General features: G+C 47.5%; 53 protein-coding genes and 2 pseudogenes (1 of these 55 running past the window's edge). 21 read left to right on the forward strand and 34 right to left on the reverse strand.

Going from position 1 to position 57,671, the window contains the following annotated elements; translation table 11 throughout:
* Nucleotides 1-50: 50 nt before the first annotated feature.
* A complete protein-coding gene (locus E7747_RS00005; RefSeq protein ID WP_136413269.1) occupies nt 51-272 on the reverse strand; it encodes a hypothetical protein in 222 nt (73 codons plus the stop codon).
* Between the two features lie 109 nt (nt 273-381).
* On the opposite strand from E7747_RS00005, the gene E7747_RS00010 reads away from it, so the two are divergent.
* The 5 genes and pseudogenes from E7747_RS00010 (at nt 382) to E7747_RS00020 (ending at nt 4,673) form a co-directional block, all read left to right on the forward strand.
* On the forward strand, nt 382-630 hold the full coding sequence (locus E7747_RS00010) for a hypothetical protein (protein ID WP_136413271.1): 249 nt from the start codon (nt 382-384) through the stop codon (nt 628-630).
* A 457-nt stretch (nt 631-1,087) separates the two neighbouring features.
* Nucleotides 1,088-1,282 (forward strand): IMP dehydrogenase, encoded by a 195-nt coding sequence (locus tag E7747_RS16805; RefSeq protein ID WP_317130211.1) that lies wholly within the window; start codon nt 1,088-1,090, stop codon nt 1,280-1,282.
* Nucleotides 1,267-1,383: an IMP dehydrogenase gene (locus E7747_RS17330; RefSeq protein ID WP_317130212.1), complete on the forward strand. Its 117-nt coding sequence runs from the start codon at nt 1,267-1,269 to the stop codon at nt 1,381-1,383. Before E7747_RS16805 ends, E7747_RS17330 begins: the two co-directional genes overlap by 16 nt.
* 56 nt (nt 1,384-1,439) lie before the next feature.
* Nucleotides 1,440-2,575 (forward strand): annotated as a pseudogene (guaB, locus tag E7747_RS00015) (IMP dehydrogenase).
* A gap of 163 nt (nt 2,576-2,738) precedes the next feature.
* Complete coding sequence (locus E7747_RS00020; RefSeq protein ID WP_136413273.1) at nt 2,739-4,673, forward strand: peptidylprolyl isomerase; 1,935 nt, start codon at nt 2,739-2,741, stop codon at nt 4,671-4,673.
* A 64-nt stretch (nt 4,674-4,737) separates the two neighbouring features.
* Here E7747_RS00020 and E7747_RS00025 read toward each other — a convergent pair whose 3' ends face one another.
* The 13 genes from E7747_RS00025 to E7747_RS00085 form a co-directional block, all read right to left on the reverse strand.
* Nucleotides 4,738-5,562 carry a LicD family protein gene (locus E7747_RS00025; protein ID WP_136413275.1) on the reverse strand — a complete coding sequence of 275 codons (825 nt, stop codon included), beginning with the start codon at nt 5,560-5,562 and terminating at the stop codon, nt 4,738-4,740.
* Nucleotides 5,459-6,418 (reverse strand): oligosaccharide flippase family protein, encoded by a 960-nt coding sequence (locus E7747_RS17175; RefSeq protein WP_317130236.1) that lies wholly within the window; start codon nt 6,416-6,418, stop codon nt 5,459-5,461. Before E7747_RS17175 ends, E7747_RS00025 begins: the two co-directional genes overlap by 104 nt.
* Nucleotides 6,330-7,010, reverse strand: coding sequence for an oligosaccharide flippase family protein (locus tag E7747_RS00035; protein WP_317130237.1), 681 nt, complete (start codon nt 7,008-7,010; stop codon nt 6,330-6,332). Before E7747_RS00035 ends, E7747_RS17175 begins: the two co-directional genes overlap by 89 nt.
* Nucleotides 7,003-8,124, reverse strand: coding sequence for an NAD/NADP octopine/nopaline dehydrogenase family protein (locus E7747_RS00040; RefSeq protein ID WP_136413282.1), 1,122 nt, complete (start codon nt 8,122-8,124; stop codon nt 7,003-7,005). The genes E7747_RS00035 and E7747_RS00040 overlap by 8 nt, the downstream gene beginning before the upstream one ends.
* Nucleotides 8,121-9,938 (reverse strand): aminotransferase class I/II-fold pyridoxal phosphate-dependent enzyme, encoded by a 1,818-nt coding sequence (locus E7747_RS00045; RefSeq protein WP_136413284.1) that lies wholly within the window; start codon nt 9,936-9,938, stop codon nt 8,121-8,123. Before E7747_RS00045 ends, E7747_RS00040 begins: the two co-directional genes overlap by 4 nt.
* 204 nt (nt 9,939-10,142) lie before the next feature.
* Nucleotides 10,143-11,189: a glycosyltransferase family 2 protein gene (locus E7747_RS00050; RefSeq protein WP_123613283.1), complete on the reverse strand. Its 1,047-nt coding sequence runs from the start codon at nt 11,187-11,189 to the stop codon at nt 10,143-10,145.
* A 15-nt stretch (nt 11,190-11,204) separates the two neighbouring features.
* On the reverse strand, nt 11,205-12,500 hold the full coding sequence (locus tag E7747_RS00055) for a hypothetical protein (RefSeq protein WP_136413286.1): 1,296 nt from the start codon (nt 12,498-12,500) through the stop codon (nt 11,205-11,207).
* A gap of 15 nt (nt 12,501-12,515) precedes the next feature.
* On the reverse strand, nt 12,516-14,810 hold the full coding sequence (locus E7747_RS00060) for a GumC family protein (RefSeq protein WP_136413287.1): 2,295 nt from the start codon (nt 14,808-14,810) through the stop codon (nt 12,516-12,518).
* A 51-nt stretch (nt 14,811-14,861) separates the two neighbouring features.
* Entirely contained in the window at nt 14,862-15,665 is an 804-nt protein-coding gene (locus tag E7747_RS00065; protein WP_123613280.1) for a polysaccharide biosynthesis/export family protein, read from the reverse strand.
* 70 nt (nt 15,666-15,735) lie between these two features.
* Entirely contained in the window at nt 15,736-16,326 is a 591-nt protein-coding gene (coaE, locus tag E7747_RS00070; protein ID WP_136413289.1) for a dephospho-CoA kinase, read from the reverse strand.
* Between the two features lie 81 nt (nt 16,327-16,407).
* The gene (locus tag E7747_RS00075) at nt 16,408-17,379 is read right to left on the reverse strand and encodes a YbbR-like domain-containing protein (RefSeq protein ID WP_123613278.1); all 972 of its coding nucleotides are present in this window, start codon (nt 17,377-17,379) and stop codon (nt 16,408-16,410) included.
* A 12-nt stretch (nt 17,380-17,391) separates the two neighbouring features.
* Nucleotides 17,392-17,715 carry a preprotein translocase subunit YajC gene (gene yajC, locus E7747_RS00080; protein ID WP_370275834.1) on the reverse strand — a complete coding sequence of 108 codons (324 nt, stop codon included), beginning with the start codon at nt 17,713-17,715 and terminating at the stop codon, nt 17,392-17,394.
* 85 nt (nt 17,716-17,800) lie between these two features.
* A complete protein-coding gene (locus E7747_RS00085; RefSeq protein WP_123613276.1) occupies nt 17,801-19,240 on the reverse strand; it encodes a transcription antitermination protein NusB in 1,440 nt (479 codons plus the stop codon).
* A gap of 624 nt (nt 19,241-19,864) precedes the next feature.
* Here E7747_RS00085 and rho point away from each other — a divergent pair.
* A complete protein-coding gene (gene rho, locus E7747_RS00090) occupies nt 19,865-22,009 on the forward strand; it encodes a transcription termination factor Rho (protein ID WP_123613358.1) in 2,145 nt (714 codons plus the stop codon).
* Between the two features lie 91 nt (nt 22,010-22,100).
* On the opposite strand, the gene E7747_RS00095 is transcribed toward rho, so the two are convergent.
* From E7747_RS00095 to E7747_RS00115, 5 genes are all read right to left on the reverse strand, one after another.
* The gene (locus E7747_RS00095) at nt 22,101-22,559 is read right to left on the reverse strand and encodes an RpiB/LacA/LacB family sugar-phosphate isomerase (protein ID WP_136413290.1); all 459 of its coding nucleotides are present in this window, start codon (nt 22,557-22,559) and stop codon (nt 22,101-22,103) included.
* 38 nt (nt 22,560-22,597) lie between these two features.
* Nucleotides 22,598-23,131, reverse strand: coding sequence for a DUF5063 domain-containing protein (locus E7747_RS00100; protein WP_136413292.1), 534 nt, complete (start codon nt 23,129-23,131; stop codon nt 22,598-22,600).
* Nucleotides 23,115-23,696: a nicotinate (nicotinamide) nucleotide adenylyltransferase gene (nadD, locus tag E7747_RS00105; protein ID WP_136413294.1), complete on the reverse strand. Its 582-nt coding sequence runs from the start codon at nt 23,694-23,696 to the stop codon at nt 23,115-23,117. Before nadD ends, E7747_RS00100 begins: the two co-directional genes overlap by 17 nt.
* A gap of 91 nt (nt 23,697-23,787) precedes the next feature.
* On the reverse strand, nt 23,788-24,354 hold the full coding sequence (gene gmk / locus E7747_RS00110) for a guanylate kinase (RefSeq protein ID WP_136413296.1): 567 nt from the start codon (nt 24,352-24,354) through the stop codon (nt 23,788-23,790).
* A 17-nt stretch (nt 24,355-24,371) separates the two neighbouring features.
* Complete coding sequence (locus tag E7747_RS00115; protein ID WP_136413298.1) at nt 24,372-25,247, reverse strand: YicC/YloC family endoribonuclease; 876 nt, start codon at nt 25,245-25,247, stop codon at nt 24,372-24,374.
* Nucleotides 25,248-25,471: 224 nt separating this feature from the next.
* Between E7747_RS00115 and tsaB the strand changes: the two genes are divergently transcribed.
* Both tsaB and E7747_RS00125 read left to right on the forward strand, forming a co-directional pair.
* Nucleotides 25,472-26,170, forward strand: coding sequence for a tRNA (adenosine(37)-N6)-threonylcarbamoyltransferase complex dimerization subunit type 1 TsaB (tsaB, locus tag E7747_RS00120; protein ID WP_123613270.1), 699 nt, complete (start codon nt 25,472-25,474; stop codon nt 26,168-26,170).
* A 47-nt stretch (nt 26,171-26,217) separates the two neighbouring features.
* Nucleotides 26,218-27,318, forward strand: coding sequence for a THUMP-like domain-containing protein (locus E7747_RS00125; protein WP_228449209.1), 1,101 nt, complete (start codon nt 26,218-26,220; stop codon nt 27,316-27,318).
* A 108-nt stretch (nt 27,319-27,426) separates the two neighbouring features.
* Here the strand turns inward: E7747_RS00125 and rlmB are convergent, their stop codons facing one another.
* Genes rlmB through dnaN form a run of 6 tightly spaced genes read right to left on the reverse strand, consistent with a single transcriptional unit; the run spans nt 27,427 to nt 33,994 of the window.
* Nucleotides 27,427-28,182 carry a 23S rRNA (guanosine(2251)-2'-O)-methyltransferase RlmB gene (gene rlmB, locus E7747_RS00130; RefSeq protein ID WP_136413302.1) on the reverse strand — a complete coding sequence of 252 codons (756 nt, stop codon included), beginning with the start codon at nt 28,180-28,182 and terminating at the stop codon, nt 27,427-27,429.
* Nucleotides 28,183-28,227: 45 nt separating this feature from the next.
* Nucleotides 28,228-29,889 carry a DNA repair protein RecN gene (gene recN, locus E7747_RS00135; RefSeq protein WP_168185161.1) on the reverse strand — a complete coding sequence of 554 codons (1,662 nt, stop codon included), beginning with the start codon at nt 29,887-29,889 and terminating at the stop codon, nt 28,228-28,230.
* A 54-nt stretch (nt 29,890-29,943) separates the two neighbouring features.
* On the reverse strand, nt 29,944-30,858 hold the full coding sequence (gene porD / locus E7747_RS00140) for a type IX secretion system protein PorD (RefSeq protein ID WP_136413306.1): 915 nt from the start codon (nt 30,856-30,858) through the stop codon (nt 29,944-29,946).
* Nucleotides 30,855-32,057 carry a bifunctional phosphopantothenoylcysteine decarboxylase/phosphopantothenate--cysteine ligase CoaBC gene (gene coaBC, locus E7747_RS00145; RefSeq protein WP_136413308.1) on the reverse strand — a complete coding sequence of 401 codons (1,203 nt, stop codon included), beginning with the start codon at nt 32,055-32,057 and terminating at the stop codon, nt 30,855-30,857. Before coaBC ends, porD begins: the two co-directional genes overlap by 4 nt.
* Nucleotides 32,054-32,815: a 3'-5' exonuclease gene (locus E7747_RS00150; protein ID WP_123613264.1), complete on the reverse strand. Its 762-nt coding sequence runs from the start codon at nt 32,813-32,815 to the stop codon at nt 32,054-32,056. The genes coaBC and E7747_RS00150 overlap by 4 nt, the downstream gene beginning before the upstream one ends.
* Before the next feature lie 45 nt (nt 32,816-32,860).
* Complete coding sequence (gene dnaN / locus E7747_RS00155; protein WP_136413310.1) at nt 32,861-33,994, reverse strand: DNA polymerase III subunit beta; 1,134 nt, start codon at nt 33,992-33,994, stop codon at nt 32,861-32,863.
* A gap of 224 nt (nt 33,995-34,218) precedes the next feature.
* Between dnaN and E7747_RS00160 the strand changes: the two genes are divergently transcribed.
* Nucleotides 34,219-35,007, forward strand: coding sequence for a Cof-type HAD-IIB family hydrolase (locus E7747_RS00160; RefSeq protein WP_123613262.1), 789 nt, complete (start codon nt 34,219-34,221; stop codon nt 35,005-35,007).
* A 129-nt stretch (nt 35,008-35,136) separates the two neighbouring features.
* Here the strand turns inward: E7747_RS00160 and E7747_RS00165 are convergent, their stop codons facing one another.
* The 3 genes and pseudogenes from E7747_RS00165 to pta all read right to left on the reverse strand — a co-directional run bounded on the left by E7747_RS00165 (nt 35,137) and on the right by pta (nt 38,480).
* Nucleotides 35,137-36,033: a diaminopimelate dehydrogenase gene (locus E7747_RS00165; RefSeq protein ID WP_123613261.1), complete on the reverse strand. Its 897-nt coding sequence runs from the start codon at nt 36,031-36,033 to the stop codon at nt 35,137-35,139.
* Nucleotides 36,034-36,214: 181 nt separating this feature from the next.
* Complete coding sequence (locus E7747_RS00170; protein ID WP_136413312.1) at nt 36,215-37,417, reverse strand: acetate/propionate family kinase; 1,203 nt, start codon at nt 37,415-37,417, stop codon at nt 36,215-36,217.
* A gap of 47 nt (nt 37,418-37,464) precedes the next feature.
* Nucleotides 37,465-38,480 (reverse strand): annotated as a pseudogene (pta, locus tag E7747_RS00175) (phosphate acetyltransferase).
* A gap of 189 nt (nt 38,481-38,669) precedes the next feature.
* Between pta and E7747_RS17335 the strand changes: the two are divergent.
* The 5 genes from E7747_RS17335 to E7747_RS00195 all read left to right on the forward strand — a co-directional run bounded on the left by E7747_RS17335 (nt 38,670) and on the right by E7747_RS00195 (nt 43,947).
* Nucleotides 38,670-39,338, forward strand: coding sequence for a tetratricopeptide repeat protein (locus E7747_RS17335; RefSeq protein ID WP_317130213.1), 669 nt, complete (start codon nt 38,670-38,672; stop codon nt 39,336-39,338).
* Nucleotides 39,305-40,639, forward strand: coding sequence for a PorE family type IX secretion system protein (gene porE, locus E7747_RS00180; RefSeq protein ID WP_317130214.1), 1,335 nt, complete (start codon nt 39,305-39,307; stop codon nt 40,637-40,639). Before E7747_RS17335 ends, porE begins: the two co-directional genes overlap by 34 nt.
* 69 nt (nt 40,640-40,708) lie before the next feature.
* The gene (locus E7747_RS00185) at nt 40,709-41,032 is read left to right on the forward strand and encodes an MmcQ/YjbR family DNA-binding protein (protein WP_228449210.1); all 324 of its coding nucleotides are present in this window, start codon (nt 40,709-40,711) and stop codon (nt 41,030-41,032) included.
* 154 nt (nt 41,033-41,186) lie between these two features.
* Nucleotides 41,187-42,986, forward strand: a complete 1,800-nt coding sequence (gene typA, locus E7747_RS00190; protein WP_123613256.1) for a translational GTPase TypA — start codon at nt 41,187-41,189, stop codon at nt 42,984-42,986.
* Between the two features lie 151 nt (nt 42,987-43,137).
* Nucleotides 43,138-43,947 carry an inositol monophosphatase family protein gene (locus tag E7747_RS00195; RefSeq protein ID WP_136413314.1) on the forward strand — a complete coding sequence of 270 codons (810 nt, stop codon included), beginning with the start codon at nt 43,138-43,140 and terminating at the stop codon, nt 43,945-43,947.
* 55 nt (nt 43,948-44,002) lie between these two features.
* Here the strand turns inward: E7747_RS00195 and E7747_RS00200 are convergent, their stop codons facing one another.
* A complete protein-coding gene (locus E7747_RS00200; RefSeq protein WP_136413316.1) occupies nt 44,003-44,608 on the reverse strand; it encodes a lysine exporter LysO family protein in 606 nt (201 codons plus the stop codon).
* Nucleotides 44,605-44,892 carry a LysO family transporter gene (locus E7747_RS00205; protein ID WP_136413318.1) on the reverse strand — a complete coding sequence of 96 codons (288 nt, stop codon included), beginning with the start codon at nt 44,890-44,892 and terminating at the stop codon, nt 44,605-44,607. The genes E7747_RS00200 and E7747_RS00205 overlap by 4 nt, the downstream gene beginning before the upstream one ends.
* Before the next feature lie 195 nt (nt 44,893-45,087).
* Between E7747_RS00205 and uvrA the strand changes: the two genes are divergently transcribed.
* The 4 genes from uvrA to rbr all read left to right on the forward strand — a co-directional run bounded on the left by uvrA (nt 45,088) and on the right by rbr (nt 50,575).
* Entirely contained in the window at nt 45,088-47,964 is a 2,877-nt protein-coding gene (uvrA, locus tag E7747_RS00210; RefSeq protein ID WP_136413320.1) for an excinuclease ABC subunit UvrA, read from the forward strand.
* A gap of 35 nt (nt 47,965-47,999) precedes the next feature.
* Nucleotides 48,000-49,067 carry a DUF2027 domain-containing protein gene (locus tag E7747_RS00215; protein WP_136413322.1) on the forward strand — a complete coding sequence of 356 codons (1,068 nt, stop codon included), beginning with the start codon at nt 48,000-48,002 and terminating at the stop codon, nt 49,065-49,067.
* A gap of 40 nt (nt 49,068-49,107) precedes the next feature.
* Nucleotides 49,108-49,929, forward strand: a complete 822-nt coding sequence (locus tag E7747_RS00220) for an EFR1 family ferrodoxin (protein WP_168185162.1) — start codon at nt 49,108-49,110, stop codon at nt 49,927-49,929.
* 64 nt (nt 49,930-49,993) lie between these two features.
* Nucleotides 49,994-50,575 carry a rubrerythrin gene (rbr, locus tag E7747_RS00225; RefSeq protein ID WP_123613249.1) on the forward strand — a complete coding sequence of 194 codons (582 nt, stop codon included), beginning with the start codon at nt 49,994-49,996 and terminating at the stop codon, nt 50,573-50,575.
* 165 nt (nt 50,576-50,740) lie between these two features.
* Here rbr and E7747_RS00230 read toward each other — a convergent pair whose 3' ends face one another.
* The 4 genes from E7747_RS00230 to E7747_RS00245 all read right to left on the reverse strand — a co-directional run bounded on the left by E7747_RS00230 (nt 50,741) and on the right by E7747_RS00245 (nt 55,039).
* The gene (locus E7747_RS00230) at nt 50,741-50,944 is read right to left on the reverse strand and encodes a hypothetical protein (protein WP_123613248.1); all 204 of its coding nucleotides are present in this window, start codon (nt 50,942-50,944) and stop codon (nt 50,741-50,743) included.
* Entirely contained in the window at nt 50,922-51,497 is a 576-nt protein-coding gene (locus E7747_RS00235) for a zeta toxin family protein (protein WP_123613247.1), read from the reverse strand. Before E7747_RS00235 ends, E7747_RS00230 begins: the two co-directional genes overlap by 23 nt.
* A gap of 73 nt (nt 51,498-51,570) precedes the next feature.
* Nucleotides 51,571-54,051 carry a bifunctional UDP-N-acetylmuramoyl-tripeptide:D-alanyl-D-alanine ligase/alanine racemase gene (locus E7747_RS00240; RefSeq protein WP_136413326.1) on the reverse strand — a complete coding sequence of 827 codons (2,481 nt, stop codon included), beginning with the start codon at nt 54,049-54,051 and terminating at the stop codon, nt 51,571-51,573.
* Nucleotides 54,041-55,039, reverse strand: a complete 999-nt coding sequence (locus E7747_RS00245; protein ID WP_168185163.1) for a GSCFA domain-containing protein — start codon at nt 55,037-55,039, stop codon at nt 54,041-54,043. The genes E7747_RS00240 and E7747_RS00245 overlap by 11 nt, the downstream gene beginning before the upstream one ends.
* 169 nt (nt 55,040-55,208) lie before the next feature.
* On the opposite strand from E7747_RS00245, the gene E7747_RS00250 reads away from it, so the two are divergent.
* The 3 genes in view from E7747_RS00250 to E7747_RS00260 are tightly spaced (at most 11 nt apart) and all read left to right on the forward strand, a layout consistent with a single transcriptional unit that may run on beyond the window.
* On the forward strand, nt 55,209-55,832 hold the full coding sequence (locus E7747_RS00250) for a radical SAM protein (protein WP_136413330.1): 624 nt from the start codon (nt 55,209-55,211) through the stop codon (nt 55,830-55,832).
* A 4-nt stretch (nt 55,833-55,836) separates the two neighbouring features.
* Nucleotides 55,837-56,502, forward strand: coding sequence for an energy transducer TonB (locus tag E7747_RS16415; protein WP_168185164.1), 666 nt, complete (start codon nt 55,837-55,839; stop codon nt 56,500-56,502).
* 11 nt (nt 56,503-56,513) lie between these two features.
* A protein-coding gene (locus E7747_RS00260) for a hypothetical protein (protein WP_136413332.1) crosses the window boundary here: on the forward strand, nt 56,514-57,671 show its 5' portion. The gene runs 141 nt beyond the window's last position; the window shows 1,158 of its 1,299 coding nt (coding positions 1-1,158); its start codon is at nt 56,514-56,516; its stop codon lies off the right edge, out of view.

Consider the following 57,671-nt stretch of genomic DNA (forward strand, 5'->3'; position numbering starts at 1 on the left):
GAGGTAGGTCATTGTCTGGAAATCAGTAGCGGTATCAAAACCATTAACGGTCAAGACGGGCATTGTATTATAGGCGGATAAAATATTTTGCCAAATCTCCGTTGCCATATATAGTCGAATTCCGCACTGTAAATCCTTAGCGCCACCGCCTTAAAGGATATGAGCGCCTCATTTTCCACGGCTGTTGTAGCGAGCGACAAGGTCGTATTGTCAAGAGTGAGGTCAACCACACAATACTTGACATTATTGTCGTAGAAGATTGAATTCTTCATGTTGTTGACCGTAATATTGCTGACAGCGACACTATCAACACGATAAAATCGTTACAATTTCCACCGAAGGAGTGGCGCTCATTAGAATAAAAGGAGCGTCAGGCAAGCAGTGGCATCAAATAGTCGCGCCGTTTCCGTTGATTATAAGACCGGCAGACGGCTCAATGGAAGCACTAAGCGTGTAAGACGCATCAGGAGCGAGATTGACGGTGATACGGCCTACGCTCTCGTGAGCGGCCTTGGCCTCGGAAATGGCAGCCGCGATATCAGAACCGGCTGCAGGAGCGACAACAATATCGTCGGCAGCCGAGAGCCCTCCGAAAGTAAGGAAAAACGCACTGAAAAGAGTAGTTGCTGATGTTTCATGTAATTGACGGGATTAGTTAAGTTACAATAGTTCGGTAAAATTTACATATTCAATTGAATATCAATAAATACAACAACAATTCAATATCAATGCAAACTATTGTGTATCTGTGCGATACAGCTATGCCTGCTCAAAAATTACCTAACTGTTGAAGTTAAATAATAGTGTTTAATCCATATGAAGCCATGAAAAGCCTCGGTTTCATAACAAAAGACAAAGATATGTAAAAATCATGAATCCAAAAAGCCCTTACCACTCAATTTGTTTCACAAATTTAAATCAGGTGGCAGCTAAGCATTGAACCAAGTTGCCTATCAGCGTCAAGCAGAGTGGAGACATGTGAAAAAGTTCGAAGCCGTCTTAAAAATAGATGAAATATCCACATCCGATTTTCTGTAAATGTGAAAAAAAATGATTAACTTTGCACGCAATAAATTCTAATCGTTATATGTCATTTATTGCTGATCGTAAAAATGGACGGACTCACATTTATGATGACGTCCTCCTTATTCCGGCTTATTCGGAAGTTCTTCCCCGTGAAGTCAACCTTAGCACCAAATTTTCCCGCAACATCACGCTCAACGTCCCCCTTGTCTCAGCCGCTATGGATACAGTGACAGAGGCGCATTGGCTATCGCTATAGCCCGTGAAGGCGGCATCGGCGTAATCCACAAAAACATGCCGATTGCAGAGCAGGCTCGTCAGGTACATGCGTTAAACGTGCTGAAACGGCATGATTTATGACCCGGTAACAATCAAACGCGAAGCACCGTGGCGGATGCCCTCAACATGATGAAGGAATATCACATCGGTGGCATTCAGTTGTCGATGAAGACCGCAAGCTCGTCGGCATTGTGACCAACCGCGACCTTCGTTTCGAACAGAACCCGATGCGCCTCATCGACGATGTGATGACCAAAGAAAATCTCATTGTCACCAATCAGTCGACAAATCTTGACGAAGCGGCACAAATTCTTCAGCAACATAAGATTGAAAAGCTCCCGGTCGTTGACAATGACAACCGTCTCGTCGGACTCGTAACCTATAAAGATATAACCAAGGCAAAGGACAAGCCATACGCATGCAAGGACAAGCTCGGTCGTCTGCGTGTTGCCGCTGGAGTCGGTGTCACAGGCGACTCGATGGATCGCGTTGACGCTCTTGTCGAAGCAGGTGGGACGCAATCGTTATCGACACAGCCCACGGACATTCAAGAGGCGTGATCGGCGTACTGAAAGCCATTAAAGAAAAATATCCCCATATTGATGTCGTTGTAGGAAACATTGCCACCGGCGAAGCTGCCAAGTTCCTTGTCGAGAACGGAGCAGACGGTGTAAAGGTCGGCATCGGTCCGGGTTCAATCTGCACCACACGTGTCATCGCAGGCGTAGGCGTACCTCAGCTCAGCGCAGTCTACGATGTTGCGAAGGCACTCAAAGGCACAGGCGTTCCCCTAATTGCCGACGGAGGTATCCGTTATTCAGGCGACATCGTGAAGGCTCTCGCAGCCGGTGCATACTCAGTGATGCTCGGCGGAATGCTCGCAGGTGTTGAAGAATCTCCGGCGATACCATCATCTATAACGGACGTAAATACAAGTCATATCGCGGCATGGGTTCTCTCGAAGCTATGGAAAAAGGCTCCAAGGACCGCTATTTCCAAGCCAACGAAACCGATGCGAAAAAACTCGGAGGAAGGCATCGCAGCCCGCGTTCCCTACAAAGGACTACTCTACGAGGTTGTCTACCAGATGCTCGGAGGTCTCCGCGCAGGCATGGGCTATTGCGGCGCACCTGATATCGAACACCTCCACGAAGCCAAATTCACCCGCATCACAAATGCCGGTGTGGCTGAAAATCGACGTTGCAATCACGTCCGAAGCTCCCAACTACAGCGCTTCAGCACGATAAGCAGAATCAAAATCAACTTGAGATAATACATGAGATGACAGACGTGGCTACGCCCATGCCTGTCATCTCTGTCTTTTACTGCCCCGACAAAGCCAAGTCGCAAGATGCGGAGGCAATAAAGAGCGACACTCCACGTTAGATATATGTAACTATCCTAAAACCAATCACGGTCATACGTCACATATTCCCATGAAGAAAAAAACGTTTATCATGTCTGCCATGGCAGCCACGGCTATTCTCTCGGCCACAGCAGCCAAGACCTCCGACCCTGTAGTGATGACAGTCAACGGCAAGGACATCAGACAAAGCGAATTTGAATACCTCTATCAGAAGAACAACCTTCAACAATTAGCCCCGCAGACGCTCGACGAATATGTCGACATGTTTGTGGTCTATAAACTCAAAGTAGCAGAAGCAGAAGCGGCCGGTCTTCACCTGACCGATGATTTCCGCAAGGAGTTTGACAGCTACTGCGCAGAATTGTCAAAACCCTATCTGAGCGATTCGCTTGTCAGAAAACGACTTATAGACGAAGCATATGGCCGAATGGCAACCTCTCGAAAAGTAAGCCATATCATGTTGCCCATCGGCGCTACCTATGATGAAAGCGAGGCGAACCGTCAGCGACTCGACAGCATAAGGAATGCTATTGTCAACGAAGGTGCGGATTTCGGAGAAATGGCCGTAAAGTATTCATCGGACCGCTCCGCACTGCGCAACAATGGCTCAATGGGCTATATCAGCCCCAACCGCTACCCTTATCCGTTTGAACTCGCCGCATATACCACACCCGTAGGCCAAATATCTCAGGTGATTGACGATGCACCATTCGGCTACCATATAATAAAAGTGGAGGATGAACGTCCGAACCCCGGAAAAGTCGAGGCACGCCACATACTGAAACTCACACAGGGCCTTTCACCGGAGGACGCAGCAGTGAAAAAAGCACAGATCGACTCCATTCATACCCTCCTTGTCAACGGAGCTGATTTTGAGACGATCGCACGTCAGGAAAGTGAAGATCCGGGATCGGCCGCGCTCGGTGGCCGTCTCGGAGCATTCGGTCCGGGAGAAATGGTCAAGGAATTTGAAGACACCTCGTTCGGTCTTAAAGACGGGGAGATTTCCGAGCCGTTCCGCACTGCATACGGATATCACATCGTGCAGACTCTCGCCCACCGTGGAATAGGTAGTCTTGAAGAGGAACTCCAGTCAATCCAGACGGCAATCAACCGCGACATGCGTTCATCGCTACCCGAAAAAGAACGTCTCAGCCAGTTAAAAAACAGCTATGGAGTAAAAGTCGACTCTACAGCACTGATGGCTATAAAGGTTAAAATGGCAGGAAGCAACGACGCTGCGTCAGGTCTTGACACTGCCAAGGATGCCGGCGACGTAATCGCGACCGTAGGCGGTAAGACTATTACTGTAGCACAAGTCTACGAATCAATTCCAGACAATGTAAAAAGTGGTGCAAAGGACGCATTCACTGTCTTCAACCAAAGTCTTAACCATCTGATTGACGAAACGACAGTGAACATCACGCGCGAACGTCTCGCTCAGGAAAACCCTGAATATCGCAATATAGTCAATGAATACCGCGACGGAATACTCCTATTCGAGATAAGCAACCGCAACGTGTGGGAACGTTCGACAACCGACACCGAAGGACTTGCCAGCTATTTTGCGGCCAACCGCTCAAAATATAACTGGGATGCGCCTCACTACAAAGGATATGTCGTGTTCGCGACATCCGACTCAATAGCAGGTCTTGCAAAAGACTATCTTGCGTCGAACCAGATTGAAAAGGATTCACTTGTCAGCAAGCTTGGGAAAAATTTCGGACGCGAGATAAAACTCGAACGCGTGGTGACAGGCAAAGGCGAGAATGCAATTGTCGACAATGTGGCATTCAATGGTGAACGTCCGGAAGCTCCGGGCAAATGGGTAGCTTGGTTCAGCTATGACGGACGAGTAATCAATGCCCCCGAAGAAGTTGCCGACGTGCGCGGTGCTGTCACGAGCGACTATCAGTCTGAACTTGAAAAGAACTGGGTCAGCGCACTCAGAAAGAAATATAAAGTAAAAATCAATAAAGGCACGCTTAAGAAAATAAGCAAATAATATAAGCAGCATACATGCAATCAGCGGGTGACCTAAAATTAGGACACCCGCTGATTGCATACCGTTACCTGTAGGTTATTTCCGATATGTGTGGGACTATTGAATCAAGCGATGGAAGTTTACGGAAATCACCATAAATCCGCTCCAGATAATGCTCGGCATTTACAGGAACCGGCAGTTCTGCATCCTCAAATTTTATCAGGCGCGTAGAAATGACATCTTTTTTAAAACGAGGACGACTGAAGGCTGTGCCCGGCAGATGCCTGTACTGACCATCACTGCCAATCCTATCTATTAACGAGATTAGACGCAAAAGCCCGTTAGTCACAAACAAACGTGAAAAAGCAATCGTAGCCCTGCGCAGAAGTCGATTTTCAATATATTGAGGACGATACAGGAAAAACGTCTGAAGCTTTCCACCAAGCTTATATAAATTTAACGAAGCGCTCGGCCGAATAGCGAATATATCGATGAAAACACCCTTGTACCTATAATTCCTGTCGGTATCCGGAATTTCATGAATCACAGTGCGTGTATCGCGAATTTTGGCAAATGGCTGTACGTATTCAAAATCCGTATGCGAATCCTGCCATACGAGGTCATCGCCATTATAACAGCGCATCACACGGCGGAGTTTTTTAAAATCTTCCTCCATCATTTCCAAATCCACATCGTCATCCCAAGGAATAAAACCACCGTGACGAAGCGCACCGATACATGTGCCGGAACTTAACCAATACTTTATGTTATTCTCCGCACAGATGCGGTCAATCTTTTTGAGCATGTCAAGCATAAGCAACTGATGACACCTTAACGGAGATCCGTCCGGATTGAAACGACTGCGTAATTCCTGCTGGATAAGCGGGTCTATCATAGAGGTTGATATCATGAGACAGAAATTTTTTGTTTTTTAAGAAACGCATAATAACCATCTTTATTTCACCCACAACCTTTAAATTAAAAGAACATGCAAGCGCAATGTAAATTGTGGCAAAGACAATGACTGTGACAATAAAGTGACATGTCAGCAAATTTCCAAGCATATAAGTCAGTGAAAAGGCGACAGCGGCCAGCGAAAGCAACGGCATGATATCGCCAAGCTGCATGGAGAATTTATATCCCGTATGACGAGAAGCGAGCAATGCGTTGACCATAAATATATTGAAATTACTTAATGTCATACCCCAAAGCAACCCGTAGATTCCAAAATTCATGCCGACAAACAAACAGAGCAACAGAAAGCTCCATTTATATATGCTCCAATAGAACAGAAGCCTGCTCTTGCCTTTGGCCGCAACTGCAAAAAAGTTTGTGTTTTGCAGACATATAAACAGACCTCCCACACACAAGATCTGAAAATACGGGGCACAAGCGCTCCACGCATCGCCCCACAGACATACGATGAGCGGGTGAGCAACGAGTATCAAAACAGCCATCAGGGGAAATATCACCGACGATATAAAACGGGTATTCAGTCCAAGCATATTGACGAGTCTTTCATCGTCGTCCTGAACCGAAGCATAAACAGGATACATTACCTGCACCAGAATATTCGGCAAGGTATACGAAGCTATCCTGTCAAGTTTCGAAGCCTGAGAATAGAGACCCATTGCAGTGGCCGAGAATCGCTTGCCGATAATCACCCCCTGAAGATTCTTACAGATTTCCTGTAGAAGTGTCGCAGCAAGAAGATAGCCTCCGAAACCGAACAGCTCCCGCAGTGATTGGCGGGAAAAAAACAGCAGAAGGCATCCATCCTGTAATCACCCACAGAATAACAGCAAGAAGAGTGCTATATCCAAGCTGAAGCACAACAAGACTCCAGACACCAAAACCGAAATAAGCCGTCGCAACAGCAAGAATTCCGCTTATCGTATAGGCACAGAGATTGGCACATGCGAGCTTATTAAGTTCAAGCTTCTTGCGTAATCTATTTGTCTGAATAAGTGAAAATGCGTTAGTAATCAGAATCAATCCTATGACTCTCAGCAGATTCCTGAGAAGTGGCAGATTAAAGAATTCGGCGACAAAAGGCGCACATAAAAAAATCGCGCCATAAAGAATTACTGCTATAAATATATTCCAGTAAAAAATAGTGGAATAATCAGTCTGAGTCGGATTTTTTTTCTGAATCAAAGCAGCTGCAAAGCCACCATCTATAAGGACCTGAGATACAACAATAAAAATCTCAAGCATACCTATCGCACCGAACTCACGAGGCAACAAGAGACGTGCCAGAACAAGATTAACCCCGAACTGGAGACACATGTTGCCTATCCGGTCGACAGTCGCCCAGACGGTACCTTTCATCGCCTTATGACCAAGCGAATCAGACATCAAATGTAGATATAAGTTTCTTTATAATCCGGCTGTTAAGACATCGGATTGCAGCCGTATCCTCACTCTCAGCAATTTCCGACCCGCTGAGCAAATTTTTTCCGGCCAACCCCTCATACCATCGGAGTATCATGTCAATCATCGGGGTGGGAATATGATTGATCTGCGCCATATATTTTATAAGCATCAGACCCAAGGGGATATCCTCTTGAAAATACCGATTGTCATAGTCCGGAACATACATTCCGCCTGATACAGGTTTAGTCGGGGCATATATGCCTTTGAACGCCACAATCGAACGTATTTTTCTTGTCAGCGAGCACGCATCGGTGGATTCATAGTACTCCAACAACGACGGAATCACAGATTCCTTTATCCCTATCGATTTCACAAGCGACTGAAATTCATTGTCGCACGCTATAAGGATTTCAGAACTTTCATCAGTCCAGTCCTCATAAAAGAGAGGAGGAGCGACAAACGGATGCTCCGGATTAAAATCCTTGAACAACGTGTAAAGCCGCGCAGGATGAAGAATCGGGTTGCTGTTTGTCAGCATGGCCTCAAGCGGATGATTAAGACCGACTATCCGGGTATGCAACATATCCTCAAACAGCATAGTGTAGCGAGAGGCATCGCTTACGTTCCAATATGCTATGTTCAACGATTTTTTATAACCCAGCAGATAGGCGGAATGTCCGTAATCCTTCAGGCGCGAAATGTAAGGAACCCGCTGAAATCCAAACAGCCTTGCGCCTTCACCAAGCACATCAATGCCGGTGATAAAAAAGCCTGTAGACGAAAACACACTGCCAACGACAGCTGAATCAGCGACATAAGGCTTTATTTTTATAAACTCATCATAGAAAGCTGTCCCCGGAAGACAGAAGAATATTATATCGGATTCTGGAATAACATCCCCGGCTTTATCAGAGACCTTATTAAGCTTTCCAACAAATATCTTTCCGGCCGGATCAATCACTGTCATCTCCTCGCCCCATTTTTCAGGCCGACGAGTCAGAATATTGACACGATATCCGCCTGAGGCAGCAATACCGGCTATAACCGAGCCAAGTCCACCTCCGCCACAGATACATATTGTTTTCTCTTCGATCATCTTCCTAAAGTTTTAAGAGCCTCAATCAACAGAGCGTTGTCCTTACGGTCGCGAATCGCAATGCGTACATACTGCCGTCCATCGACAAAACCTTTTTTGTTTGAACAATCCTTAATCAGAATGTTAAAATCGGCGAGCAGACGCAATGTCAACTGAGAGGATGTAAACCTGTCTGTGACTTCACACAAGAAGTAGTTAGCTTGCGAAGGAATCACTCTCATATAGGGTATCTTCGCCAACTCTGCAAAAAATATCTCACGCTCCCGACGGAACATATCACAAGAGGCAGCATAATCATTCTCATACTTACCATAAATCTGCATGTAATATTCTCCAAAAGAATTTATGTTCCAGATGGCTACGTCTTTCTTCATACGGCCAATAAGTGACTCATCGGAAGATGCAAGCACCCCAAGACGGAGACCGGGTACTCCGTAGGACTTCGAAATGCTTTTCATCACACACAGATGCGGATAGCGTCCAAGAATCTCGTTATCAAGAAGAGTGTTGGCAAATCCTTCATCGGAGAAATCAACGAACGACTCATCGACAATCAGCCTAATATTTCTGTTGCCACACCATTCAGCAAGTCTGACAAGTTCCGGCTTTCCAATAAAGTTGCCTGACGGATTATCGGGATTAACAACCAGCAACGCAGATATATCTTTATCACTGAAATATGCCATCAGATTGTCGGCAGAATATGAAAAATCGTCATTCCCGGGATAATACACCACTCTTTCCGACTCACCTATCCTGTTGGGATATTCCTCGAATGTAGGATAAGTGACACCCAGATTACCTTCAAGATTTTCCATCAGGCTCTTGATAAGCTCGGCTGCACCGTTGCCAACACAGATATATTCCTGACGGACACCGAAATACTTACCTGCGAGCATCGAATTGACACCCATGCCGGAAGGATATTGACGGAGCAAAGTCTCGAAATTCGCCTTCATTTCATAGACCATCTTCTGAGTCGGGAAATACGGATTCACAAGATAACAGAAATCAAGCATTCCTGAATAGCGCCAATATCCTCCAAAGCTGTGCTGCATTTTTTGGAGTCGAAGGGAAGCGTCTGCAAAAATGGTCTCGGCTATCCGAAGATCCTGCACATCGTCAATCTCATACCATTTCCTGTCTGCTATATCAACAGCCTTTATATCGCAGTTGTCAATCAGAGTCATCACTCGCAACACCTGCTCGTAGTATTCATTATTACCCATAGCCTTGATATATGCTTCAAGGAAGGGCAGATAGCGCTTTGTTGAAAATTCACGGCTGAACTTATAGATGTTGACGGTCTTATAATAGCTGTCAGTATCGTCATATTCAAACGCAGACTTGGGTATGAAAGTGACGATATTGTCATTTGAATCCTTACATATCATAGTCCCGTCCATCCACGGCTGGTATTTGGCAACCAATGCAATATTTTGATATGGTGAATGTACAGCACAGTCGATTACACTGTCTTCAAAGATGAGATCCGATTCAAGAAGGAGGGTATCATCCTCCATAAGATAGTCTTTAGCAAGCCAAAGTGAGTATATATTGTTTGTCTTGTCATATATCGGATTTTCCACAAACTCAATATCCAAAGCAGGATAGGCAGTCCGCAGATAAGCCATCAGATTTGCGCGTTCGTATCCGACGACAATGACTATCCTTTTCAGGTCAAGCGCAAAAAGACGACGAATCACCCTGTCTATGAGTTTTTCGCCATTAACTTCAAGCATACATTTCGTATTACCTTTCGTCAACTCTCCGAGGCGACGCCCCATACCGGCAGCCAGAATTATAGCTTGCATATAACTATGAATGAAATGGTCAAACGATGTGGTTCTTGCATGGTAGTCTTCGGTAGACTATGTATGTGTTTTCGATTGACGTGTGAATAAATTTTTATTTTATCGTGCGTTCATGTCCAATGAATGCGCTGTGAATGCAAAGTTAGCAAAAACGATTATATTTTGCAACAATCGCCTCTTCTATCCTATACCAAGCGGCCGAATCTATTTTTTCCATATCATCCTAAGTTTTGTCACAAAATAACTTAACCAGAAATGACGATTTGTGTGGAGATAAAATGCAACACGTTGCATGAACGGAAGTCGTTCGAGCGGATAACACCGTTGAATCTCACTGACATATCCATTCTGCAAGGTCCTCATGAACACGGCCTTTTTCTGCCGATAAGGGATTTTAGAAAAAAAAGCTCTCAAGTTGGCACTTCTCATCTCTCCTATCGCATAGCCCATTGCGTAGATTTCTGAGTCCTCATAACCATAATTTTTCATTTTACCGGCAAGAAACGCTGCGAAATGGACTGCCCGGTCAAATCTGTCGAGGCGAGGGATAGAAGAGAGCGAAGAAGGATTATGTCTATAATAATAGAACTCATATGGAGTGTAGACAATTTTCCGGCACACCATACCAAAATCTATACTAAAAATATAGTCCTCACTCATCAGTTCCCGTTCGGAATGAAACCTTATCCCATGCCTTTCAATCAGGTCACGACGATAAAGCGCCGTGCAACTACTTGCAGTTGTCGTAGCAAAAAAATGACGTTTTGAAATCAGTGGAGAAATAATATCGAGAACAGGCTCTATGCCGTCGCGACCTATACCTATTACATAGCCATCATCAACAGACAACGGCTGCATGTTGACAGCATCGCGGTCAGTGATACGGCTAAACATATAACGGACCTGATCAGCAGCTTCTCTTTCTGCTATCCGATAGCAATATTCAAATGTATTGGATGCAAGATAGTCGTCGGAATCGAGAAAACATACATATTTCCCAGATGCAGCATCAAGGCCTGAATTCCTTGCATAGCCCAGTCCCGCATTCTGTTTGTGAACCACTCTAATGCGCGAATCAGCCTGCGCGTATCTATCACATATAGCAGGACACGTGTCAGGAGAGCCATCATCGACAAGAATCATTTCCCAGTCGCTGAAAGTCTGACGTAGAACGCTTTCAATACAGATATGTATGTAACATTCAACCTTATATACCGGGACTATGACTGAGATTGCAGGAATATCATTCATGGTCAAACTATTTTATCATATCTTGGCATGCTTTTCAGTAACATTGACATAGCCAAACAAAATAATATAAAATATTATGGCACAGAAGGGGAAAAATCTTAACGAATCATTGTAAAACATCATCAATGCCAGTATAAGCCATACAAAAATCTTGATATTCCTTCCAAGAGGCATTGGGCTTTGAGGCAACATGACAGTAAACAGATTATAAAACAGCCATGCCGCCCCCAACACACCGAGCTGAATTACAATGAAAAATATGTAAGGGACTGAACCGCCCAACAACCATGCCCAAGTATCTGCATAAGGAGTCAGACTCAGAGTCGTACCTCCCTTGAACTGCCCCAGCCCTGCACCGAACAGACTTCCTCCGGCAGCATCCTTCAAAGCCTCAGGAATAAAAATAAGCTTGGAAAAACGCGGTATGTCCACCTGTCCGATATCTTCGCGTTCATATATCCCATCCTGAATAGCCATGCCAAGCTCCACAAGTTCCTCAGGATCTTCTCCTACCATATAGTCATCCATAGCGGATTGTGAGAACACAGATTCAAAGGTCTGTCCTGTGACCGTAAGATAGGCATATCCCGCTACAATCATTGCAACAATAATAAGCGGTATGGAAATCAACACCTTAAACACCGTTTTCCACTCTACGCGCAACAACAGCAGGAAATAGGCCAACAAAAAGAGGAAACCGATTTTGGTTTCATTCAGAAATGTCGGGAACAGAAGAAAAACGTACACTTTATTTTTCCACAGCTCCATCCAATAATTACCATAGTTCCATTTTTTTGACAAAAGATAGAATGATATGATATAAATCAGTGTGGTGACGATTCCCGAAAAACCGTTACCCATTGATCCGCCGCCATGATCGCCCGGACCATATCTGAAAAACTGCCATGTCACACAGAAGGTCTGCAGGATAAGAAATATCCACAGCTGTTTATCAAATGATTCAATGAATCTATCGCGGAATCTTGACTTTAACAGAAACCTGCATATAGGTATTGCGAACAACATTCCGAAAAAGTCACGAGCGCCGTTTACGATAAAAACCACACCGAGGTTATTAAGGTATGACGAGACGCATCCAAGCACGACAAACGAACCAAATACAATCTGATCACGTCTGTCGCGTAAAGAATACAGACCGAGAATGAGAAATACAGCATCGCAAAGCAGCATCACGACACTTCGCAACGGAATCAACGGAGGCATGAGTTCCTCTGAGATGAAACCGAAGGTCAGAAGAACCCAAAATGCCCCGAAAAACAAGCCGGTGAAAACTTTGTATTTCTCTAACATAGCGACGAAAAGACTTTACTTTTTCGAGGTTTTCGCAGCGTAGCCGTAGCCATATCCCTTCTTCGAGGATGTGCCGTTGACAACAACAGAAAGCTTTTTCAAGCGCTTGTCAGTATAGATTTCCTCGACAAAACGCAGATCTGAGAATGTACTGTAATTGATGCGTGTCACATAGATCGTTGCATCCGAAATGCGGTCAAGCGCAAACGTATCGCTGACCATTCCGACCGGAGCACTGTCGACAATAATATAATCATACATCGTGCGAAGTTTCGCAAACAGCTCATCCACCTTGCTTGATGCGAGAAGCTCAGCGGGATTCGGCGGTATAGGTCCGGCAACAATCACATCGCAGTTCTTAATACCGGCCATAGGCTGGATAATGGAATCAAGTGTCACATTGGATGCCGACAGATAGTTTGTCAGACCAAGCGGAGGATTGATGCCCAGATAGTTTGCCAGCTGCGGGTTGCGGATATCCATTCCGACGAGCAACACCCTCTTGCCTTCAAGAAGAGACAATGTGGCAGCGAGGTTGAGAGAAATAAACGACTTGCCTTCGCCTGAACGGGTCGAGGTCATCAGTACAACCTTGTCGCCCTCACCACCAAGCATAAACTGGAGATTGGTACGCATGAGACGGAACAGTTCCGTAGCTGATGAAGTATCGGTGGGTGACACCACAAGGCTGCGGCCTGAGCGGTCGATACACATTTCACCGAGCACTGGAGCTGAAAGATGGCGCTGAACCTCTTCCTTGCTCTCAAACTTGCTGCGCAGGAGACGGTGGACATATATAATTGTGACAGGGAGCAGTATGCCTAACAGAAATGCGATAAGAAGTATAACCTTTTTCGACATACCAAGAGGCTCGCTGAACGAGAAAGCATCGTCGATAATCAAGCCTTTCGGGACAGCATTGGCAAGGAGCATGGCATTCTCTTCCTGTTTCTGAAGAAGGAACAGATAGATCTGCTGCTTGATTTCCTGCTGGCGCTTCATGTTGATATATTCGCGCTCCTGCGTAGGGATATTGCTAAGCTTGCCCGTAATCTCGTTTTTCTCCAACATGAGTTTATTGAGATTGACAGTAGCGTTTTCAAGAGCCTTCTCGCTTGAAGTGAGAAGATTTGCCCTCATCAAGTCCATCTGCTTTGTCAGCTGACGGATTGCATAGCTGTTCTGCTTGGCATTCTGACTAAGCTCAAGACGTTTGAACACCAAGGCGTTATATGAATTGATACCCCCTTGGACAGCACCGCTCGCTACAGTAGTAGGAATCAGGTCGGAGTAGTTTAAAGAATCGGCGAGGAATTCGCGTGTAAGCTTGAGAAGCTCGATTTCTTTCTCGACGTTGAAAAGGGCATTTTCAGTCTGTCCCTTCTTTCCGGTCTGATAGGAAGCCTCGGCGTTGACATCTATGATACCGTTACGCTCCTTATACTGCTGTATCGCAGATTCCGACTCATTCAGGTCGCTGGCCAACAACTGAATACGGTCTCTCAAGAAAGCTTCGGTCTTTTCACCCTGAAGATTCTTTTCGACAATGCCTCGTTCGTTGTATTTCTCTATGATTTTGTCGAGCACAGCCACTCCATATTCCACGTTCGGCGTATCGAATGTCAGACAGATGACATTACTCTTCTTGCTGCCTCTGAACGCCCTTATCTCCGTGTCGAGTTCCTCTGCGGCAACACCATAGCCGGAAAAAGACACCGTGGTCTTCAATTCCTTACCTTTCACATAGTCAGGTGTGGTCAGCACGGTAAAGTCGCCATAGATGGTCTTGACCTGAGCCGGCAGCTTCACATCCTCTACATCGGCAATCACATCTCTCTTAACCTTTGCTTTTATATCGGCAAGACCGTTTTCATCGACCTTGATTTTAAATACTATGGTCGACATAAGAGTGTCGGCAATTCCGGGTGCGACCACATCGACAGGATACTCCGGGAAAGCCAGATGGCTCTTAAGGAAACCGTCGCGGACATAATGAAGTCTGTTTATACCGAGCTCTTTTGCAACGCTGCTGAACAGCGAATGAGACGCGATGACGAAAACCTCATCCTCTACATATCCTTTTGATCCGAACAGGCTGCCCATTCCGCCAAGATCGGCCATAGGATTAGAATCATCCTGCTGGATGAGCACATGCGCCCTTATAGCCATGGGCCGCTGATGAACCCTGCAATACAGGAATCCTATGCCTACGCATAATATCACAGATATAACAAACCAATACCATTTAGACAGATATGTCTTGATCAAGGCGTGAACGTCGATAAAATCCGACATATTGTTTTTAGCCATATTTTCCGGGAGCTACTTAATAAGTTTAAATGCCGAGTGATTGTGAGAAAGTTATTTTACAGCCAGTGCTATCACAAGCGACGCAATGACAGAAGCCGCGCTTACGACTGTCGAAATGACGGAAAGCTTGAACGCGTTGTCCTGATTGTATTTCGAGTTAGCCTGACGCACCTTGTTTGGTTCGACGTAGATATAATCGTTCTGCTGCAGGTAGTAGTAAGGAGACGTGAGGATGTCTGATGAATTCATGTCGATATGGACATATTCCTTCTTCCCGTTGTTCTCACGGATAAGAAGCACATTCGAACGCTCGCCATACGGAGTCATGTCACCGGCGGCAGAAAGAGCGTCGAGAATTGAGAACCGGTTACGTCTCACTTTCACCGGTCCGGGATGGTTGACTTCGCCCGCGACATTGACCTGAAAGTTCACAAGGTCGACCACTACAATAGGATTGTCGACATCTTTGCTGATTTTGGCTGTAAGCTCGGCCTGAAGCTGCTCGACAGTCATACCTGCAACATGAATGCGGCCAAGTTCCGGAAATTCGATATCTCCATTGCTCGTGACGATATAAGTCTGCGGAGTCGGGGTGATTGTCTGTCCAAAAAGTTCACGGGTCGAGGGATTGGTCGTAGCGATGTTGTAGATGGCTGTTGCTTCAGGATTGGCCGAAGTCACTGCTATATAAAGTTCATCGTCGGGTTTTATCTCCGGCAAATAGTTATCAGCCGGCAATGTTCCCTCTTTTATTGTGGATATATCGGTAAAATAAGGCAAGACGGTTTTATTGCTACTGCACGATGCGAATGCACCGGCCACAACAATGCTCAGGAATAATGATTTGGTTTTCATAAAGGAGTTTTTTCACAAAATTACAATGCCTGTGGCATTATAATAATTTAACGAAAACGGAGTGACAATATTATATATGGGCCATAATTCTTGTGTTCAATGCCGCTTCTATCTGCGGGAGCAACGGTTCAACGCCATCGTTAACAATCCTACGGACACACCGATGAGGCGAATCAGGGATAAAACGATCCTGCGAGGCGATTCTCGACAAAACCTGACTACGGTCAAATCCGTTACGGACCATCACACGCTCCACACGCAAATCAAGCGGAGCGTCGACTTCCCATACCTCGTCGACCATCTTGTCGAGACCACTCTGATAGAGTATGGCCGTCTCCACAAAGCAGTCGACTTTCCCATTGCACTCATACCATGAAGCAAGATCACGTCTGACAGCAGAATGAACTATAGCATTAAGTCTTTGAAGAGCTTCATAATCGCCGAAGACAACTTCACTCAGGCGACGGCGATCTATGCGTCCGTCATCCGTAATGCACCCGGAATGAACTTTCACGGCAATATCCCGTTTGATTGAAGAATCTGTATCCATTATGACAGCAGCACGGCTGTCACAGTCATAAACAGGATAGCCCATAGCCATGACAATATGGCTTACAACGGTCTTACCACATCCGATTCCTCCGGATATTGCTGTTAACATAGGCTTAGATTTTTACACAGTAAGAGACTTCGGCAAATGCATCGAGGGATCTGTCAGCCAAACGTAAGACGACCACTCGGCCTACTTTGCATTTTCAATTATATATTCTACGCTGTCGGGCGAAAAGCTTACATTATGATATACGCCGGGAAGTGATGACAATGTGACCGGCAGTTTCTTTTTAGACGGCTTTGCGGCCTTGAAATCGACATAAGCTTTGACAGGATAGTCGTCGTTATACGCGCTCATCGGAACGAGATAACTCATCTCTATTTTCGAAGGGAAAGTAATTAGATTAGACCCTTCCGGGATGTTCTCGACCTCAATTCCGACAGAACGCTTGCGCATAATCAGAGGCTCGACGGGCACTGTAACCGTCACGACATCCGGAATGATGCGCACACCGGCAATCGGCTTGACCTTTACCTCATAACGGGTCGTATCCTTTAGCTCTGATTTGACGATTGGCTCTGTCGCGACAAATTTGAGCGAATGAGGAAGGTCTGTCACCGAATAGAGTGTCACCGAGTCGAAATCAGCCGTAATAGGCCCTGAAATTATATATTGCAGATTCGGTCTGATATCAGCCTGAATCACAAGCTTCACCCTGACACCCGGCTGTGTGGTGAAAGGCAGACGCAATGAGTCGGGACGGCACGACACAATCTGCACCCCGTTTCCGAAATATTCCCTCATGCGCGAATCAAGTTTCTGATGGTTGACAACAAAAGCATTGCCTTCCACATTGTCGTGCCATTTAAGCTTTACAGGCGACATCTTTCCCCAAAGGAAACGCAAAAGCTGAGCATCCTTGCCCTTGACACTGACTCCGAACGAATGCGGCAGCTGCCCCACTATAGTCACACTGTCAGGAATATCCTGTAATTCCACGGGGACATCAAAATCGCGCTGCACCTCGGTGTCGAGCGACAAAAAGACCCAGAAGACGAAAGCTACCGCCACAAAAAGGAGATAGAGCAAGACGTTTTGGCCGCGACTCGATTTAAGAGCCGCGGTCACTTTCGTCTGTATTTTCCGAGCCTTCTCGTTCATCGGAGAAGCCGATTATTTGTTTTCCTTCTCGGCGGCATCACGGGCAGCCTGCTGGGCTGAAGGATAAACAGATCCTTTGTCAACGGTTATACGGACATCCTTGGCAATTTCAATTGAGAACGTAGTGTCATCAATACTCTTTATCTTGCCATAGATACCTCCGGCTGTTACGACCGGGTCATTGACACGAAGACCCTCACGGAACTTCTTGATTTCGTTCTGACGCTTCTGCTGCGGACGGATCATCATGAAATAGAAGACTGCGATGAGTGCTACAATCATGAGGATATTGGCCCAGCTTGAGTCGATGCTCTGGAGGAGAATTGTGTTAAGCATAATTTTTTAGTTATTAGGAATGAGTAATTAATATCTATTTATAACAACCGGACAGGACTATGCGATGTTCTATCCATGTAATTTATTACGCCTTGAGAAGTTTTCCTTCTTCTTTAAGGCTGTTTATTACAGAATAAAGGATACCGTTGATAAACGCGCCGCTCTTCGGTGTGCTGTAGGCGTTGGCTATCTCGATATACTCGTTCAGACTGACGGCAATAGGAATAGCGGGGAAATTAAGGATTTCGGCCATCGCTGTAACCATAATCACAGTGTCCATGAACGCAAGGCGCTCGGCATCCCAACGGTGACGGTTGACAAACGAGTCGATTTTCTCACGATACTGCTGGTAGTTCTTGACAGCAAATTCAAACAGTTCGCCACCGAAACGACTGTCCTCGTCATCTTTATATTGAGGAAGCAATCTCACATCCGCACCGTCGTTCTTGCTTTGGCCGAAACGACGGATTGTTTTAAGAACAAATGTGCCAATCACATGCAGATCGTCATTCCAATACACAGACTTCGATTCGAGAGCCTCAGCGAGCTCATCGCCGGGAAGAATTATTGTCTTGTATATCTGACGCCAGAAATCTGCATCTTCTTCAAGGGTTGTTTCTTCGGTGCGGCTCATATACTCCTTGTAACACTCGCTTTCGACGATCTGGTCAAGCAAAGCTTTCAGAAGCATAGCATCCGAATCCCAGCTGATTTTTGTTTCGTCGACATAAGCCTGAAAATCCGGATTCTCAGTGAGCGCCTTTATATATTTATTGTCGACAAAACGCATATTGGGATGCAAATCCTCGTCAGTGGGGAGAAACTTATGTTTAGCCGCGTCGAGACGCTGATCCTGCAGCCGGGTTATCTCGACAGCAAGCAAGAGCAGGCTGTGATAAAGTTCATGAGCCTTGTCAAGGGAGTAGTCGAGGGCATTGCGGGCGTGATTGAAAAGCCCCCGGTTGTCATTATACTCGTTGAGTGTGTGCATGAGAGAATTCACGCCACGGGTAAACCCTGCGACAGTAAAGGCAGGATTTTTACGGGCCGCTGCCACAAACACAGGATTGTTAGCCACAAGATTGGTAATTATGGATGCCCACAGAGCCACATCGTCTTTCAGTTCCGGCTTCTTTAAGCGGATATAGCTTTTATAGGCAGGAAGTGAAGGAATGGCCTCGTAGATTTCAGGGATAACATCATCGAACTGTGAGATGCCTGAACGGTCGCGCAGTATAATCGTACGGATTTCATCAAGACCGTTGAGTGAACGGGCAAGCGCATTACGCTCGATATGTTTGTTGAGTGCCATGCCCCGCAACGGTGACTGGCGACGACCGGACGACACGTCGAAACCTGACATCTCCAGAACCATCATCAGCAAATCAAGATAAAGTTCATGTCCATACTTTTTATCGCGGGATGGATTTTCAGCCGGCGGCTCAATCTTGAATTCACTCTGTGTCAACAGGTAAGAATAGAGGAGCTGCACTACTTTGATACGTATCAAAACTCGATTTATCATGATTATAAAGACCTATTTGTATCTTGCTACTGATTTTAACGCTGCAAATTTACGACTTTTTTCTTTTATTCTCCCATAATTGACCGACGAAAACTTCACTCAAAACATTTTTCCTGTTTTATTTGTTAAAACACAAAAATAGTTGTAACTTTGCACTGACTAATACTCCGTCTCTGATTTTCAATCCGATTTTCCATTAGCAGGATGCAATAGTCCGCCACAATGACGCGACATCAACAATCAGAACGATAATAATTTTAACTGCAGATTTGCCGCCTCAAGGCACAAAGCCCTACAGCAGATGCACATGGACTACAATCCTCACCATTATCACCCTTAGTCTAAAAAACAGTTTCGACTATTTTTTTCTCCATTATATTTTTCTTAGGGCCTCATTGCCATTTAAGAAAAAGCAACTCTCAATTACCCCCATTAACCCCGGAAAATCCGTTATTTCACACGACTCCAAAAACAATCCAGTTGTTATCGGTTAAGATGTTTCGGAATGAAATACCTGAAACATGATTCAGGATCAAATATCTTCGCTAAAAAGCAATATATTAAAAACTACAATAATCCCCCCACCAAGCCGGCAAGTTCCGCTTGCCGCACACATATATTAATATGTATAACTACAACGAACTTGAAGCCATGGACGACTCGCAGTTGCGGGAAATCGGAAAATCACATGGCATAAAGAAATTTGAGACATCAGATAAGGAAAATCTTATCTACGACATTCTCGAGCAGCAGGCACGCGATGTGGCTGCCACTTCAACGGCCAATATATCCAAGGGACGCCGACCGAAAAAAGAGGTCAAGGACGACAAGTCACAGGCAACCACAAAACAAAAGAAAAACAATGCTGACGACAATCAGCAGCCTCAAGAGGCAGCTGTAGAGACAAACGTCACTGCAGCTCAGCCGGCCAAGCGTCGCGGACGCAAGCCTAAAGCTGATTCTCCTCAGGCAGAGACGGCTGAACTCGAGCAACAGGCTGACGACAATCAGCCGGCCGAAGCTCAGCAACCGGATGGCGAACAGCAGCCTAAAAAACGTCGCGGCCGTCCTCCACGCAACCCGCGTCCACAGGAAGCTGACAATCTTGGCGAACAACAGCCGGCCGAAACCACGATTCAGGCTGAAAATACTCAGGCTGAAACCATAAGTAAAGAAGAACCACGTCTTCTGCCCGCCCCTCAGCAGTCGTCAATGGTCCTTCAGCCCGTCCAGAACGGCAATGAGGCTTTTCCGGACAACAATCGGGATGCCGTTGCAAATTCCGAGCAGCCTAACGATGAACGCCCTCGTCACGGAGTATTCATCCGCCCCGGCCAGTCACCCGACATGCTCTCACAGAATGCCGACAGCACCCCCGCGCAGGAAACACAGCAACAGCCTAAACGCGATTTCCGTCCTAAAGACAGTTCTTTCGGATCATTTTTCCCACGTTCAGGCGGACGTACATTCGCTCCGCGTTCACAGCAGGAAAAAGAACAGGCCGCACAGATTCCACAGCCGGTTGCCCCGATTGTACTTGGCGAACCGGGAATGGAAAAAATGCAGCCACAAGGAAAGAAAAACAAAAAGAACCGCAACAAGAACCAGCAGGCTGAACAGCAGAAGAACCAGCACATGGCCCCCTATAATTTCGATGGTATAATCGAAACCACCGGAGTCCTCGAAATTGATCCTGCCGGACATGGTTTCCTCCGTTCAAGCGACTACAACTACCTGCCCTCTCCCGACGATGTACTTGTCACCAAAGAGCAGATCAAACAATATGCGCTTCGTACAGGCGACGTTGTCGACGCGACACTGCGTGCCCCGCGCGAAGGCGACAAATACTATCCTCTCAGCTCCGTACGCAGCATTAATGGTCGCAGTCCCGAATATATCCGTGACCGCGTGGCTTTTGAGCACCTTACCCCTCTCTTCCCTAATGAAAAATTTGATCTGACATCAGGCCGTTCGAGCAACATATCAACCCGTGTCGTCGACATGTTCTCACCGATCGGCAAAGGTCAGCGCGGTCTCATCGTCGCTCCGCCGAAGACCGGTAAGACCCTTCTGCTTAAAGATATCGCAAATGCAATTGCCGAGAATCATCCTGAAACCTACATCATGATTCTACTGATTGACGAACGTCCTGAAGAAGTCACTGACATGAGCCGCAGTGTCAATGCGGAAGTAATCGCATCAACTTTCGACGAACCTGCCGACCGACATGTCAAGATAGCGTCAATCGTACTCGAAAAAGCCAAACGCATGGTTGAATGTGGCCACGACGTAGTGATTCTGCTTGATTCAATCACCCGTCTCGCGCGTGCCTACAACACTTGTGCGCCCGCATCAGGCAAGATTCTTTCGGGTGGCGTGGATGCCAATGCCCTCCAGAAACCAAAGCGCTTTTTCGGTGCAGCACGAAACATCGAAAACGGAGGTTCGCTGACAATCATCGCGACAGCCCTTACAGAGACCAGCTCGAAGATGGACGAAGTTATCTTCGAGGAATTCAAAGGTACAGGCAACATGGAACTTCAGCTCGACCGCAAGCTCTCCAATAAGCGCATCTTCCCCGCAGTCGACATCATGGCCTCTTCAACCCGTCGCGACGACCTTCTATTACGCAACGAGACACTCAACCGCATGTGGATTCTACGCCGCTTCCTGAGCGACCGCAACTCAATCGAAGCGATGGAATTCATCAAAGACCGTATGGAGCGCACATCCGACAACGACGAGCTTCTACGGACTATGGGTGACTGATCTACATAAAAAGTTTCCCTCAGTAATAATAAATAACACTTCGGGCTGCCACATTTCTGTGGCAGCCCGAAGTGTTTATCATTCTACAAGCTTATAGCTGCGGAACAGGAATTTTTTCGACACGGCGCTCATGACGGCCGCCATCGAACGGTGTATTTAAAAACTTCTCAACTATATTTATAGCTGTTACGTTGTCAATGAAACGGGCAGGAAGCACAAGCACATTGGCATTGTTATGACGGCGAGCAAGTTCAGCCAGTTCTTCATTCCAGCACAGAGCAGCACGTACGCCCTGATGCTTGTTGAGAGTCATGCCGATACCATTGCCAGAACCGCAAAGAGCGATAGCGGGATATACCTCACCGTTCTCGACTGCAAATGCACATGGATGAGCGAAATCGGCGTAGTCACAGCTATCCGAAGAATATGTTCCGAAATCCTTATAAGCGATATTCATAGAATCGAAATATCCCTCAAGAACCATTTTCATTTCATATCCTGCATGATCGCTGCAGAAACCGACAGGTACGTTTTCCTTTAAAATAGACATAAGTATTGATTGTTATGTTTCGGATTATTATATGATTCCTATATATTGTCATCGTCATCCTCATCATTGTCCGATGAATAGAACAGATGATTCAGCGGACGCATCAGATTGCAAACGCGCTGGCTCCAGTATGAACCGAAATCATCTCTGACAGCCGTAAGAGCAGCATTGACAACCTCGGCCGGAGCATCCTTAACGGTCACGATGAAATTGTAGAGCACTTGAAACACGTCGCATATTCCTTCGGCCACGCTCATGCCTATCGGAGTGTCGGAATATTTCATATCCTCTTCAAAGACTTCGAGATATACATCGTCCGCCCCAAGGAGATTTTCAATCTGCCTGCGCATCGACTCGTAATAATCCTCATCAAGAAAACTCTCGATGTAGGCATCGTCCTCGTCAATCAGAGGTTCGGGCTTCAAATCGGATGCTGAAATATAGATGCGAGGAAGCAACCTTAACATCGACGCGACAAAGGCATTCCGGGTCGACTCGCGCGCATTCTCCACCGCGTAACAAAATTCATTGCAAAGCGCAATGAAAGCCAGAGAATTAGGACTTAGCTCCATATAGTTTATTCTGTTTGATATAATCAAATACACCGTGCGGGAGGAAATAGGTCATATCCTTCCCTCGGGCAATCGCTTTTCTCAGAAACGTGCTCGACACATCGGCCATAGGCGCATTGATAACGTCAACGCCATCTTCATATATCGTTCCTACCGGATAGCCCGGACGAGGATAGACCACAACACCGAAATCCGAAAGGATTGACTCATGGTCTTTCCACTGGTCAAAGATTTTCCAATTGTCACTGCCGATAATCAGCTTGAATGTGTGACGCGGATAACGTTTCTCCAGATATCGGAGCGTGTTGATCGTATATGACGGCTTCGGCATCGTAAGTTCATAGTCACAGACATTCAACCCTTTGCTTGTGCCGGTAGCTATTTCAAGCATCTTTAACCGCATGAGGTCAGAAATCAGCTCATCGGATCCGGCCTTCAGCGGATTGAGAGGTGAAAGTGTCAGCCATACTTCATCAAAGCCACCGAACTGCTGCATGTAGCTTGCAAGCATCAGATGGCCGATATGCACAGGATTAAACGAACCGCCTAAAATTCCGATTGTCATTGCAGGTATAATAAATCACTGAATTTATAACTTTTCCGGGGAAACGAATGTTCAGTCTGAAAGAAGACTGGATCTTGCTTCTGCTTGTTTTTCAGGCTATGAATTCCTTGATTCTGCAATCGACTTCATTTATAGCCTTTTCAAGATTGTCGTTTACAACAATACAATCAAATTCTGGCGCGAACGATATTTCATATTCTGCTTTTGCCAGCCGCTGCTCTATAGCCTCCGGGCTGTCAGTCGCACGCCCTGTGAGACGGCTGCGGAGCGCCTCGGTACTTGGTGGCTGGATGAAAATACTGATGGCTTTGTCGCCATACATTCTCTTCACATTCACGCCTCCTTTGACATCAATGTCGAGTATCACATTGTGCCCGGCATCCGTGATACGTGCGATCTCACTCTTGAGCGTGCCGTAAAACCGGCCCGGATAGACCTCCTCAAACTCAACGAACGCATCGTTTTCTATCGAAGACCGAAACTCATCGTCGCTAAGGAAGTAATAATTCACACCATGCTTTTCCTCACCACGGGGCTGACGGTTGGTCGCTGAAATCGAAAACTGCATGTCTATCTCGCCTCTTTCAAGAAGCGCATTGATAATTGTAGACTTCCCTGAGCCCGACGGGGCTGATAATATTATGATTTTACCTATCATAAACTCTTTTTAGCGGATTACATGACATTTAGCACCTGTTCCTTTATCTGTTCCAGCACATCTTTCATCTGCACCACGAGCTTTTGCATGGCCGCATGATTGCTTTTAGAGCCGAGGGTGTTGATTTCACGTCCCATTTCCTGACTTATGAAACCGAGCTTTTTGCCCTGTCCTTTCGGACCTTCCATAGTTTCCATAAAATAGGTAAGATGCTGGGCAAGACGCTGTTTTTCCTCATTTACATCAAGCTTCTCTATGTAGAAAAACAGTTCCTGCTCCAGACGGCTTTTATCGTAATCCACCCCGTGGATTTTCGCAAGCCCTTCTTCCATACGGAGACGAATTTTGGCGACGCGCTCTTCTTCGAACTGTGGCACAAGCGCAAGTAGCTCGCGAAGACGCTCTATGCGCTCCTTGAAGAACACTTCAAGTTTCTCACCTTCCGCACGTCTGTAGTCCATAAGCTGTACCGCCGCTCTGCGAAGAGCGTCAAGGACGCCTTCTATTTCTTTATCGTCAGCCTCGGCAGGAGTCTCGCTCTTCATGACATCCGGGAAACGCATCAGCACATTGTACCAGTCCTGAGGGACAGGTATACCGATTGCCTTTGCCGTAGCCTCGACATCATCTTTATAAGCTTTCAGAGCGGCCGCGTTGAGCTTCACTGAAGCATCACCGGCCACATTCTCCACATAGACAGTCATATCCACCTTACCTCGTTCGAGAAGGGCTGCTATATGATTTCTCATTTCAAGTTCCTGAGCGCGCAGCGATGACGGCACTCGAGCAGCAATGTCAATCTGCTTGCTGTTTAGCGACTTGATTTCTACCGTAATCTTTTTACCGGGAAACTCTGTGACGGCCTTCCCGAATCCCGTCATTGAATATAACATGATAAGGCTTGGTTTTTATACTTCGGATTTCCGCTACATACAAATCGAATCACGGGTTTACCGAAATTATTTTTCTCACAAAATTACAATTTTCTCACGATAAACAAGTAACTTTGCCTTAAAATTTGATGCTTAGAGCGTGATTAAAATTTATTGTTAAAATAATTGGCAGGGGTTTATAGCATCATAGAAATCATGCCTGACCATACCCCTGATGATAGATTATGGCTGTAATACTTAATATCGACACTTCGACCGACCATTGTTCAGTAGCACTCACTGCCGAAGGAATGGTGCTCGCACATCAGGAAGAGGGTGGCGGACGCAACCATGCGGCGCTGCTGAGCGACTACATCAAATATTGTCTTGATTTCGCCCGCGAAAAGGAACTGCAACTCGAAGCAGTGGCAGTCTCCACCGGCCCGGGCAGCTATACAGGACTCCGCATAGGCCTTTCCGAAGCCAAGGGTCTTGCATACTCCCTCGACATACCGCTGATAGGCATAGACACCCTGCGCATCATGGCATGCAACGTGATGTTCACACAGGAACTTGAAGGTGACGAGATATTCGTCCCGATGATTGATGCACGACGGATGGAGGTCTACACGGCCGCATTCGATTTCGCACTTGAACCCGTGATGGAGCAGCAGGCACTGATATTGACTCCTGACAGTTATGCCGATGTCATCGCTGACAACCGTCGCATTCTCATGTTCGGCAATGGTTCTGACAAGGCCCGCGAGATTATAACCGCGCCAAATGTCACATTCATACCTGACATCCATCCGCTTGCAATCGATATGATTGCCCTTGCCGAACGAGCCTACTCACGTCGCGAATTCATGGATATAGCCTACAGTGTGCCCAACTACATCAAGGATTTTCAGGCTTCAACTCCCAAAAAGAATATTTTAGGGTGAAGGAGGATTTCAACAGACTCCGGCTCAAATATCACGGGAATCCGGCCATGATGGACGAAATCCTGCAACGTGAATGCCGCTACAGGACATCCGCGAAATTGCCGGAGACACTAATTTGTGAAGATTTCAGGTTTCCTTCGCTTGCAGTTGCCGAAATGGCGACTTCGGATGCTGTCGCAAAACTCCACTCCGAAATGATCAACGACGGCACACGGGTACTCGACATGACCTGCGGACTCGGCATTGACACTTTTCATTTTGCAAAAAAAGCCAAGAGTGTCACGGCCGTTGAGCTTGACCATCATGCCTACTCAGTTGCTCTTGGGAATGCCAAGGCTCTGAAACTTGAGAACGTAGATATAGTCGAAGGCGACAGTCTCGACTATATTGCCGGCAGTAGCGACGTTTTCGACGTGATATTCGTCGACCCGGCTCGTCGCGACTCCACGGGCCGACATTTTGCTTTACGCTATTGCTCTCCTGACATCATCCCTGCACTTCCGCTCATTCTATCACACTGCGCCACACTGATTATAAAGGCCTCACCCATGATTGATATCAAAAGTGCGGTCAGAGAACTCGGACACGACTGCGTGGTGACAGTAATCGGGACAAAAAAGGAATGTAAGGAAGTCATATTTAAAATATCATCCGGCTCAGAGCATCTATCGAATCCTAAGCCGATAAAATTTGAAGCTCTTACTACCCAAGGGACAAATTTCAGTTTCACCCCTGAAATGGAAACGGATGCAATTGTCAGTTATTCCACTCCTAAGGATGGCGCTTATCTCTACGAGCCCTACCCTGCCGTCATGAAGGCAGGAGGCATGAAGCTACTCTCTGCAACGTACGACATCGGAAAACTCCATCCAAACACGCATCTGTTTACCTCCGAAAAGAAACTCGCCTCCTTCCCCGGCGAAGCCTTCGAAATCGTCAAAGTACTCCCCTTTTCAAAACAGACTATAAAACTAATTTCTAAAGAGTATCCGGACATCAATGTTGCCACCCGCAATTTCCCGCTGTCAGCGCCACAACTTGCAGCAAAGCTTAAAATAAAAGAAGGTGGCGACAGGATGATTTTCGGGACAACCGTTCCCGACGGCTCCCGTCTGCTTATAGTGACAAAAATGGGGACTCCTCTATGAGGACGGATATGTAGATTAACCTTGTCTGACAATAAAAAGCGCGCGTGATTCCCATCAACATGCTATCAGGAATCACGCGCGTCGCTCGTCTAAAACCTAAACGGTCATTTATATTATCTCCAGATTTGAAGCCAGACGCTGACGGACGACTTCATATATCATCACGCCGGCAGCCACTGATACATTCAGCGAACCGATGTTGCCAAACATCGGAATGCCGACACGTGTGTCACACTGCTTCATGACTTCGGGTGAAATACCCACATCCTCTGCACCCATGACAATAGCCACTGGATCGGAATACTTGCCCTCAGTGTAGTTCATATCTGATTTTTCGGTCACAGCTACTACATTATAGCCATTTTCTCTGAGAAATTTAGCGGCCCAAGCGGCCGACGAAACCCTGCACACAGGAATATGGTGCAACGCGCCGGCCGAAGTCTTGACAGCATCACCGCCAACCGAAACACTACCATGCTCGGGTATGACAATAGCATCAACTCCGGCACATTCACATGTCCTTGCGATAGCACCAAAGTTCCTCACATCCGTAATACCGTCAAGTATCACTATAAAAGGAAGTATTCCTGCCTCATAAAGCTCCGGGACAAGATGATCGAGGCGATGGTAGGTTATGGCCGACATCATAGCAAGCACACCCTGATGATTCTTGCGGGTTATGCGGTTTATACGCTCGACAGGAACCCGCTGCATTACCACACGGTTAGCTCTGGCAAGCGCTATTAGTTCAGACGCAAGATCTCCCTGAAGATCCTTTGCCATAAAAATCTTATCAATCTCTTTTCCGGCCTCAATAGCCTCTATTACAGCTCGAAGACCGTAAATATAATCGCTTTTTTCCACGTTTTCTTATTTCTTGTTGATGATTAGTAATCAATTATTTAAAATTCACCGATGCGCCAACAGACTTTTCGCGGCGGCTATCGCGGCATCGTCAATCTCAGAACCGCCGAGCATAGCGGCAATCGACCTGATTCTCTCCTCTTCGCTAAGAAGAGCGATACGGGTATGTGTCGAATTCTCATCATCCTCCTTATAGACCCGATACTGGTGAGCGCCCTTTGAAGCGACCTGCGGAAGATGGGTTATGGTCGTTACCTGAATATTCTTGGAAATGTCGAGCATCATCGCACCCATCCTGTTTGCGACATCACCCGAAACACCCGTGTCTATTTCATCAAATATTATGCTCGGCAACTGCATGCTTGACGCTATGATGGACTTTATCGACAACATCAGACGGGAGATTTCACCACCGGAAGCCGTAGCGCCGACAGGCATAAGAGGCTGATTCTTGTTGAACGCCACCATAAACTCGACCTCATCCATGCCGGTAGCACTCATGTCGGCAGGAGATACACGGATTTCACACCTAAGATTCTTCATACCGAGAGGCTTCGCCACTTCCGCAAGGCGCTTGCCAAACTTTTCGGCCGCCTCTTTGCGTGCCGCAGAAATCTCCATTGCACTCTCCTTGGCAAGAGCCTTGGCCCTCCGCGCATCGCGTTCAAGTTCCTCAATCGCATCACCCGAACTGTCAAGCGCCCTGAGCTTATCACGCAATCCGTCGCGAAATTCAATCAGAGCATCCGCGTCAGGAAGATGATGCTTGTGGCAGAGTGAATAAATCGAGCTGAGACGTTCCTCTATAGCATCAAGAGTCGAAGGGTCAGCCCCAAGATTCTCATCTATCGCCGACAGGGTCGATGCGATATCGGAAATCTCGATTCGCACCGATTCCAGACGCCCGGAAATATCGTCGGACGCATCAAGGACTTCATCCAGATCCTCGCAGGCTTCAGAGGCAAGCTCTACCATGCGCAAAGCGCCGCCCTCATCACTGTCAAGGGTGGAAATCGCTTTTGACAACGCCGATTTTATAGCTCCAAGATTATTGAGCACATCACGTTCACGTTCAAGCTCAGGCTGCTCGCCCGGCTGAAGATTAAGGTCGTCGAGCTGTTCGAGCTGATAGCGTGTAAATTCTTCATCCTCACGTGCGCGCTCGATTTTGGCTTTCATGATCTTAAGCCGCTTCACAGCCTCACGGAACGCATTGAAGCGCAGGCGGTATTCACGGAGGCGCACAGAGTTTGAAGCAAGAGTGTCAATCACATCAAGCTGAAACTCAGGAGTGGCCAGAAGCTGATTCTGATGCTGGGAATGAATGTCGATCAGATGCAGACTCACCTCCCGCAGCTTTGCCAGCGGGACAGGCGAGTCATTGACAAACGCGCGCGAACGACCAGCCGGCGAAATCTCACGCCGAAGTATACAACGTTCGTCATCCCACTCGATATCCTCACGAATGCAGAAGTCCTTGAGCGATGGATAATCGTCGACTGTAAACACGGCTTCTATAACGCTCTTTGCGTCAGGATTGGTCACCACACGGGTGTCGGCCCTACTGCCAAGCAAAAGGGAAAGAGCACCGAGGATAATCGACTTTCCGGCACCGGTCTCACCTGTAATGACATTAAACCCTTCATGAAATCTGATGTCTATCAGGTCTATGAGGGCGTAGTTTGATATATGGAGTGATTCAAGCACGATAATATCTGATTTTTGAGTGAGAGAATCTGTGGTCTTTATGTCTGCTTAGTTCTAAGGATTGTCCGCACCGCGTTTGATTTTCTCAAGGCGTGTCTGTTCGGTGGGGAACATGGCCGATAATAGTCCGTAGGCATGCTCGCGTTCGTCGGCAGGAGCTTTACTGTAGATATTGACAAGCTCATCGAGCTTCGCATCCTTAAACATTGAAAGGCCGACCGACATGGGTGCTACCTTGAACACTTCGCCAAGTATATCAAGAGAAGTATCGATTGTCTTACGTCCTTTATCGGGACTTACCGACATCTGGTCAAGCCCCTGAAGATGATAGCTGTAATAAAGGTCTCTTATAGCGCGTGTTGACGGGTCGGTGAACGACGCAAGCACAGCGGCTCTGTTTCTTGTATCTTCAAACGCTTTCCATCCGCTTTCACCCGATGACTGTCCCTGCTGGACAATGGTTTCAAGACGCTCGAAGAACGGCTCTCCGCCACGAGGTGAGAATGAATCGAAATCTACAGCGAGAATCAGATATATGTAAAAATTCAATATCTGTGTCAGCTGGCTTTCCATGCTCGTCTCTGAGTAAAGGAGCGGTTCTCCTTCGGTATAGGTAAACGAGATGTTGTTATCCTTAAAATTTATCAGTGTCGACGTATATGAAGAATTGTAGACAGGACGGACAGACTGCACCTGAAGTGTTCCTTCCATCTTGCCTGTCGATTCATCATAAGTACCGATAGTGAACAGCAAGGTGCATTCAATCTTTTCATTTGGCGAAAACTGAGCCGGAGACCATCTCGTAGTATTCACATACTCGTTAATCGCACTCTGAAGAGTCTCGAAAATGCTTTTGTTCGTACCTTCAAGCAAAGATGAATTGACTTCGACACGACAGTTCAACTCCTGTGCCGTGATAATCACAGGCGAGAGAAGGATGAAGAACAGGAGGGAGAGGATTTTTTTCATATCGACATAATCGCGTCGACTATATCGGCCGCGACTTCTCTTTTTGGTTTCAGGCCGAACTCCTCACGCGCGCCATCGGCTTTAAAAATAGTAACCTTATTTGTGTCAGTGCCGAATCCGGCCCCTTTGTCGCGCATGGAGTTAAGCACAATCATGTCAAGATTCTTGCGCTGGAGTTTTTCGCAGGCATTATCGGCCTCATTGTCGGTTTCAAGGGCAAAGCCAACAAGCAGTTGTCCCGACCGCTTCATTTTCCCAAGCGTCGCAGCAATATCCGGATTCTTCACAAGTTCAATAACAGGCACATCAGAATGCTCGCGTTTGATTTTATGGTCGGCGACATTCCGTGGCGCATAGTCGGCGACAGCGGCACACATCACTGCAACATCGCTTGAAGGAAAAACGTCCTCACAGGCAGCCAGCATTTCCCGGGCAGATTCAACTCTGACAAGTTTCACCGCCGGATTATGAAGCGACAGCGAAACAGGGCCGCTGACAAGCGTCACTTCAGCTCCGCGCGAAGCACATTCCTCGGCGAGAGCATAGCCCATTTTACCTGACGAATAATTTCCTATAAATCTGACCGGGTCAATTTTTTCGTGAGTCGGGCCGGCGGTAACAAGCACTTTCTTCCCTTTCATGTCGGCCTTCGAACTGAAGTAGCGTTCGAGTATTTCAGCAATCTTTTCTGGTTCTTCCATGCGGCCTTTGCCAACCAGCCCGCTTGCAAGCTCTCCGCTTTCCGGCTCGATTATGATGTTGCCGTAACTACGGAGAAGATTGATATTGGCAGTTGTCGATGGATGTGCCATCATGTCAAGATCCATCGCAGGCGCGACAAATACCTGAGACTTGGCTGAAAGATATGTGGTCACAAGCATATTATCGGCAATCCCGTGAGCCATCTTGCCTATGGTAGATGCCGTGGCCGGAGCTATGACCATACAATCGGCCCAAAGTCCCAGATCTACATGCGAATGCCATTCGCCGGTGTTGGCGGTAAAAAACTCGCTGACAACCGGCTTCTGGCTTAACGATGAAAGTGTGACCGGGGTTATGAATTCTTTACCCGCAGGTGTCATGACCACCTGCACCTCTGCACCGGCTTTGACAAGCAGCCGCAGAAGTGTCACAGACTTATAGGCGGCGATTCCGCCACAAATGCCTAAAATAATATGTTTTCCTGAAAGAGAACTCATTTCATGCGAAGTTTTATGCGCGTGAAGCAGTCTTTGGTATTCTGAGCGAAATCGCCCTTCATAATCCAGTCATAGTAACCGGAATCTTTCTTGAACACCTCGTCGACCGGACGGCCCTTATACTTACCGAAATTGATGATCTCACGATCGTTATCATCGAGGATGATACGCCCCATGAAATCCACATTCCGGCTGTTGCGGGCATATTTGCTCAGTTCCTCCATGTCATTCGGGAGATCTTCGTAGCGGTCAAGCTGTGCTTTCAGCACCTCGTAAGTGGCACGGGTATCGGCATTGGCCGAATGAGCGCCGTCAAGCTCCTTGCCACAGTAAAAACGGTAGGCCGCCACAAGCGTGCGCTGTTCCTTCTTATGGAATATGGTCTGAACATCAATAAACCTTGCTTTCGAAAAATCGAATTTCACGCCGGCCCGCTGAAACTCCTGATCCAGCATCGGGATATCAAAACGGTTTGAATTGAATCCGGCAATATCGCAGCCTGTCATTTCATTGGCCAGCGACCGTGCAATCTGACGGAAAGTAGGCTCACCGGCCACATCCTCATCTGTAATATGGTGGACGGCGGTGGCTTCCTCCGGGATGTGCATTTCAGGGTTCACACGACGGGTCTTTTCGATTTCCTCGCCATTGGGGAGCACCTTTATAAGCGAAATCTCAACGATACGGTCATGGATGATATCCACGCCGGTGGTCTCAAGGTCAAAAAAGACTATCGGTTTCTTGAGGTTCAGTTGCATTTCCTGATAAAACTTTGCTTAATTGCTTAATACGTCAAAGAATAATTAGAAATCGGTAACGTTCATCGGCATGAGGAGCATTGTCAGACGGGTGTCGGCCTTGTCCTCTGTCGGGATTATGACAGCAGGTTTAGACGGGTCAGCAAGCTTGAACACAATGTCCTCAGTCCAAAGCACTCCAGCCAATTCCGAAAGATATGACGAACTGAAGCCTACAATCATATTCTTGCCAGTGAAATCAGCTGGAAGAGTCTCGACACCCGATGTGTTGTATTCGTTGTCGGATGCCTTGATCGTCATGCGCTCCGGCATGATATTAAACTTGATAAGTCCGTGGCCTTCGTCGACAAAAAGACTTACACGACGCACTGCAGTCGTGAACGAATGACGGTTTACTGTAAGGGTAAATGGATTGTTTTCCGGGATGACACGTGTGTAATCCGGGAAACGGCCCTTGACGAGACGGCTCTCAAAAGTAAATGTATCTGTCTCAAAAGTCACGCCGGTCTGCGGTTCAAGTTTCACAGTCACTTCTTCGTCCTTGTTGAACACACTGCGGAATACATTCGTAGACTTGTTAGGCAGAATGAACGCTCCTTCGATTTCAGGCGACAGGCTTGCGTCCTCGAAACGCACGAGTTTATGGGTGTCGGTAGCGACAAAAATCAGTTTGTCAGGCTTAATGTCCCAATACACACCCATCATCTGCGGACGCAGCATATCGGTGCCGGCTGCAAATGAAGTGTATTCCAGACCACGGAGCAGAGCAGAGCCGGGAGCTTTGAACACCAGCATGTTGTCTGACTTGGCAGCACGGTCGGGGTGCGGATATTCAGAGCCTTTGAGTCCCATGAATTTATAAGAGCCGTTCGGATGCGACATTTCGATCGCAAGCGTAACGTCGTCGATTTCAAAATTCAGTTCCTGTTCGGGCATCACACGAAGGAGTTCAACGATACGGCGAGCGTCGATACAGAACTCACCTTCGCCATCCACATCCATGATGGGAATTCGTCCACAAAGCATATTTTCGCCGTCGCAGGCTGTGATAGTCAACACATTCCCTTCAATTGAGAAAAGGAAATTATTGAGTATGGTCAGAGCATTTTTGGCGTTGATAACCTTGCTGACCGATGAGGCAAAATTATGAAGCGTCTTGCTTGGAACTGTGAATTTCATTGCTGATTTACTTTATAGTTTTTATCCCACAAAGTTAAAACAAAATTCCACAATATACAATATGGCGATTAAATTTGGCATTATTTGACATTGTTCAGTCCCGGTAGCCATCCATACCTCCAAACAAGCCCAAAGCCATAGGACAAACCGTCGGCACAAACCGCCATGATTGCCGATTGGAAACTTTTTCGTAACTTCGCGGTCGCAAAAACAACTCATTCGCAATGATAAAAGCTATATTTTTCGATATTGACGGCACATTGGTCCCATTCGGCTCACATGGTATCCCTAAAGAGGTGACTGACGCTATCGCTCATGTGCGCAGAAACGGAATCAAGGTTTTTATTTCAACAGGACGACACCTGAACTGGATCGACAATCTCGGAGAAACTGAATTTGACGGCTATGTGACTGTTAACGGAGCTATATGCCTCCTCTCGGATAAAAGCACCTGCATATACCGCCGGACTATTCCCCGGACTGACGTAGAACGTATGATTTCCTTCTCTCACCAATCTGAAATACCGATAGTGGTAATTCCGGATGACGGAAAAATATTCATCAACAAGATTGATGACGGCGTGCGCCATGTCATGGGGCTTTTACGGGTCGCTCACATCGACGAACGCGACCTTGACACCATAGGTGGCCGGGATGTGGTGCAGATGATGGCATTCGGGACGGAGGAAGAACGCGTCGAGAGCCGTATTTTCGGTGAAGTGCTGACCGAATGCGAGCCGACAAGCTGGAATCCATACTTCTGCGATATAATCCCGCGCGGGAGCGACAAGAGTGTCGGCATCGACAAAATAATCCAACATTTCGGGATTCCACTCTCCGAAACAATGGCTTTTGGCGACGGTGGAAATGACATAGGGATGCTGCGTCATGTAGCAATAGGCGTAGCAATGGGCAATGCCGATGACAGCGTCAAGGAAGCAGCCGATTATGTGACCACAGAAGACACAAACCACGGAATTGTAAATGCCTTCCGCCATTTCGGACTTCTCTGACAGGTTTCATTCTAAAAAATAATCACAGACTTTTTCAATGGTTGAAATCCATAAAAAAGCCTGTGATTTTTTTCGTATCAATATCATCCCTGTCAGACAGAATGCCTGACAAGGAATAGTGACAAACTCTTATACAAGATGAGCGACGAGTTCTTCACGATCGCCGGGGAGAAGGTCAATGACAGGAATCTCAATCATCGTATATGCTCCGGGGGCAAGACGCATAGAAGCACGGGCCACACATACAAGAAGCTGGGCTGTGAGCGCTGGATTGTTGATCGACATGTTGAACTCAAAACGCTGGTTCTGGGTCTTGCCTGAAACGCCTTTACGCACCATGTGTACGCCATGTCCCATATCCTTCACGGCATCAACGCTCTCGACAGCCATGACGTGGGTTTCGTCGGATGCGAAATAAGGATCTTCCTTAACAGCCTTTGCGACATCTTCGAGACGTGCTCCTGGTTCAAGCTCCACGTACACCATGCGGCGATGCACACCATCGCCTAAAGGCATTGTCATTGAAAGTGCATTCTTTACTCCGGGCTTTGACTTCACACATACTGTATGTCCCATGCTCATGCCCGGACCAAAATTAGTAAATGTCAGACCTTTCGGTGCGGCGGCTTCCATCAGCGTGCGGACAATCGAGTCACTGCCCGGATCCCATCCGGCTGAAATCACAGCAACACGTCCGGCCTTACGCGCAGCCTCGCCGAGAGAACGACGGAGGTCTACAATAGAAGTATGAATGTCGAAGCTGTCGACTGTGTTGATGCCCATTGCGAGATATTCGAGGGCATATTTCTCAACTTCACGGGTAGGAGTCGCAAGGACAGCCACATCAACATGGTCAAGTTCACGGATATCAGTTACCACTTTGTAGCCTGCAAGCTCGGCAGGAATCTCGCTGATGTTACGGCGCACTACACCTGCAATCTCAAAATCGGGGGCAGCCTCAAGGGCTTCAACGGTGAAACGGCCGATGTTTCCATAGCCTACCACCGCAGCTCTAATTTTTGTCATATTTGCATTATTATTGATTGTAAATATATTTTCATTCCCTCCATCACATCAATACAGCCTTTTAATCAAAAAAAGCTTAATTGGCTAATGGCAAATTTATGAGTCATGCACAAGTCTCCAAGATGGAGGCAAACTAAAACAAAACAGTGCCAAAAACATCAAAGTTCCCGGCACTGTTTTATTATTTCTTAGAAACAATTGATTCGGTATCGCGGGCAATCATGAGTTCCTCGTCTGTAGGTATCACGACAACCTGCACTTTAGAGGCCGGTGTTGAAATGACAGCCTCCTTGCCACGCACGCCGGCATTGACTTCCTTGTCAAGCTCTACGCCGATGAAAGCAAGCGGAGCGCAGACAGAAGCACGAAGCGAAGTCTGGTTCTCGCCTACACCACCGGTGAAAACGATGATGTCCACGCCGCCCATCTCAGCTGCGTATGCACCGATATATTTGATGATACGCTGCTCATACATATCCTGAGCAAGGCGGGCACGTTCGTCGCCAGCTTTGATAGCGGCCTCGATTTCACGCATATCGCTTGAGATGCCTGTAATGCCGAGCATTCCGCTCTCCTTGTTGATGATTTTCTGAAGTTCGGTAGCCGACAGATTGTGCTTGAGCATGAGGAAAACAAGAGCACCGGGATCAACATCGCCGACACGTGTACCCATCATGAGACCTTCGGTCGGAGTCAGACCCATCGAAGTGTCAACACTCTTGCCACCGTCGACAGCTGTAATCGAACCACCGTTGCCGATATGGCATGTGATGATCTTCTTGTCTTTGATATCCACGCCAAGAAATTCGCATACACGCTGAGACACGTAACGATGACTTGTGCCGTGGAAACCGTAGCGACGCACACCGTCTTCCTCATAATACTTGTAGGGAAGCGCATAGAGGTATGACTTCGCAGGCATTGTCTGATGGAACGCAGTGTCAAAGACTGCAACCTGAGGAGTCGACGGCATCAGGGTGGTGATAGCGTCGATACCGGTCATGTTTGCAGGATTGTGGAGAGGAGCGATGTCGTAGCATTGCTTGATCATATCCTTGACCTCATCATTGATAAGCACACTTTCACTGAACTTTTCAGCACCGTGCACCACGCGATGTCCGACAGCATCAATCTCATCATAAGTCTTGATACAACCCTCAACCGGATCTGTCAGGATGTTGAGAATAGCCTGCACCGCTCCATTGTGGTCAACGAGCCCAAGCTCAACAACCGCCTTCGAGCCATCATTTTTTTTATATTTAAGAAATCCGTCGGGAAGTCCAATCTTTTCAACGCCACCTTCGGCAAGGACAGCATCGTTTGAAGTATCAATAAGTTTATATTTCACTGAACTGCTACCACAGTTCAACACGAGAATTTTCATTTCTTAATTCTAATTAATTGTTTATCGTTATTCCGACAGAATTCTGTTTACTTGTTCTCTTTAAGACCGATTGCCTGATTGCAAGTGATAATGATGGTCTTGTAGATATCTTCGGGGAAACATCCGCGCGAAAGGTCATTGACAGGAGCGGCCAGACCCTGAAGCACAGGACCGACAGCTTCTACGCCACCAAGACGCTGCACAAGCTTGTAAGCGATATTTCCGACTTCGAGTGACGGAAAGACAAGGACATTGGCACGGCCTGAAAGCGGGCTGTTGGGGGCTTTGCTGTTAGCCACGCCGGGGACGAGGGCTGCATCGGCCTGAAGCTCACCGTCGAGCACAAGTTCCGGATCAAGTTCGTGGGCGATACGTGTAGCCTCGATGACCTTATCGACACGTTCGCTCTTGGCACTACCCTTGGTAGAGAAGCTGAGTATAGCGACACGCGGTTCGATGCCGGCGATGTCACGCGCGGTCTTGCCGGCCGAAACAGCGATTTGTGCGAGCTGAGCGGCATCCGGCTCAGGAACAACCGCACAGTCGGCAAATATGAGGAGACCGTTGGTGCCATAGTTCATGCCTTCGGGAAGAACCATTACGAAAGCTCCTGAAACCACGTCAATGCCGGGCATAGTCTTGATGATTTGGAACGCTGCACGGAGCACATTGCCGGTCGTATTGAGCGCACCTGCCACCTGACCGTCGGCATCGCCGGCCTTTACCATAAGACAGCCGAGATACAGAGGGTTGGCAGAAGTCATGCGGGCTTCCTCCATCGTGATACCCTTCTTTTTACGAAGTTCGAAATAGAGGGGGCATACTTATCAATCACCTTTTCATCTGCCGGATTGACAATTGTTGCTTTGCCTATATTCTCAAGCTTGAGATCCTTGGCCATCGCCATGATTTCATTGGGATCGCCGATGAGGATTATATCGGCTACGCCATCGGCGATAATACGGTCGGCGGCTGTTAGAGTACGAGATTCTGTGCCTTCGGGAAGGACGATACGCTGACGGTCGGCTTTGGCCTTAGCGGTAAGTTTTTCAAAAAGACCCATAACGGTATGTTGATTTAAATTAAAGATTTGACAATTATATCTGCACTCGCGCTTGTCATCTTGTCAGGTCAATTGGCCGTGCGGAGGGGTGCGTAATAACTACGCAAAGATACAATCATTTCCCCTCTTTTCCAAAATAAAATATTCCCAACTTTTTATCGTTAACAATATATAATCACATCTCAGCCTATGGCAACTCGACATCACCTTTATTATATATGTATAACTCTCTGCCTTCTGATCCTCGCTTCCTGCTCAGGCGCGAAGATGAGTGTGGCCGACGAGCAACTGGCTCGCGGAGAATATTTCGACGCCCAGAAAACCTATCGCAAAATCTACAATAAGCTCAATCCGCGTGAAGAGCGTAAACTCCGTGGCGAGGTCGCAGCCAAGCTTGGAGAGTGCTACACGCAATTAGGCCAGAACGCACGCGCCGCTGCCGCTTATCAGAACGCTTTGCGTTATGGATATCCTGACTCCACACTGCTTCTCCAGCTCGCCAAGGCACATCACGGACAAGGCAGCTATCCTCAGGCGATAAAAGCCTATGAAGACTATCTGAATCTATGGCCGGATGACAAAAACGCAATTCAAGGTCTGTCAGGCGCACGCAAAAGCGCTGAAATCAAGCGCAACAAGACCCGTCATATAGTCCGGAATGCCAAACTGTTCTATTCACGACGAGCTGATTTCGCCCCGATGTTCAACGGCGATGTGCTTTACTTCACCACCACCAATGAAAAGGTGACAGGGACAAAGCGCAGCGAAATCACCGGCATGAAACGCAGCGATATATGGATGGTCCGTAAAAACGAGCGTGGCGAATGGCAGCGCCCGAGCCGGTTGAAGGAGAACTGAACACCGAATGGGACGAAGGTATAGCGTCATTCTCGCCTGACGGATCGACCATGTACCTGACGCGTGCCATGCGCGTGCCAGACAGGGATACCGGTGTAGACATCTATACATCCACCCGTTCGGACGCACAATGGAGCAGCCCGGTGAAGTTCGAAATCACACATGACACAATTTCAAGCTACGGCCACCCGGCAGTCAGCCCGTCAGGCGAGTATCTCTATTTCACGTCCGACATGCCGGGTCAAGGAGGAAAAGACATCTGGCGCATCAATCTCAGAGAACGCGCAGGAAGCCTTGAAAATCTCGGAGAAGCAATCAATACTCCCGGTGACGAGGTGTTTCCCTACATGCTGACCGACTCGATCATGTATTTCTCGTCAGACGGACATCCCGGCCTCGGCGGACTTGACCTGTTCAAAGCCACCCTCACCCCTTCGGGCGGATGGCTTGTCGAAAACATGGGAAGCCCGATGAACTCCGAAGGAGACGATTTCGGAATCACCTTCGCGACACCGGCAAAAGAAGCCGGATATTTCAGTTCAAACCGTGGCGACGGCCGCGGATATGACCATCTCTACTCCTTTGAACTTCCCGACCTAAAGATTCTCATTTCCGGGTGGGTATTGGATAAGGACGAAGAGCCTGTCCCCAACGCTATCATCCGCATAGTAGGCAACGACGGTTCAAACCAGAAAGCTGTGGCCCGCAACGACGGTTCATTTTCATTTCCTCTGGAGCGTGGAGTGAAATACGTGATGCTTGCCGGAGCGAAAGGCTATCTAAATGCAAAACAGGAATTCACATCCGACAGCGCTGAAGAGGATGCCGAATACGGGATAGATTTTATCCTTGCCTCAGTCACAAAGCCAAATATCGTCGATAATATTTTCTATGACTTCGACAAGGCGACACTACGCCCGGAGTCAAAAGAAGCGCTTGACGGTGTGGTGCAGATGCTGCGCGACAATCCCAACATCACAATAGAAATGGCATCGCACACTGACCGCAAGGGCTCTGACGAATACAATATCGCTCTGTCTGAACGCAGAGCCAAAAGTGTGGTCGACTATCTTATTGCAGCCGGCATCCCAGAAGGGCGTCTGCAGTATCAGGGCTACGGCGAATCACGCCCCATGACAATCACGAAACGCCTCGCACGCGAATTCCCGCAGTTCGCCGAAGGACAGACACTCAGCGAGGACTTCATTGTGACACTTTCCCCCGAGGATCAGGACACCGCCGACCAAATCAACCGCCGGACTGAATTTCAGGTTCTCTCAGTCGACTATCAGATGTATTAGAGTTATATTTTATTCAAGACAGGATGGATATAGAATCAATACGCAACTATTGTCTGTCTGTCGCTGCCGTTGACAAGCGAAGACACGGCTTTCGGAGAAGATTATCTGCTTTTCCGCGTATACGGAAAAATTTTTGCCTGCTACGGATTTAACCTTGAGGATTATTTCGTGGCCAAGTGCGATCCGGACTATGCTCTTGATTTGAGAGACCGTCACGATGAAATCACGCCTGCATGGCACTGGAACAAGAGATACTGGAATCAGATAAGTCTTCACGGCAATCTTTCAGACGACACCATAATATCACTCATACGCCACAGCTATTCGGAGGTGGTCAAAAAACTGCCTAAACGCATCAAATCCGACTGCCCGGAAATATGCGACATCCAATAGAAAACGCCTTTTCGGTCCGGTCGTAAAGACCGGACCGAATATATTTTCACAGCCATTTAAGCGACGATGCTTAGTTTACAATGTTTTTTCAGCACCAACACAGCGACGTTTGCAAAAAATTGAGTAACTTTGCAGCCGAAAATTTTTAAGGACAATGCAGAAGATTAGAAATATTGCCATCATCGCACACGTCGACCATGGCAAAACGACCCTCGTAGACAAAATGCTCTTGGCAGGAAAGCTTTTCCGCGATAACCAGTCGACGGGCGAACTCATACTTGACAATAATGACCTTGAGCGCGAACGAGGCATAACAATCCTCTCGAAAAACGTCTCCATCAATTATAACGGATACAAAATCAACATCATCGACACTCCGGGACACGCCGACTTCGGCGGCGAGGTAGAGCGTGTGCTCAACATGGCCGACGGCTGTCTGCTTCTTGTCGATGCCTTCGAAGGTCCTATGCCACAGACACGATTTGTGCTCCAAAAGGCTATTCAGATGGGTCTCAAACCTGTAGTGGTAATCAACAAGGTCGACAAACCCAACTGCCGTCCCGACGAAGTGCAGGAAATGGTGTTTGACCTCATGTGCAATCTTGACGCGACTGAAGACCAGCTCGATTTCCCGACCATATACGGTTCAGCAAAACAGGGCTGGATGAGCACTGACTATAATCAGCCGACCGACAACATCACCCCCGTACTTGATGCCATCATAGAATATATCCCCGAGCCCAAAGTGCTTGAAGGCGATGCACAGATGCTGATTACGTCGCTCGATTTCAGCAGCTATGTAGGACGCATCGCCATCGGACGCGTGCACCGTGGAGAACTTCGCGAAGGCATGGACATCGCCCTGTGCAAGAAAGACGGCACAACTGTACGTCAGCGCATCAAGGAGCTTCATACATTCGAAGGCATGGGTCGTAAGAAGGTGGAATCCGTGAAGAGTGGCGACATTTGCGCACTCGTTGGAATCGAAGGCTTTGAAATCGGCGATACAGTAGCCGACCTCAACAACCCGGAGCCACTACCACGAATCGCCATCGACGAACCGACAATGTCAATGACCTTCACCATCAACGACAGTCCCTTCTTCGGAAAAGACGGCAAATTCGTGACATCGCGCCATATCCACGACCGTCTTACCAAAGAACTCGACCGCAATCTCGCACTCCGCATCAAGAAAGCCGATCATGAAGACTCTTGGACCGTGTTCGGTCGCGGTGTGCTTCACCTTTCGGTTCTTATCGAGACCATGCGTCGCGAAGGCTTTGAACTTCAGGTCGGCCAGCCACAGGTAATCATCCGTGAAATCGACGGAAAGAAATGTGAACCTGTAGAAATGCTCACCATCAACGTACCCGAGGATTACTCATCGAAGATCATTGATATGGTGACACGTCGCAAGGGCGAGATGGTCTCAATGACAACTCAAAACGATCGCCTCCACATTGAATTCATCATTCCGTCAAGAGGCATAATCGGTCTGCGTAACAATGTGCTCACCGCATCAGCTGGTGAAGCCATTATGGCTCACCGATTCCATGAATATCAGCCGTGGAAAGGCGATATCGAACGCCGTACCAATGGTTCGCTCATTGCAATGGAAGGCGGAACGGCATATGCCTACGCCATTGACAAGCTTCAGGACCGCGGACGCTTCTTCATCTTCCCGCAGGAAGAAGTCTATGCCGGACAGGTTGTCGGCGAAAATGCAAAAGACAACGATATCGTGGTCAACGTCACCAAATCAAAAAAACTTACCAACATGCGTGCGAGCGGCGCCGACGACAAGGCTAGAATCATACCTCCGGTAGTATTCTCGCTTGAAGAAGCCCTTGAATACATCAAGGAAGACGAGTATGTCGAGGTTACCCCCCATCACCTCCGCATCCGTAAAATCATTCTTGACGAAATCGAGCGCAAACGCGCCAATAAAGCTTAAACAAAGCATAAATTAACGGATCAGAAGCTATGCCCCAAACAAGGCATAGTTTCTTTTATTCTGTAAGCAAGATCAATTTAGACCAGAGCCGACATACAAAAACAGTTCCGAGTTGTTCTAACACAAACAACCCCATTCTAACCCTTAAGACATGAATAATATCATAAACGACAAAAAAGATATACCTTCACTGGACAGCATAATCGAATGTGCCCGTAATGCCGGGAAAACAGCAATGAGATATTTCCGGCACAATGACCGTATGGAGATGCACAACAAACTTAACGACAGCGATATCGTCACCACAGCCGACAATGAATGTGAATCATATATCAAAGAATTCATAAAATCACATTATCCCTCCCACTCTATCCTATCTGAAGAATCCGGCGAGACCCAAGGAATAGCTACATACAGATGGGTAATTGATCCGATTGACGGCACGACAAATTTTTTCTCAGGCATCCCCCTATGGGGCATAAGTATCGGTGTAGAGCTAAACGGTGAAACCGTCATTGGTGTTGTCTATCTGCCGGCTACCGACGAACTTTTCTATGCCGAAAAAGGCAAAGGGGCATTTCTTAACGGTAAAAGAATCCACGTGTCTGACCAATCCAAGCTTTCCCGTTCTGTAATCTCGACCGGCTTCCCGGTGGACAAAGACTCTAATCCCGACAATAATCTCGACAATCTCGCAGCCGTACTTCCCCTCGTCAGGGACATACGCCGTCTCGGTGCCGCCACAGCCGATATATGCTATACCGCAGCAGGATTCCTCGGTGGATACTGGGAACTCAACCTTCACGAATGGGACGTCAATGCAGGGTTGCTGATACTAACCGAAGCAGGAGGCAAATCTACGCGTTTCCGCGATGACCGCAACATATCCATTGTCTGCGGATCGCCTGAAATACACGACCAACTTCTTCCTTTGTTAAACACTTCTCCGCGTAAAGTCTGACAGACCTTATTGTAAAGCTATCGGCAATAGGTTACCAATTACAGACATCCGGCATTCACAGACTGCAGAAAAGGCTGACGAGCAGAGGGACAATCAAATCAACGACAAAGCCATGATAGACCGACAGAACTGCAAACTTATTGCCGGAAACGGCTGTGATTATCGGCAGAGTCGTATCCATCGATGTAGCCCCGCCGGATGAAATCGGAGCAAGCGGTCCGAACAACCTGCACAACAGAGGCGCTCCGAGCAGCGTTATAATCTCCCTGCATATATTGGCAAGGAGAGCTATGACACCCAATTCAGCTCCCTTGGCATCGGTTATCAGAATGCTTGATAGCGAATAATACCCGAAGCCCGAACCGACAGCGAGAACTTCAGGTATGCTGCGAGACGGAATGAAAAAAGAAACAGCCAGAACCCCGGCCAATGTCCCGATAATAGTAACAAGCGGCAAAAATAGCATGCCCGGACTTAGCGTCCGCAGATTTTGTTTAAGTCCCGAGATATTATGGCCGATTCCTATGCCCACAAAAAAAATCAGCATTGCAAGAGCCACAAAGCTGATATCAAAACCGAAGCTACCGATGTCAACCAGACCTGTATAGCCGCATAGAATTCCAATGACAAAAAATCCGACTATTATAAGACTCCCCTTCATCGCCTGTCTCCTTTCCCACAGCCATTTTTACTTGTGAATCTCCAGAGAATCAATGACAGAACAGAGCTACCTGCCACACCTCCGAGGCTTATGGTAAATGCCTCCATACCCAACGATGCGATCCATCTGACAATCCTCTCGTCGCTTCCGGCTTCGACCCCAAGAAGAAACAGGAGCAGCCAGATGATACCCATCACAATATTGTCAAGATATCTCAATTTTCTCCGTCTTAGAAAATACCCGGCCACAATACCGAGCAATATCATACTTATAATAACCACCATATATGAGTAACCGTGTTACAGATTATAATTCTACTGAATATATCAGCCAATTCACAGTAGAGTCAGGCGACTGCAAAATTAAGCAAAATTTATGAGATGTAAGCATAAGACATATACGGCTGACACATGGCTGCAGCTTGTATTTCTAACGGATTTTTTATAACTTTGTATGTTACAATTGAAGGAATCCTAAAAATGCAGAAAGAAAACCACATATCTCCTCAGGAACAAAATATCATCGTCTTAGGAGCAAAGGTCAACAACCTCAAAGACGTTGATGTTGAGATTCCGCGCGGAAAGCTTGTCGTTATTACCGGTGTCTCCGGCTCTGGAAAATCATCGCTTGCTTTCGACACCCTTTATGCAGAAGGGCAGCGACGCTATGTCGAAAGCCTGAGCAGCTACGCACGTCAGTTCATGGGCAAGATGCCCAAACCCGAATGCAAGGCTATTCTCGGACTTCCACCGGCAATCGCCATCGAGCAGAAAGTCAACACCCGCAATCCGCGAAGCACCGTAGGCACATCTACTGAAATATATGACTATATGCGCCTGCTTTTCGGTCGTGTAGGCCATACCTTCTCCCCCATAAGCGGTGAAGAAGTAAAGAAACATACCATAAACGATGTTGTCAACTACGTCACCTCTTATCCCGAAGGCACACGCGCAGCTATCGTCGCGCCTATAATTCTTCCCGAAGGACGAAAATTTGCATCCCAGCTTGATGTCTACCTTAAAGCGGGCTACTCGCGTGTGGTCAAAGACAACGAATTTATCGACATTGAAGATCTTCTCCCATCTGTCAGAGAAGCCGGGGATTCCGACACCTTTAAACCTGCCGACTATAGTCTTCTCATCGACCGTCTTGTAATTTCGACAGAAGCTGATGAAATCAGCCGTCTTAATGATTCGATTGAAGCTGCATTTTTTGAAGGGCGTGACAGCCTCAAAACACTCTTATGGTCCGAAGACGGAATCATAGAGAAAGAATTCTCAAAAATCTTCGAGGCCGACGGTATCCGTTTTGAGACTCCGACCGACATGATGTTTAACTTCAACAATCCTGTCGGTGCGTGTCCCACATGCGGCGGTTTCGGAAAAGTGCTCGGTGTAGACGAGCGGCTTGTCGTCCCCAACAACACTCTTTCGGTCTACGACAATGCCGTGGCTTGCTGGCGCGGAGACAAGATGAGCGAATGGAAACGAATTTTCATCGCAGACTCTGCCCAATTCAAATTCCCCATCCACAAACCGTATCTCGACCTCACTCAAGAGGAAAGAGACCTTCTGTGGCATGGTCCGGCCGATATGTCAGGAGTCACTACGACTTACGGCGAATTCCCGTCTATCGACAATTTTTTCAAAATGCTTGACGAGAATCAGTACAAGATACAATATCGCGTCATGAAAGCGCGATATCAAGGCAAAACCGTCTGCCCGGAATGTCATGGCTCGCGTCTGAAAAAATCTGCGTCTTATGTAAAAGTAGGAGGAAAGACGATAGGGGAACTCGTGAGTATGCCAGTCAGCGGGCTGGTCACTTTTTTCCGTAACCTTACCCTTGATGAAAACGATTCGAAGATAGCCGGTCGTCTGATGCGTGAGATAAACAACCGCATCTCCTATCTCGAAGAAGTCGGTCTCGGCTATCTGTCATTAGACCGTCTGTCGTCATCACTCTCAGGAGGCGAAAGCCAGCGCATAAACCTCGCGACATCACTTGGAAGCAGTCTGGTCGGCTCGCTCTACATTCTTGACGAGCCATCAATCGGACTTCACTCCCGCGATACCGACCGCCTGATTGCTGTCCTCAAAAAACTCCGCGACCTCGGGAACACAGTCGTTGTGGTCGAACACGATGAAGAAATCATGCGAGCCGCAGACTATCTGATTGATGTCGGTCCGGATGCCGGGCGGCTTGGCGGCAAAATAATCTTTCAGGGCGAACCGTCCCATCTGATTCCTAAAGAAAAATCCGGCACAGAGACAAACGGCAGCTATACCGCCCGCTATCTCACCGGCGAGCTCTCGATTCCTGTTCCTAAACAACGGCGCAAGTGGAGAGATTCAATAAATGTAATCGGTGCGATGGAACACAACCTCAAGGACATTGATGTCAGATTTCCTCTCGGGGTCATGACAGTCGTGACAGGTGTCAGCGGTTCAGGAAAATCCACCCTCGTCCGCGACATTCTCTTCCGTGCGCTCAACCGTCACCTCGGAAATCCGGGAGATGCCCCGGGAACATTCCGAAGACTTGAGGGCGATCTACACCGGATTAAAAATGTTGAGTTTGTCGACCAGAATCCAATCGGCAAATCGACACGTTCCAATCCCGCCACTTACCTTAAGGCATTCGATGAAATCCGCAAGCTCTACGCTTCCACTCAAGGAGCGAAACAGATGGGCTACACTGCTTCGGACTTCTCGTTCAATTCCGACGGAGGACGGTGTGAGGAATGTAAAGGCGACGGTTACATAACTATCGAGATGCAGTTCATGGCCGACATTACAGTGCCATGTGAGTCATGTCACGGCAAACGTTATCAGAAAGAGATTCTCGAAGTCGAATATCGAGGTAAGAACATCTACGATATTCTCGAAATGACCATTAATCAGGCAATCGAATTTTTCAGTGAAAGTGACGGTTCGCAGGAAAAACGGATTGTCAAACGTCTGCGTCCCCTGAGTGATGTAGGACTCGGTTATATAAAGGTAGGACAAAACTCATCGTCTCTTTCAGGCGGTGAAAATCAGCGAGTGAAACTTGCATCATTTTTTGCCGATGAGAAAGCCGAGCCGACTCTGTATATATTTGACGAACCTACGACCGGTCTGCATTTCCACGACATAGCGACTCTAATGAAGTCATTCGACCGTCTCATATCATTGGGACACACAGTCCTTATCATCGAACACAACATGGACGTGATAAAGTGTGCCGACCATATAATTGATATAGGCCCGGAAGGCGGCGATGCAGGAGGCAACCTCGTCGCGACAGGCACTCCCGAAGAAATCACGGCCTGTGAGACTTCGTATACAGGCAAATTCCTAAAAGATAAATTGTAATCTACAAGTAACAAACTACCATAATCGAAATTATCATGGCAAAAATAGGTGATCGTGTCCGCTTCCTGAACTCCGTCGGTGGCGGTATCATCAAAAAAATAGAAGGCAATATCGCATACGTCGACGACGATGGCTTCGAGACCCCTACTCTTCTCCGCGAATGCGTAGTGGTAGCTCCGGCTGAAGTCACAGAGAAGAAAGTGGCGGTCTCCCAAGATGAAATCACAGCGAAAGTACAGACCGCTCCAAAACAGACCTCGTCCACACCTGCCAAAGAGGATCTGCCAATCGAGGAAACACCGGAAGGTGAGAAACTCAATATCGTACTTGCCTACGAACCGGCCGACATAAAGCATCTGAATACATCGACTTTTGACACCTATCTTGTCAACGATTCCAACTACTATATTTATTTCACGTATCTCTCACGCTCTGATGAATCCGATGGCTGGACAACACGCTATGCGGGTGTCGTCGAACCCAATATTCAGGTATTTCTCGAAGAAATTACCGACACTGATCTCCCATCGATGGATCGGATTGCATTCCAGATGATCGCATTCAAATCGGATCGTGAATTCAAGTTAAAATCACCTGTTGCAATTGAGACAGCGCTCGATACCACTAAATTCTTCAAACTACATTGCTTCCGTTCCAACCCATACTTCGACAAGGAAGTTATTGCCATTGACCTTGTAACGAACGACAAGCCCCGCCAACGCATGATTCTTGACTCGTCTCAGCTTGAAAAAGGATTAAAGGCCAAGAAAGTCATAGACCGTCAGGTGAAGCGTCCTGTGCAGAAATCGCATCCAAAACGCGGCGAACGCATTGAAGTAGACCTCCATATAAACGAACTGGTCGACACTACTGCAGGTCTGTCACCGGCCGATATCCTCAACCTCCAGATTGACGAATTCCGCAAGGTAATGGACGAAAATCTGAAAAACAAAGGTCAGAAGATTGTCTTTATCCACGGCAAGGGTGAAGGAGTGCTCCGGGCAGCACTGATGAAAGAACTTAACCATCGCTACAAAGGACACGACGTTCAGGATGCCTCATTCCGGGAATTTGGCTTTGGTGCTACACAGGTCACGATTTAAGTACAGATACACGCGAAATCTTAATAAATTTCCACATCGAATGATTCTTTGGTTTTCAGGCACCGGCAATTCTCGTTTCGTAGCTGAATCCCTGTCTTCGCTACTTGGTCAGAAACTCATGGAATTAAGACCGGCAATCATATCCTCACCCGTCACTCTTGACAAGGATGACAGAACTGTCGTCTGGGTATGCCCCGTCTACTCATGGGGCATACCACCATATATACGTACCATTATCAAAAGAATAGAATTTAACGTATCAGGCAAAGGTGATGTTGTGCATCATCTTGTTCTTACCTGTGGCGACGACTGCGGGCTGGCACCTGAGATGTGGCGCAAGGACATTTCCGCCCGTGGATGGAAAAGCGCGAACGCATACTCCCTCACAATGCCAAACAACTACGTATGTATGAGCGGATTTGATGTCGACTCAAAATCCGTCGAACAACAAAAGCTTGACTCCGCTCCGAAACGCATCTCTGAAATTGCCGATGAAATCCGGGAAGTCTCTGACGACATAAAATGGCACACAGACGTAATCCGAGGAAAATTCGCATGGATAAAGACTAAGATCATCTATCCTTGGTTTGTACGTAATGCCATGTCACCGAAACCTTTCCATTACACTTCCGATTGTATTTCATGCGGGAAATGCAGTGCAGTGTGCCCTTTACGCAATATCGAGATGCGGCCATACTCGACAGCAGACCGCACAGGCCGCACCCGCAAGCACCCGCAATGGGGAGATAATTGTGCCGGATGTCTGGCATGCTATCATATCTGTCCACGTCATGCGGTCATGTATGGAAAAGCGACAAGAAACAAGGGGCAATATTTCAATCCTTCAGTGCGAACTCTTTAGGCTGGCCGGATGTTAATATTATGCAAACTATTTTGCCCGAATTTAACAACACACACTGAATCCTATGGAGAAAAAATCAATCAAAGGAACAAAGACCGAACATAATCTTCTCGCATCGTTCGCAGGTGAAAGCCAAGCCCGTTCACGCTACACACTGTTTGCAAAGAAGGCACGTGAGGAAGGCTACGAACAAATCGCACGCATCTTCCTAATTACTGCCGAACAGGAACTCAGCCATGCCGAGCTTTTCTTCTCGCGCCTTGAAGGCGGAGTCGTACAGATTGCCGCAGGTTACCCTGCCGGAGTCGTGGCCGACACAATGACAAACCTTCGCGAAGCTGCCGCCGGAGAACGCGAGGAATGGAGTGACCTCTACGCTTCGTTTGCAGGGACAGCCGAAGAAGAAGGTTTTCCCGACATTGCAGCCCTTTTCAAGATGGTGGCTAAAGTCGAGATTCAGCACGAGCAACGCTATCTTCGTCTGCTCGAACGCCTGACCAACGGACAGGAATTCTCAGGCGAAGAGGAAGAAGAATGGCAGTGCATGCACTGTGGCTACGTCCACAAAGGCAAGTCTGCTCCCAAACGCTGCCCCGTCTGCGGCAAGGAACAAGGCTACTTCGAACGCAAAGCCGACAACTACTAATCTCTCCTACTAATCTCTCCCAACAAACAATCCCTCCCGAATAAGGTAAATTGATTTTCAGGACCTGCACACCGCAGGTCCTTTTTTGTGCGCCGGACAGAGATACAAAAGAATTTCCGGTCGCGATTTTTAGTCGCAGCCGGAAATTTCGAAGAGTCTTTTCTGTCACTTCCGCGCCTCTCGGGCTGCTTCGGCAAGAAAATGGTCAAGAGCGTCTTTGGCAGACATCGTGTAGACTGAGCCGTCATCATGAGCATAGACGACAGACTGTCCCTTAACGACTTTGTCGATAAGACACTTCTCTACGGCCAGTTCCATGCCTCGTGCAAGTCTTTCAGAAATATTGTCAGTCAATTTTATATTCTCCATCTTTTTTAATTCGGTCATACAATTCTGGTGCTAAGGTCAATGTGTCATTGGCCACCACACGGGGGCGGCAGCAGGTATTGTCGATGATAGTCCAACTGTCGACAATAGGCATGAAAAGATTAAATAAGTTACTTATACCGTGGTGATAACGACGGATAATTACATCCGTCGGGATGTTATGGCCGCCCTCGCTCACACGCTGAGCCACACGTTTTATGGCAAGCTGTGGCGAAGATAGCCATATATAGAGTAGGTGTACGAGATACCCGAGCTTATGGGCTTTGGAAATCAGAGCGTGATAGCTTCGCGTGGCGAGAGTCGTTTCAATCGCAAAAGTGATGCCGTTATGCAACAGTTTCTCGATACGGTGAAGCATAATGCGCCCCGCCTCAAGGGAGACGCTTTCCGGATGGAAAGGCGACAGTCCTTTAGCAATCTCATCGGCATTGACAAACTGCTGGCAGTCAAGGACGTCAGGCAATATCGTGAACGAAGCTGTTGTCTTACCTGCTCCGTTGCAACCTGCGATGATGTATAAACTGGGCGATTTCATAATAATATTGGTTTTTAATTGTCAATTGTTTTTTTGACGGGGTGTGTTTTGTAAAGATTATAATTTTAAGTCATCATTCCCTGTAATAGACGCGTTTGACACGGCTGGAAACAGAGGTCAGCACTTCGTAAGGTATAGTTCCCAAGGTCTCGGCAAGAGTATCTACGGGAATGCTCTCGCCGAAGACCTCTACCCTGTCTCCGACACTCACATGCTCCACGTCAGTGACATCAATCATGCAGGCATCCATACAGATTGTACCGACAGTCGGACATTTGACACCTCTGACAACCATACACGCGTTGCCATAGCCGAGATGTCGGTTGATACCGTCGGCATAACCGACAGGGACTGTAGCTATCACAGAGTCACGCTTCAGGACTCCCCGGCGGTTATAGCCTATGGTAGTCCCGGCAGGCCAGTGTTTAATAGACAGGATTACCGTATGGAGCGACGACACCGGCCGGAGGTCGTCCTGCGAGCCGTCATGTAGCGTTTTTATGCCATAAAGCCCGATGCCGAGACGCACCATGTCAAGCTGATGGTCCGGGAAACGTGTGATTCCTGTCGAATTCAGTATGTGTCGTAGAATCTTTTGTCCGGGAAAAGCAGAAAGGACAATCCGGCAGCATTCATCAAAATATTCGAACTGGGATTTCGTGTAGTCATCCTCCATAGGATCATCGGCGGCACAGAGATGCGAGAAAATCGAACGTGGCGTCACACAGTCAGTGCTCTTCAGCATATCGATGAGCCGAGGAAGATCCTCCTTCAGAAATCCGAGACGGTGCATGCCGGAATCAATCTTAATATGGATTGGAAAGTTCTTTACGCCATAGTGGCCTGCTTCCCTGATCAGAGCTTCAAGAAAATCAAAGCTGTATATCTCCGGTTCGAGTCGGTCAGTGAAAATCGCATGGAAATTCTCGACGGTCGGATTGAGCACGAGTATGGGCATTGTTATTCCTGCACGTCGCAGTTCCGCACCCTCGTCGTGAACGGCCACGGCAAGATATGTAGCGCCCTGAGCCTGAAGCGTTCGGGCGAGTTCATGGGATCCTGCTCCGTAGCCGGATGCCTTTATCATACAGGCAATACCGGTGGTCGGCCTAATGCGCGAACGGAAGGCATTGAAATTATCAACCACTGCATCAAGATTGATTTCGAGCACGGTTTCATGCTGACGTGCCTCAAGGAGCTCACATATACGTGCGAACCCGAAGCGTGGAGCGCCCTTGACAAGAATCAGCTCCCGATTAAAATCGCGTACCGACATCTTTTCGAGAAACACCTCTGTCGTATCGAAAAATTCTTTTTCAAGATTGAAACATCCGGCATGGCGTTTCAATTCCGGCCCGACTCCAATCAACCGACTGATGCCAGCCATAGCAAGAAGCTCGGCCATTCTCGCGTAATCCTCATCCGTAGCACCTTCGCCACAGCTGAGATCGCTTATGACAGCCGTTAACGAACGGTCTGCCACTGCCCTACGGCGCATAAAATCAAGCGCCGGAGAGAGAGAATTGAAGTCGCTCGTGTAGCTGTCATGGATAAGCAAACAACCGTTGACACCTTCTATCACCTCAAGGCGTGTCCCGACAGGAGTCAGACGGGCCATACGCTCTGCAATCACATCGGCAGGAATATCAAGATAAAGCATTGTGGCAAGACAGTGGATAGCATTCTCAATATCATGCTCATTGGCAAAAGGAATCTCTACCGTCTGCTGCTCTCCACCGAGATAGCAGAATGTCAGGCGCGACATTCCGCCTCCGCTCTCGACTTTTTCAACGAAAAGGGGCGAAGTGCTGTCTATGCGAGACCATCCAAGTTTTACAGGAACATCAGGCATGCAGCGACTGATAAGTTCGTCATCACTGTTATATATGACACATCTGCAATCACTGAGCAAAGATGCTTTCTCACGACACTTATCCTCTATTGACAGGAAACCGCTGCTGTGGGCAGTTCCTATATTTGTAAAAATTCCAATTTCCGGCCGGATTATATCCTTGAGCCTCGCCATCTCGCCGGGCATTGATATTCCGGCCTCAAAAATAGCGAGTTGCGTTCTCTCGTTCAATTCCCAGACCGAAAGAGGGACACCAATCTGCGAATTATAGCTTCGAGGACTGCGTGTTATGACTATATCGTCCTGAAGCAAGCTGTTGAGCCACTCTTTGACTATCGTCTTTCCACGACTGCCGGTAATAGCGATGACCGGCACATCGAAACGATTGCGATGATATCCGGCAAGAGCGTGGAGAGCGACAAGAGGATTATCGGTAACTATGAAATTGGCATCTTCAAGGCTCTTCATATCGTCGGGGACAGCCGACACAACAAAACTCTTCACTCCTTTGTCGTAGAGCTGGCGCAGATAGCGGTGGCCATCACCCGACTGTGTGGTAAGAGCGAAAAACAAGGTTTCGGAAGGATATGTCAGCGACCGGCTGTCGGTCAGCAACCTCGATATTTTAAAATTGCCATCCCCGATCAGACTTCTATTTCCGGAGCCTATGATCTTTAATATTTCAGAAATATTATATTCCATCGTTAAATAAGCTATTTAAATAACGCATTGAAGCGTGTTTGAGTTCTGGAAAACGGCTGATAAATGCCTCGGCAACTGATATTTTTTCAGCCATCTCATCTTTTTGTGACACATCTGCCCCATTCAGTCTCCGATGGGCAAGCCTACGCGTAAAGGCAGCTCCTTCTGAAGCAAGTGCGAGCGTATCACTGTCAAAATATGTATCCTTAAAAAGTTGATAGATATATCTTACGGCCTGCATTGACGGGTGTTTCATGTCATCGGCATAGAAACGGTAGTCGCGAAGGTCGTCCATCATCACTTCGTATGCCGGGAAATAAGATGTCAGGCCGGATGAATCATTCCTTATTACACGGTCGACTGCAATCATCAGCGTTGATTTGGACAGCTGATTACCGTGAGCGCCCTGTTCATTATAGCGCAACGGACTGACAGTAAAGATAATCCGGCCACGCTGATTAACACTCCTTATAGTGGCGACAGTCCGTGTCAAAGCGTCCTCGACCTCATCGAGCGTCAGATAGCGTACATCAAACGCTGAACCGGGGAGTTTATGGCAGTTTGCCACGACATCGCCTGTCGCTCGGAGTGTGAACACACGCGTCGTTCCCAATGTGATAATAATGACAGATGCGTTTCTCAGATTGATGGCAGCCGCTTCAATCCGGCGGTTCATCCTTTCGGCGGCATCCTCTCGGTTTACGGCCGAATAGCGCGAATGAAAAAGGAAGCTATGCCATAAACCGCCGTTTTCTATGAGACTTTCCGACTTAACAACTGTATTATCCTTCAACACTTCAAAAGCCCTCTGTATCGACAAAGGATTGTAGATCGGACCGAACGGATTCACGTCGGCATCAAACAGTTCGTCTCTCAGACAAGCTCCGATATTGTCTGAAAAACAAGAGCCGACAAGCACTATGGGCTCGCCATGACTGACAAGTCCTCTCATCCCTGACTCGGGACGTATGACCGTACGAAATTCCATTCTTACTCCCTTTTGAAGAACTGATGATTGAGACAAAATTACTAATAATCTCAATACACCTGTATGCAAAATCGCAACAAAAAAATATGCCTCATGCCCATTTGGGACATTTGTCACATCCATTGTCGATTATTTTAATTAAATTTGCGATATTACAGATAATAGACTAATGGAGAAGCAACGGGCAAAGATCATCGGCATTGCGCGGCATCGCCTCTCGACTGACGGCGATGGCGTGACTACGCTCGTGGCTTTTCACGGCTGTACGCTCCGTTGTCGCTATTGTCTTAACCCGCAGTCGCTTGGCGACGGCGGACGTTTCCGCGAGTATTCTCCGGAACAGCTCTATGCCGAGACCCGCATTGACGAGCTTTATTTCATTGCCACAAACGGTGGCGTGACTTTCGGCGGCGGAGAGCCTTGTCTGCGCCCAGATTTTATCCGTGAGTTTCATGGGTTGTGCGGTCCGGCTTGGCAGCTCAATCTTGAAACATCGCTCAATGTGCCGACCGCCAACATCGAGGCGTTGCTCTCGGTGGTCAACACCCTGATTATCGACATCAAGGACATGAACCCCGATATTTACCGCAACTACACGGGGCAGAGCAACGCTCTTGTTCTCGAAAATCTCCGCCTGATTGCGGAAGCCGGACGGCAAAGCGACTGCATAGTCCGCATACCGCTGATACCCGGCTACAACACCGACACTGACCGTGAGAACAGCTGCAAGGCTCTTGAAGCCCTCAGCGTCACCCAATTCGATTTATTCACCTACCAACTCCGCAAACACTGACACTATGGCACGAGGAAAGCAGACCTGCAAGATATTGAAAGAGATACGTCGGCAGATTGCCGAGGCAAACGGCATCGAGTTCGCCACGTCGGAATGTCGCTACAAGAGCGACTGCCTCGGCACATGCCCCAAATGCGAATCCGAAGTGCGCTATTTGGAGCAACAGCTCCGCGCCCGCTCCCTCGCCGGAAAAGCCGTAGCCCTCGCCGGTATCTCTGCGGGCATGATTCTCATGTCGGGATGCAGCGGTACATCAACAAATCAATCGAGCGATACATTGCAGGGCGAGCCTATTGAATTAACCGATAGCATGGATTGGGCTGAAGGTGAGATAGTGGCAGATTGGGACGAATCTGAAGTTGATGAAAAACCTCAATTTCCCGGTGGCGACGATGCTATGCGTCGTTTCTTTGATGAATGTTATCGTAAAGAAAAAGATGCTATAATCGGTAGTGTTACTGTAGGATACGTAGTTGGCGCAAGTGGGAAAATTAGATACACAGAAATAATTGAAGGAGACTCTCTGCTTGGAGAGCAGATTATTAGAATCATAAAACAGTTTCCTGATTACGTTCCGGGGAAGAAAAACGGCAAGCCCGTTGATGTATATAAGACATTTTCTTTCTCGATGTCTTTACAGGTCGGGGTGATACAATCCGATGATTTATAATGAGTAGCGCGATGAAACAGATTTGGCCCATAATAGGTGTGGCGTGCGTCATGATTTCGGCAATCGGGAGAATGGCTAATTCCCTTACGGATGTGCTGATTGCTGTCGGTGCAATTGCCCTTGTCGCATTGGTTATATGGCTTTTCGAGACCGGGAGATTAAGGATTAACGAGCGTCTTGGCAAAGTATTGAAGAAAATCGGTGCTTTCATATTGGTGGCGGTCGGCATAGTCTACCTCGTAGCTATGTTCGTTTTTGTCACATACAAAGTGGCGACGGAGGGAGATTGGCAGGGAATCATGTTATTGGGTATCGCATCCGTGGCATTCGGCATTTCATGGTATATCAGCAGATGGCGCAGACGGTGGGTGAAAATCCTTAAAACTTTTATGCCCAAAGACAAGATACGTCATGGCGACTGGAAGATGCGCGAAAAGTATTTCCAGACATTTGACTATGCCACCAACGCCCTGTATGGACTGCGTACGGCTGGCGGCATTTTTGACGGACAGGCGAGAGTATGGCTCGACCCCTCGGATGTCGATAAGGATGCTTCCGCTCGATTGGATTCATTTGAGGCAATGTTGGCGAGGCGTGGCATTAAAGCCAACTGCGCTATAACCCACATCCCCGGATGTATCTACGCCGATATAGTTGCTGAAACCAAATACAGATCAATGAACAGCGACAAACAGGCAGCGTTCCGCGACGCATTCCACGAACTTGACGGCATGAATTATCATGGAGACTATTATGCTGAATATCACGGTGAATTAGGCACTATCCTTTTTGAATGTAACGCAGGAAATGTTATAATCCGAGCTATAAGAATTGAGCCAAGAGAGGAATATTACCTCGACTCGGATTGCGGTTTCCAGTCGGAAGAAGCATATTATTTCATAGAGCGTGGCGTGGATTGGACTGAGGGCACATACTCGTTGATTTCAGAAACGCAGTTCTTCACTAACTGGCGTGAGCGACTTGAATATGACGACAAAGATGATGCATATTCATTCTTTGTGCAGGCATCGCTGATGTATTTTGCAGCGGTTACCAATGGCGACAAGAAAGAACAGACCAACAGCCAATGGGATATTGAAAACGCCGCCAAATTTCTCATAATTCATGATGAAAAGGAAACAATGATTGACCTACTTATGGGGATGATT

Source organism: Duncaniella dubosii, assembly GCF_004803915.1.
Lineage (GTDB): Bacteria > Bacteroidota > Bacteroidia > Bacteroidales > Muribaculaceae > Duncaniella > Duncaniella dubosii.

Coding starts and splice junctions, on each gene's coding strand:
- E7747_RS00230 (WP_123613248.1), bottom strand. CDS start 50,944: ATGGAGAATATAAAATTGACTGACAATATTTCTGAAAGACTTGCACGA.
- coaE (WP_136413289.1), bottom strand. CDS start 16,326: ATGTTAACAGCAATATCCGGAGGAATCGGATGTGGTAAGACCGTTGTA.
- E7747_RS16415 (WP_168185164.1), top strand. CDS start 55,837: ATGGCACGAGGAAAGCAGACCTGCAAGATATTGAAAGAGATACGTCGG.
- E7747_RS00050 (WP_123613283.1), bottom strand. CDS start 11,189: ATGAATGATATTCCTGCAATCTCAGTCATAGTCCCGGTATATAAGGTT.
- E7747_RS00060 (WP_136413287.1), bottom strand. CDS start 14,810: ATGGCTAAAAACAATATGTCGGATTTTATCGACGTTCACGCCTTGATC.
- E7747_RS00160 (WP_123613262.1), top strand. CDS start 34,219: ATGATAAAAGCTATATTTTTCGATATTGACGGCACATTGGTCCCATTC.
- E7747_RS00005 (WP_136413269.1), bottom strand. CDS start 272: ATGAAGAATTCAATCTTCTACGACAATAATGTCAAGTATTGTGTGGTT.
- E7747_RS00085 (WP_123613276.1), bottom strand. CDS start 19,240: ATGATAAATCGAGTTTTGATACGTATCAAAGTAGTGCAGCTCCTCTAT.
- E7747_RS00100 (WP_136413292.1), bottom strand. CDS start 23,131: ATGGAGCTAAGTCCTAATTCTCTGGCTTTCATTGCGCTTTGCAATGAA.
- yajC (WP_370275834.1), bottom strand. CDS start 17,715: ATGCTTAACACAATTCTCCTCCAGAGCATCGACTCAAGCTGGGCCAAT.
- E7747_RS00095 (WP_136413290.1), bottom strand. CDS start 22,559: ATGTCTATTTTAAAGGAAAACGTACCTGTCGGTTTCTGCAGCGATCAT.
- E7747_RS00025 (WP_136413275.1), bottom strand. CDS start 5,562: ATGATATCAACCTCTATGATAGACCCGCTTATCCAGCAGGAATTACGC.
- rbr (WP_123613249.1), top strand. CDS start 49,994: ATGGAGAAAAAATCAATCAAAGGAACAAAGACCGAACATAATCTTCTC.
- E7747_RS00240 (WP_136413326.1), bottom strand. CDS start 54,051: ATGGAATATAATATTTCTGAAATATTAAAGATCATAGGCTCCGGAAAT.
- E7747_RS00205 (WP_136413318.1), bottom strand. CDS start 44,892: ATGGTGGTTATTATAAGTATGATATTGCTCGGTATTGTGGCCGGGTAT.
- E7747_RS00055 (WP_136413286.1), bottom strand. CDS start 12,500: ATGTTAGAGAAATACAAAGTTTTCACCGGCTTGTTTTTCGGGGCATTT.
- E7747_RS00045 (WP_136413284.1), bottom strand. CDS start 9,938: ATGCAAGCTATAATTCTGGCTGCCGGTATGGGGCGTCGCCTCGGAGAG.
- E7747_RS00245 (WP_168185163.1), bottom strand. CDS start 55,039: ATGGAATTTCGTACGGTCATACGTCCCGAGTCAGGGATGAGAGGACTT.
- E7747_RS00020 (WP_136413273.1), top strand. CDS start 2,739: ATGAAGAAAAAAACGTTTATCATGTCTGCCATGGCAGCCACGGCTATT.
- E7747_RS00150 (WP_123613264.1), bottom strand. CDS start 32,815: ATGCAACTGAACCTCAAGAAACCGATAGTCTTTTTTGACCTTGAGACC.
- E7747_RS00040 (WP_136413282.1), bottom strand. CDS start 8,124: ATGATCGAAGAGAAAACAATATGTATCTGTGGCGGAGGTGGACTTGGC.
- dnaN (WP_136413310.1), bottom strand. CDS start 33,994: ATGAAATTCACAGTTCCAAGCAAGACGCTTCATAATTTTGCCTCATCG.
- gmk (WP_136413296.1), bottom strand. CDS start 24,354: ATGATAGGTAAAATCATAATATTATCAGCCCCGTCGGGCTCAGGGAAG.
- E7747_RS00065 (WP_123613280.1), bottom strand. CDS start 15,665: ATGAAAACCAAATCATTATTCCTGAGCATTGTTGTGGCCGGTGCATTC.
- nadD (WP_136413294.1), bottom strand. CDS start 23,696: ATGACAATCGGAATTTTAGGCGGTTCGTTTAATCCTGTGCATATCGGC.
- E7747_RS00165 (WP_123613261.1), bottom strand. CDS start 36,033: ATGACAAAAATTAGAGCTGCGGTGGTAGGCTATGGAAACATCGGCCGT.
- E7747_RS00170 (WP_136413312.1), bottom strand. CDS start 37,417: ATGAAAATTCTCGTGTTGAACTGTGGTAGCAGTTCAGTGAAATATAAA.
- porE (WP_317130214.1), top strand. CDS start 39,305: ATGGCAGCGCCCGAGCCGGTTGAAGGAGAACTGAACACCGAATGGGAC.
- E7747_RS00125 (WP_228449209.1), top strand. CDS start 26,218: ATGATGGACGAAATCCTGCAACGTGAATGCCGCTACAGGACATCCGCG.
- E7747_RS00250 (WP_136413330.1), top strand. CDS start 55,209: ATGGAGAAGCAACGGGCAAAGATCATCGGCATTGCGCGGCATCGCCTC.
- E7747_RS00075 (WP_123613278.1), bottom strand. CDS start 17,379: ATGAACGAGAAGGCTCGGAAAATACAGACGAAAGTGACCGCGGCTCTT.
- E7747_RS00215 (WP_136413322.1), top strand. CDS start 48,000: ATGGCAAAAATAGGTGATCGTGTCCGCTTCCTGAACTCCGTCGGTGGC.
- E7747_RS17335 (WP_317130213.1), top strand. CDS start 38,670: ATGGCAACTCGACATCACCTTTATTATATATGTATAACTCTCTGCCTT.
- porD (WP_136413306.1), bottom strand. CDS start 30,858: ATGAAAAAAATCCTCTCCCTCCTGTTCTTCATCCTTCTCTCGCCTGTG.
- typA (WP_123613256.1), top strand. CDS start 41,187: ATGCAGAAGATTAGAAATATTGCCATCATCGCACACGTCGACCATGGC.
- E7747_RS00195 (WP_136413314.1), top strand. CDS start 43,138: ATGAATAATATCATAAACGACAAAAAAGATATACCTTCACTGGACAGC.
- E7747_RS00115 (WP_136413298.1), bottom strand. CDS start 25,247: ATGTTATATTCAATGACGGGATTCGGGAAGGCCGTCACAGAGTTTCCC.
- E7747_RS00035 (WP_317130237.1), bottom strand. CDS start 7,010: ATGTCTGATTCGCTTGGTCATAAGGCGATGAAAGGTACCGTCTGGGCG.
- uvrA (WP_136413320.1), top strand. CDS start 45,088: ATGCAGAAAGAAAACCACATATCTCCTCAGGAACAAAATATCATCGTC.
- E7747_RS00220 (WP_168185162.1), top strand. CDS start 49,108: ATGATTCTTTGGTTTTCAGGCACCGGCAATTCTCGTTTCGTAGCTGAA.
- rho (WP_123613358.1), top strand. CDS start 19,865: ATGTATAACTACAACGAACTTGAAGCCATGGACGACTCGCAGTTGCGG.
- E7747_RS16805 (WP_317130211.1), top strand. CDS start 1,088: ATGTCATTTATTGCTGATCGTAAAAATGGACGGACTCACATTTATGAT.
- tsaB (WP_123613270.1), top strand. CDS start 25,472: ATGGCTGTAATACTTAATATCGACACTTCGACCGACCATTGTTCAGTA.
- E7747_RS00235 (WP_123613247.1), bottom strand. CDS start 51,497: ATGAAATCGCCCAGTTTATACATCATCGCAGGTTGCAACGGAGCAGGT.
- E7747_RS00200 (WP_136413316.1), bottom strand. CDS start 44,608: ATGAAGGGGAGTCTTATAATAGTCGGATTTTTTGTCATTGGAATTCTA.
- coaBC (WP_136413308.1), bottom strand. CDS start 32,057: ATGAGTTCTCTTTCAGGAAAACATATTATTTTAGGCATTTGTGGCGGA.